Raw genomic sequence first — 57,671 nt, 5'->3', positions numbered from 1 at the left:
CTCTGCGCAATGCCCCGGTGATGGTGGACGCGCGCGCGCTGTCGGTAGAAACAGTCGACTCCAAAGTACTTAATCTGGCGCGCGAAGACATTGTCTGGCACTCGGTGAGCGAACTGATTACAGATGTGCCAGATAAAGAAATGCTGGGTTTGAATATCGTCGAGTTCGCCGGGGACGACGAAGCATTAATTAACGCACAGGTGAGCGCACTGTGCGAACGCCTGGACGGCTTAATTGCCCGTCAGGAAGCTGGCGTCATTGGCTGGCAGTTGTGTACCGAACTGGCGGGCGTTGAGCGTATTTACGCGATGCGGAAAAAAGCCGTCGGACTGCTGGGTAATGCAAAGGGGGCCGCAAAGCCGATTCCGTTCGCGGAAGATACCTGCGTACCGCCAGAACATCTGGCGGACTATATTGCGGAGTTCCGCGCGCTGCTCGACGGCCATGGCCTGAGCTATGGCATGTTTGGTCACGTGGACGCCGGGGTGCTACACGTCAGACCAGCGCTGGATATGTGCGATCCGCAGCAGGAAGTGCTGATGAAACGCATTTCGGATGACGTCGTGGCATTGACGGCAAAATACGGCGGTCTGCTGTGGGGTGAACACGGCAAGGGATTTCGTGCGGAGTACAGTCCGGCGTTCTTCGGCGATGAGCTGTACCGTGAATTACGCAAAGTGAAGTCGGCGTTTGACCCGCAAAACCGTCTGAACCCCGGCAAAATCTGCCCGCCGGAAGGCGTTGATGCGCCGATGATGAAAGTCGATGCGGTTAAGCGTGGGACATACGATCGCCAGATCCCGTTGGCTGTAAGGCAAGAATGGCGTGGGGCGCTGGAGTGTAACGGTAACGGATTGTGTTTTAACTTCGATGCCAACAGCCCAATGTGCCCGTCGATGAAAATTAGCCTCAATCGCATTCATTCGCCAAAAGGACGGGCAACGCTGGTGCGGGAATGGCTACGCCTGCTGGCTGACCGCGGCATCGATCCGGTTCATCTGGAAAAAGAGTTACCGGAAAAACGCGCCAGCTTACGCACATTAATTGCCCGCACCCGCAACAGCTGGCATGCGCGCAAGGGCGAGTACGATTTCTCGCATGAAGTCAAAGAGGCGATGTCCGGCTGTCTGGCGTGTAAAGCGTGCTCCACTCAGTGCCCGATCAAAATTGACGTTCCGGAGTTCCGTTCTCGTTTCCTGCAACTGTACCACACACGTTATTTGCGTCCGCTGCGCGATCACATGGTGGCAACCGTTGAGAGCTATGCGCCGTTAATGGCGCGCGCGCCGAAAACGTTCAACTTCTTCATTAACCAGCCGCTGGTGCGCAATCTTGCCAAAAAGCATATTGGCATGGTGGATTTGCCGCTGCTGTCTGCGCCGTCGTTACAACGTCAACTGGTGGGACACCGCTGTGCCAATATGACGCTGGAACAGCTCGAATTATTGAGTCAGGAACAGAAGGCCCGCACGGTACTGGTGGTACAGGATCCGTTCACCAGCTATTACGATGCGCAAGTCGTGGCCGATTTCATCCGCCTGGTAGAAAAGCTCGGTTTACAGCCGGTACTGCTGCCGTTCTCGCCCAATGGTAAGGCGCAGCATATTAAGGGCTTTTTGAATCGTTTTGCCAAAACGGCGAAAAAGACCGCCGAGTTTCTCAACCGGGTGGCGAAGTTGAACATCCCGATGGTGGGCGTCGATCCCGCGCTGGTGCTGTGCTATCGCGATGAATACAAGCTGGCGCTGGGTGAGCAACGGGGAGATTTCCATGTGCTGTTGGTGAACGAGTGGTTATCGAGCGTTCTGGCCTCTCAGCAGCCTACCGCTATCGCGGGTGAACCATGGTATTTCTTTGGGCATTGCACCGAAGTGACCGCCTTGCCGGGCGCACCTGCACAGTGGGCGGCCATTTTTGCCAGGTTTGGTGCGAAGCTGGAAAACGTCAACGTCGGGTGCTGTGGCATGGCGGGCACCTATGGTCATGAAGTGAAGAATCACCAGAACTCGCTGGGCATCTATGAGTTATCATGGCATCAGGCAATGCAGCGATTACCGCGCAACCGCTGTCTGGCTGCAGGGTATTCTTGCCGCAGCCAGGTAAAACGCGTGGAAGGTACGGGCGTTCGCCACCCATTACAGGCTCTGCTGGAGATAATTGGATGATCTGGAAACGTGAAGTTTCACTCGAGGCGCTCAATACCATGGGTGAGGGAAATATGGTTGGTCTGCTGGATATCCGTTTTGAGCGCATCGGAGATAATACGCTGGAAGCCACGATGCCGGTGGATCACCGGACTAAACAGCCTTTTGGCCTGTTACACGGCGGTGCTTCGGTAGTGCTGGCGGAAAGTATGGGGTCAGTAGCAGGTTACCTGTGTACCCAGGGCGATCAGAAAGTGGTGGGTCTTGAAGTGAATGCCAACCATATACGTTCCGCGCGGGAAGGGCGTGTCAGAGGGGTGTGCAGTGCGCTGCATACCGGTTCTCGCCACCAGGTTTGGCAAATCGAAATCTTTGATGAGCAGGAACGGCTGTGCTGCACCTCGCGCCTGACGACCGCTATTTTGTGACGCATGTTGAGTTTGGTCATTATCTGCGCAGGGAAAGGTGCTATACTGTGCAGGTTTTGAACACAAGCGAGGATGATATGTCTACCCAATTAGACCCGGCCCAACTGGCAATAGAATTTATACGTCGTGATAAAAGCGATCTTTCACCGGCTCAGTATTTGAAAAGACTGAAACAATTAGAGCTGGAGTTTGCTGATTTGCTGACGCTCTCTTCGACTGAACTCAAAGAAGAGATCTATTTTGCCTGGCGCCACGGCGTTCATTGATTCCGGTATGCTTATCGTGATGAAAACCCCGACATGTGTTCGGGGTTATTTTTTGCTTTAAATCTTATTTACCACTTCATCTCACCGGTATTAACCTTCGCACTTAGCTCCAGCGAGCTATCGTCCGCAAGCCCTGGCCACGCGGCCTTCATCGTCTTAATTACATATGCCGACCCTTGCTTCGCGTCCAGCGCCTGCTCAAACGACTGTAAATAGTCCTGAGTGAAGCGGATCGCTTTATCACCAGCCGGGCGTTCGCCGATAGAGTGACCGGGTATCACTTCGGCTGGGCGTAAAGTTTGCATTTCGCTGAGTACGTTGCGCCACGCGGCGCGCTGTTCAGGAGACTGCGTGTCTGCGGTCCAGACATGAATACCGGAAGCCACGCCGGTACCGCCGAGGATCGCGCGGTTAGTCGGGATCCAGACATACGCTGCATAATCATTAGGGTGGCGCAGTTCCAGTGTTTCCCCATCAATTGTAAAGCGAGTTTGCGTGGTGGCCTGCGGTACGATGAGCGTCGTTGGGGCGCCATCTTTCATCTGCGGGCCCCAAAACTTCAGTTTGGCTTCTTTGGTGGCAAGAATGTGCTCCACCACGTGTGGTGTAGCCAGCACTTTGGCTTCAGGGAAGGCTTTAACAATCGGTTGCAGTCCAAAATAAAAATCCGGATCGCCAGAGGTAATCACGATGGTCTTCAGCGATTTGCCGCTGTCGCGGATCATCTGCACCAGCTTTTCACCGTCTTTGATGCTGAATTGTGCATCAAATAAAATGGCTTCTTTCGGGCCGGAAACCAGCGTTGAGGAAACCGGGAAAATGGCTTTTTCCTGCGGATTGTAGACGTCAAGCTGGAGCGGCGCTGCGAAAACCGGTGAAGCCAGCAGGGGTAATAGCAGGGCCAGGGCGTTAACTTTCATGGTGGATAACCTTTTGCAGATGAAGATGTCTTTTTCTCGTTCCTTATTTTACGGAAATTCTGATCTGTTAGAATTCCTCTATCAGGACATGCTGAGTTTCATAAAACGATCGGATGGGATGCGATGGACAGAGTGATGGCAGCAACGGTATTTAACCATATCTGCGATTTGGGTAGCCTGAGTGCCGCTGCGCGAGCGCTGGGGCTTTCCAGACCGATGGTCAGTCGCTATCTCGATGAGATGGAAAAATGGGCGGGTGCGAGGCTTATCCATCGTTCGTCGCGCCGTTTGACGATCACCCCAGCGGGTGAAGAGGCATTACTTAAAACGCGTTCTCTGGCGCAACTTTCTCTGGATATTGGGGCCGCCAGCGCGGCGGAGATTCCATCCGGTACGCTACGTGTGGCCTGTGCACATTTTACTGCCTTGCATATATTAGCGCCGGTTCTGCCCGCTTTTCTGGCGAAGTATCCGCAACTGCGTATTGAGGTGGAGATCAATAACCAACCGGTAAGTCTCGTGGGAGAACGTATCGATGTGGCGATCCGCATCACGGATAGCCCTGAACCCGGTACCATCGCCCGCCGTCTTGGCGACTGCGAGTCGGTGCTGTGCGCCTCTGCGGATTATCTGCGTCAGCATGGTACTCCGCAAAACCTTGACGAGCTCGCTCAGCATAATTGCCTCTACTACAGCGGTTTTGCCGGAAAATCCTGGCACTTTCGAGATGAGCAGGGCGACGCCGTATCGGTGGCAATTAAGGGAAATCTCAGTGCGGGTATCTCTGCTCTGTTATGTGAATCGGCGCTGGCCGGTATGGGCATTGCGCTGGTACCGGAAAAAGAAGCACGTGGAGGACTGGAGCAGGGCCGGTTGATCCGGCTTTTGCCTCAGTTCCAGCCGTGTCGCCTGCCGATTTACGGTTTATATCTGTCGCGTGAACATCAACCGGCGGGTCTGCGTCTGTTGTTGGATGCCTTACATGAGACTCTGCTCTGAATGTGTGAGCTGTGTCTGCCTGTAAAATAGACAAACCGCAGTTTGTGTTAAAAAAGCGGCTGCCGGGTATGAGACGATTCTTATCGCCCCTTCAAGAGCTAAGCCATCGCGAGTGCCGGAGATAAGCGCCGGATGGGGCCGGAACCCTTAAGTCTGTTAAAATAGCAGACTTAAGGGTTTTTTATTGCCTGTCTGCGCGCTGTTGAACCGTGTTATCTCCATTTCCCGTCTTTTTCCTATCTTTTAAATAGACATTATCTATACATCTTTTAGCGTTTTACCTTGCCGAACGATTAGTTATTTGTAACCCATTATTTATCAAAGCATTGAACAAAAAATTCCATCCCTGTAAACCCACGCTGCAGGGTCTATGCTTAATAAAAGTAGACAAAAAGGGCGGTTAACCCGAATGCCCCTGCTGTTGAGGGGTTGAAGTGATAATCATTATCACTAACATGGTGTTATAGCTTGAAGGCTAATGACTCGAGGTGACCCTATGGAATTGCATTCAGGAACATTTAATCCGGACGATTTTGCATGGCGCGGGCTGACGTTAACGCCCGCCGCAGCGGTGCATATTCGCGAACTGGTGGCAAAGCAACCCGACATGCTGGGCGTGCGGTTAGGCGTGAAGCAAACGGGATGTGCGGGGTTCGGCTATGTGCTGGATACCGTCAGCAAGCCGGAAAAAGGCGATCTACTGTTTGAGACGGATGGCGCCAGGCTGTATGTGCCGTTACAGGCGATGCCGTTTATTGATGGAACTGAAGTCGATTTTGTTCGTGAAGGATTAAATCAGTTATTTAAATTTCATAACCCGAAAGCCCAGAACGAATGCGGCTGTGGCGAAAGTTTTGGGGTATAGGCGGTACTATGTCGCGTAACACTGAAGCAACTGACGATGTCAACACCTGGGCTGGCGGACACCTCAATTACAAAGAGGGGTTCTTCACCCAACTTAAAACTGATGAGCTGGCGAAAGGCATCAATGAAGAGGTCGTGCGGGCAATTTCCGCGAAACGCAACGAACCGGAATGGATGCTGGAGTTTCGCCTGAATGCGTTCAGAGCATGGCTGACGATGGAAGAGCCGCACTGGCTAAAAGCGCATTACGATAAGCTGAATTATCAGGATTACAGCTATTACTCCGCGCCTTCCTGCGGCAACTGTGATGAAACCTGCGCCTCTGAGCCGGGAGCGGTACAACAAACGGGTGCGAATGCGTTTTTAAGTAAAGAGGTTGAGGACGCTTTCGAGCAGCTCGGCGTACCGGTGCGCGAAGGTAAAGAGGTGGCGGTCGATGCCATTTTTGACTCGGTGTCGGTGGCAACCACCTATCGTGAAAAACTGGCGGAACAGGGCATTATTTTCTGTTCGTTCGGCGAGGCGATTCACGATCACCCGGAACTGGTGAAGAAATATCTCGGCACAGTGGTGCCGGGTAACGACAATTTCTTTGCCGCGCTGAATGCGGCGGTTGCCTCAGACGGCACGTTTATCTATGTACCAAAAGGCGTGCGCTGCCCGATGGAGCTTTCCACCTATTTCCGTATTAACGCGGAAAAAACCGGGCAATTTGAACGTACCATTCTGGTGGCAGATGAAGGCAGCTACGTCAGTTACATTGAGGGCTGTTCGGCACCGGTGCGCGACAGTTACCAGCTACACGCGGCGGTGGTGGAAGTGATCATCCACAAAGATGCCGAAGTGAAATACTCGACGGTACAAAACTGGTTCCCCGGTGATGGCAATACCGGCGGTATTCTGAACTTCGTCACCAAACGCGCGCTGTGTGAAGGCGAAAACAGCAAAATGTCGTGGACCCAGTCGGAAACGGGCTCGGCCATTACGTGGAAATACCCGAGCTGTATTTTGCGCGGCGACAACTCTATTGGCGAATTTTACTCCGTCGCGCTGACCAGCGGTCATCAACAGGCCGATACCGGCACCAAAATGATCCATATCGGCAAGAACACCAAATCAACCATTATCTCGAAAGGGATCTCTGCCGGGCGCAGCCAGAACAGCTATCGCGGCCTGGTAAAAATCATGCCGACGGCGACCAACGCCCGCAACTATACCCAGTGTGACTCGATGCTGATCGGCGCGGACTGCGGGGCGCACACCTTCCCGTATGTGGAGTGTCGTAACAACAGCGCCCAACTTGAACACGAAGCGACAACCTCACGCATTGGTGAAGATCAGCTGTTCTACTGCCTGCAGCGCGGTATCAGCGAAGAAGACGCCATCTCGATGATCGTCAACGGTTTCTGTAAAGACGTGTTCTCCGAACTGCCGCTGGAGTTCGCCGTGGAAGCGCAAAAACTTCTCGCCATCAGTCTTGAACACAGCGTCGGTTAAAATTTAAGGAAAGCACATGTTAAGCATTAAAGATTTACAGGTCAGTGTGGAAGATAAGGCAATCCTGCGCGGGCTTAGCCTTGAGGTCCGCCCGGGGGAAGTCCACGCCATTATGGGACCGAACGGTTCAGGGAAAAGTACGCTGTCTGCGACATTAGCCGGACGAGATGACTATGCCGTCACGGGTGGAACAGTGGAATTTAAGGGTAAAGATTTGCTGGCGCTGTCGCCGGAAGACCGGGCCGGTGAAGGCATTTTTATGGCGTTTCAGTACCCGGTGGAAATCCCCGGTGTCAGCAATCAGTTTTTCCTGCAAACCGCGCTCAATGCGGTACGCAGTTACCGTGGCGAAGAGGCCCTGGACCGATTCGACTTCCAGGATCTGATGGAAGAGAAAATCGCGCTGCTGAAGATGCCGGAAGATTTGCTCACCCGTTCGGTGAACGTCGGCTTCTCCGGCGGCGAGAAAAAGCGCAATGATATTCTGCAGATGGCGGTGCTGGAACCTCAATTGTGCATTCTCGACGAGTCCGACTCGGGGCTGGACATCGACGCGCTAAAAATTGTCGCCGATGGCGTGAATTCGCTGCGTGACGGCAAGCGCGCGTTCATTATTGTCACTCACTATCAGCGCATCCTCGACTATATCAAACCCGATTACGTCCATGTTTTGTATCAGGGGCGCATTGTTAAGTCCGGCGATTTCACGCTGGTTAAACAGCTGGAGGAGCAAGGATATGGCTGGCTTAGTGAACAGCAGTAACGTGCTGCAGCAGTGGCACCACCTGTTTGAGTCGCAGGGCAAAACCCGTTCGCAGCATGCGCAGCAGCATCTGCAGCAGATGCTACGTCTGGGGCTGCCAACACGGAAACATGAAGACTGGAAATACACGCCGCTGGAAGGATTAGCCAACGGTCAGTTTGTCAGTCGTTTTGCCGCGATAAGCCCGGCGCAGTGTGAAGCGCTGGCGGCTGGCATTGATGCGGTGCGTCTGGTGTTTGTCGACGGGCAATTCTGCGAGGCGCTTAGTGACAGCGCGGACGGCAGCGGTTTTGATGTCACCGTCGACGATACGCCCTCGCTGCTACCAGCGCCGATTCAGCCAGAAATCTTTTTGCACCTGACGGAAAGCCTGGCGCGCAGCGTGACGCGCATTCAGGTGAAACGTAACCAGCGCCCGGCGAAGCCGCTGTTGCTGATGCACATCACCCAGGGGCTGGCGGGCGATGAAGTTAATACCGCGCATTATCGCCATCACCTTGAACTGGCGGAAGGCGCGGAAGCCACCCTCATCGAACACTATGTCAGCTTCAACGAGCTGAAACACTTTACCGGCGCGCGCGTAACGATGAACGTGGCGGCAAATGCCCATTTGCACCATATCAAACTGGCGTTTGAGAACCCGGTCAGCCATCATTTTGCCCATAATGACATTCAGCTGGGCGCAGATGCCACGGCGATCAGTTACAGCTTTTTACTTGGTGATGCGGTATTGCGCCATAACACCAGCACCCAGTTGAACGGCGAAAACACCACGCTGCGGATTAACAGCCTGGCGATGCCGGTGAAAAATGAAGTCTGTGACACCCGCACCTGGCTTGAGCATAACAAAGGCTATTGCAACAGTCGGCAACTGCATAAAACCATCGTCAGCGATAAAGGCCGGGCGGTGTTCAATGGCCTGATCAACGTGGCGCAGCACGCGATTAAAACCGACGGGCAGATGACGAATAATAATTTGCTGCTCGGTAAGCTGGCGGAAGTGGACACCAAACCGCAGTTGGAAATCTACGCCGATGACGTGAAATGTAGCCATGGTGCGACGGTGGGGCGAATTGACGATGAGCAGATGTTCTATCTGCGTTCGCGCGGGATCGGCCAGCAGGATGCTCAACAGATGATTCTCTATGCGTTTGCCGCTGAGCTGACGGAAGCCCTGAGCGATGAAACGCTTAAACAACAGGTTCTGGCGCGGATCGCTCAACGCCTGCCGGGAGGCGTAGCATGACATTTCCGATTGAAAAAGTACGGGCTGACTTTCCTGTTCTGACGCGTGAAGTTAACGGCCTGCCGCTGGCCTATCTGGACAGCGCCGCCAGTGCGCAAAAGCCGAATCAGGTGATTGATGCCGAAGCCGAGTTCTACCGCCATGGCTATGCGGCGGTTCACCGTGGCATTCATACCTTAAGCGCTCAGGCAACGGAAAAAATGGAGAATGTGCGCAAGCTGGTGTCGCTGTTTATTAACGCCCGCTCCGCCGAAGAGTTGGTATTTGTGCGTGGTACGACGGAAGGCATTAATCTGGTGGCCAACAGTTGGGGGACCAGCAATGTGCGGGCGGGAGATAACATCATCATTAGTGAGATGGAGCACCATGCCAACATCGTCCCATGGCAGATGCTGTGCGCCCGCGTGGGCGCTGAGCTACGCGTCATCCCACTGCATGACGATGGGACCTTGCAACTGGATATCCTGCCGACCCTGTTTGACGAACGTACCCAACTACTGGCGATTACCCACGTATCCAACGTGCTGGGCACCGAAAACCCGTTAGCAGAGATGATCGAACTGGCGCATCAGCATGGAGCAAAAGTGCTGGTCGATGGCGCGCAGGCGGTGATGCACCACAAGGTGGACGTGCAGGCGCTGGATTGCGACTTTTATGTCTTCTCGGGACATAAGCTCTACGGTCCCACCGGTATCGGCATGCTGTATGCCAGAGAGTCTTTGCTGCAGGAAATGCCGCCCTGGGAAGGTGGTGGTTCGATGATAGCGACGGTCAGTCTTAGCCAGGGAACGACGTGGGCCAAAGCGCCCTGGCGTTTTGAGGCCGGAACGCCTAACACCGGTGGGATTATTGGTCTGGGCGCTGCGATTGAATATGTGAGTGCTCTCGGGCTTGATGAAATCAGCGAGTATGAGCAGTTCATGATGGGGTATGCGCTTGAGCAACTGGCCAGCGTCCCGGATTTGACGCTGTACGGCCCACAGGGCCGCCTGGGCGTCATCGCGTTTAACCTCGGCAAACACCACGCCTATGATGTCGGCAGCTTTCTTGATAACTACGGCATCGCTGTGCGCACCGGGCACCACTGCGCCATGCCCCTGATGGCGCACTATAACGTCCCTGCGATGTGCCGCGCCTCGATTGCCATGTACAACACGCAGGAAGAGGTGGATCGACTGGTAACGGGACTTAAACGAATTCATCATTTACTGGGGTAACAGGGAGGCGTTATGGCGGCGTTACCGGATAAAGAAAAGTTGTTGCGCAATTTTCTGCGTTGCGCGAACTGGGAAGAGAAATATCTGTATATTATTGAATTAGGTCAGCGTTTGCCGGAGTTAAATGCTGACGATCGCTGCGAAAAAAATAGCATTCAGGGCTGTCAGAGTCAGGTGTGGATTGTCATGCGTCAGAATGCGGACGGCACGATTGAATTACACGGCGACAGCGATGCGGCGATTGTGAAAGGGCTCATTGCCGTGGTATTTATTTTGTATGACCGAATGACGGCCGAAGATATTGTGAATTTTGATGTGCGTCCGTGGTTTGAGAAGATGGCGCTCGCACAGCATCTCACACCGTCTCGTTCACAAGGGCTGGAGGCGATGATTAGGGCTATTCGCACCAAAGCCGCAACTCTTAGCTAAACTGATAAAACATGTCATCTTTCAGGCTGGCTTGAAGGAGGGTGTGTAAGGCAACGCAGTGACTCGTAGGCCGGATCGGGCGCTCGCCGTCGTCCGGCAATAACGCCAGGGGGGTGAGTGAGTATGAAACGCGCGTCTGTTATTACGTTAATGCTAATCGGTGCTTACAGCGCTATACAGGCCGCATGGGCGGTCGATTATCCTTTGCCCCCGGCGAACAGTCGTCTTGTTGGGCAGAATCAAACCTACACCGTGCAGGAAGGCGATAAGAACTTGCAGGCAATAGCCCGCCGGTTTGATACCGCTGCGATGTTGATCCTCGAAGCCAATAACACCATTGCCCCAGTCCCCAGCCCCGGAACCCTGATCACTATTCCCTCGCAACTGCTGCTCCCGGATGCGCCCCGCGAAGGCATTATTGTGAATCTGGCGGAGCTGCGTCTGTATTACTTCCCGCCGGGAGAAAACATTGTTCAGGTCTTCCCTATTGGTATTGGCTTGCAGGGGCTGGAGACCCCGGTGATGGAAACCCGGGTGGGGCAGAAAATCCCTAACCCCACATGGACACCCACGCCAGGCATTCGTAAGCGCTCTCTGGAGCGCGGCATAACATTACCGCCGGTGGTACCTGCCGGACCCAATAACCCGTTAGGGCGCTTTGCACTGCGTCTGGCGCACGGTAACGGTGAATACCTCATCCATGGCACCAGCGCGCCGGATAGCGTGGGTCTGCGTGTGAGTTCTGGCTGTATTCGCATGAACGCGCCGGACATCAAAGCCCTGTTTGCTCAGGTCAGAACCGGCACGCCAGTCAGAGTGATTAACGAGCCGATAAAATATTCAATCGAGCCAAACGGTATGCGTTATGTCGAGGTACACCGTCCATTGTCACCGGAGGAAGAGCAAAACGTACAAACCATGCCGTATGTGCTGCCTGCAGGTTTTACCCAGTTCAAAGACAGTAAAGCTGTAGACCATAGTCTGGTGGACAGGGCGCTGTATCGTCGGGCGGGTTATCCGGTTACCGTAACGGCCGGACAGACGCCGATTGCGGTCAATGGGCCAGAGGTGACGTCGGCGCAGAATGAATTGCCAGCAGAGGCGGAACAAAAGCGGGCGATGCAGTAACAGGGAAGGGGAAATGAAGGACAAAAAAATGGCGCACAATGTGCGCCATTTTTATTACACAGATACTATTACTTACGGTATTTAGTAGCTGCGTTATCCAGACGCTGGTTAGCGCGTGCTGCGTCATCTTTAGCAGCCTGAACGTCGGAACGCATTGCGTTCACGTCGTTGCTCAGCTGGTCAACTTTAGCGTTCAGAGTCTGAACGTCAGAAGACAGCTGATCGATTTTAGCATTGCTGGAGCAACCTGCCAGCAGAGTAGAACCCAGGATTACCGCGCCCAGTACCAGTTTAGTACGATTCATTATTAATACCCTCTAGATTGAGTTAATCTCCATGTAGCGTTACAAGTATTACACAAAGCTTTTTAGGTTGAGAATATTTTTTTGATGCGAATGCACTTATTTTTGATCGTTCGCTCAAAGAAGCATCGAAATGTGCAAAAACGGCGAAAAATCCGAGTGAAAACAGAAAGCTTCCATCGGATTCATCTTAGATAATTTCTAATTGGATAGTGAAATCCGATTTGATTTTTTATTAATAGTGGCTATCACTGAAATAAAAAAAGCGCCGCGAGGGCGCTTTTTAGGCAAATTAATTCACGATGGAATTATTACAGCACGTGAACAGATGCCGTGTTGGTGGTGCCGCTCGGTACCAGTGCACCGGAAACCATCACCACAACGTCGCCTTTCTGTGCCAGACCACTTTCCAGCGCAACTTCTTTACCCAGACGGTAGAAATCATCGGTAGAGCTGATTTCTTTAACAACCTGTGCAACAACACCTTTACTCAGAACCAGTTGACGCGCGGTCGTTTCGTTGGTGGTCAGTGCCAGAATGGTAGCATCCGGGAAGTATTTACGTACTGCGCGAGCAGATTTACCGCCCTGGGTGGCTACGACGATCAGCGGAGCATCCAGTTTTTCAGCAGTTTCAACCGCGCCACGGCACACGGCCTCGGTGATGCGCAGCTTGCGGCTGTCGTTGTTGAAGTCCAGGCGGCTGGTCATTACGCGGTCGGTACGTTCGCAGATGGTGGCCATGATGGTCACAGCTTCCAGCGGGTATTTACCTTTCGCGGATTCACCGGACAGCATAACTGCGTCGGTGCCGTCGAGGATGGCGTTCGCAACGTCGCCAGCTTCAGCGCGGGTTGGACGTGGGTTTTTGATCATGGAATCGAGCATCTGGGTCGCAGTGATAACGACTTTGCGCGCACGGATACATTTTTCGATAATCATCTTCTGCGCGAAGATAACTTCTTCAACCGGGATCTCAACGCCCATATCGCCACGCGCAACCATGATGCCGTCAGACGCTTCGAGGATTTCGTCGAAGTTGTTCAGACCTTCCTGGTTTTCGATTTTGGAGATGATCTGAATGTTTTCGCCGCCGTGGGCTTTCAGGTGCTCACGAATTTCAACGACGTCAGAACGTTTACGGATAAAGGATGCCGCAACGAAGTCAACGCCTTGCTCGCAGCCAAAGATCAGGTCTTGTTTGTCTTTTTCAGCCAGTGCTGGCAGTGCGATGGAAACGCCCGGCAGGTTAACGCCTTTGTTTTCGCCGAGGTCGCCGTTGTTCAGCACTTTACAGATAACTTTGTCACCTTCGATTGCGGTAACTTCCATGCCGATCAGGCCATCGTCAACCAGCACGGTGTTGCCGACGGTCAGATCTTTAGTAAAGCCTTCGTAAGTAACAGCAACGATTTCGCTGTTGCCCACGACAGATTTGTCAGTAGTGAAAGTGAAGGTCTGGCCCGCTTTCAGAGAAACGTCGTTACCGCCTTCCAGTTTAATGGTGCGGATTTCCGGACCTTTGGTGTCAAGCAGGATGGCGGCTTTCTTGCCGGTCTTGCTCATCACGTTGCGCAAGTTCTTGATGCGCTGACCATGTTCTGCGTAGTCGCCGTGGGAGAAGTTCAGACGCATGACGTTCATGCCCGCGTCCAGCATTTTGGTTAACATCTCTTCGGATTCGGTTTTCGGACCGATGGTGCAAACAATTTTCGTCTTTTTCATGACAGTCTTAGTCTTTAAGTTGAGAAGGATATGGAAATCTGGCTTCCGTCGCGCACGGATGGGAAGCTAAACCTGAGTTACGAAAGTTGTGATGCCTCGCTCTAAGGATAGGTGACATCGAAAGAGCGTGCAGAGGAATGTGTGCTTGCGTTTCAGCCCAACGGGAAGGTGAGTTTTGTAGTCGTTGAGTTTTACAGGTCAATGTGCTGAAACCATTCAAGAGACAATTGGCGCGCATTATACGCTGAAAATTATCCAAAAGGAAAATGGAAACGGTGTTTCAAAACACATCTGTGCAGTTTTACAAAAATTTTTATTAAATTGTTCGTGGTTGGTTAACAAAAACACCGCCTGGCATCAGGCGGTGTTGCGCAACAAAGAAAAAAATAGCGACTCGAAAGATACCTTTTCATCCCTAATCGAGAAGTTTTCGTCCTTCAAGATCGATATTGATGTCCTGTTTATGCACTTTGCGGTAGCACAGAATTGCCAACCCTATTACGGACCAGATAGCCCCCAACGTTAGCGCATGGATGTTCATATTCAGGCAGACATAGCCGATAACGACCATTCCCAGAACAGGGGAGATGACGTGGGGAAACAGACGACGGTGTTCTTTCATCTTGGTGTTATAGAGCATGAATACGCACAAGTTCACCACGAAGAAGGCAAAAAGCGCACCGAAGTTAACAAGCGTTGAGATGGATTCAATTTTCCCGGAAAACAGGTAGCTCAGCAGTAATGTGACGGCCCCTGTGAATAAAATGGCATAGTCAGGTGTTTTTCTTTTGCTATGCACGTGCGCCAAAAATGGGGGTAACATCTTGTCTCGTCCCATTGAGAACAGAACGCGAGAAACTGCCGTTTGCGCGGTGATGATGTTTCCCACGGCGCAAACGAACGCTACGATGATGGAAAATGCGACTTTAAGCCAGATACCGCCTACATCACCTGCAATAGTGAAAAAAGCTTCGTTTGTCTCTGTGCCGTCGGCAAAACTGTCAATCTTACCTGTGGCGAATGCGGCAAATGTCACCACAATAATAAACAGCACGGTTGCAAGAATAAGTGCGAGAAGCGTGGCCTTGCTGACGGCCTTACCGCCACCTTCACTCTCTTCACTTAATGTACTTATGGCATCAAAACCCAGAAAATTGAGCGCCGCAACTGAGATAGCGGTTGCAATCAGGCCGGGTGTAAACCATTGAGAATCAAAAAAAGGTCTGAAAGAGAATGTCAGGTGACTGCTATCCAGCATTAGCAGACGCAGGACCAGCACGACAAATATGGCCAGAATGCCGAGTTGAATAAAGACCAACAGTTTGTCGAATTTTGCGGTTTGCTGGATGCCTAAATAGTTTACGCCCGTACCGGTTGCCACGTAAACCAACGGCCAAATCCAGATAGGTATTTGCGGAAGAATGGCATGCACGGCAACACCGCCGAGAACGGCGACCAGCGTCGGGAATAGCAGATAATCCAACAACAAAATCCATCCAGTAAGAAAACCAACCGCAGGGTTGATGCAAACACCCGCATAGGCGTAAGCCGAGCCGGAGGATGAAATGTGTTTTGATAATGTTGAATAGCTATGCGCCGTAAAAAACATCGCGACAGCACCGATAATGTACACGAGTGCGACCATGCCGTGAGATAAGTTATACACCACGCCATAGAGAGAGACTGGCGCGATTGGCACCATAAATACCAGACCATACAGCACTAAATCAGTAAGAGATAACTTTTTGATTTTATTCATTGTGAAAACCTCAAGAGGTGTTAATCAAGGCCTCGTAAAAACTCACGGACCGCAGTGAGGCAAGGCTGGATATTTTCTTCATGCGGGTTATGGCTGCTGCCTGGGATGGTGACGGCGCGACAGTCGGAGATGTGGGTAATAAGCGGCTGAACGACCTGCAATGTCGCCTGGTCATTTTCACCATGAAGCACTAATCCGGGGCACTGAATCTTATGTAATGAATCTGTAATATCCCATTGTGCCAGCGTACCGTTCACCGCAAGTTCATTCGCGCCCCATAGCACATGGTAAGCGGAGGGATCGGCGGCAAATTGTGCATTAGAACGCTGAACATGCAGCGGTTCTTGTGACAGGGAATAAACATGTTTTTTGTAGTAGGCAACAAGTTGTTCTGGCGGATGCTGATAGATTCTCGCCAGCATGATGGGGTCGTCCCAAACAAGACCTGTGCTCACAGCAAGTTCTTTAAAGAGTCGTAGTACTTCACTTTGCCAAAGCGGGATGCTGGCTGGAGAACTGGCATAAATGACGCCGCCTAATCCTTCCGGTTGCAAGCACGCGTGCTCTGCAGCCAACATTCCACCCCAGGAATGTCCAAGTAATGAGTAGCGTTGCGTAATACCGAGATGACAGATTAATTTCTGGAGTTGCAGGAGATAGCGTTCAATTATCCAGAATGAGGCATTTGCCATTGGAAAGTGGGTTGAACGACCACAGCCATATTGATCATAAAATATAATCATACGACCATCATCGGATAACGCATGATAATTTAAAAGATAGTCAAAGCCGCCTGATGGACCGCCGTGTAAAATAATTAGCGGCATTAATGGCGATGCCGGGTCGCCATAGATGCGATAGCTGGTCAATATCCCATCACAAAACATTTCACCATATTTATAGTTTTCTTTCATATTATTAACCAATAACGATAGAATCGAGCAGGTAAGAGGGTGCTTACCTGCAGATAGGGTGCTATTTTTTAATTGACTGCAGAATATTGTACCAAAATGAGGTATAATGCTCCCACTGCATAAATTGTGGGCTGCCCCAATGAGGTGCGCAATCGCTGGCAAAACAGCATACTTTTCCGTTGTCGTATTTACCCAATACTAATAATGGGTCGTCATTTATTTTGACAAGGGTTTTACTGTTTTCTCTAGCTTTCAATTTGTTATAACCTAGCAATGGTGGCCATTGTTGCATGTCTTTGGTAATTATGTGTTGCTCATCTGTAATGACAGGGCAGCATCCTTCAGGGATTTCAACGCGATCGTCGTGATCGAGCATTTCTACTGGTAAAATGTCGGCCAGTAAAGTGTTTTTATAATTGGCTTTAGCCTCAATGCCGGTAAAAGAAAGGTATCCACCAATCATTAACAGGCCACCGCCTTTAGAAACATATTTTTTTATAAGGGATAAAGCATTAGGGATTATATCCATCTTATAAAACGTTTTGTTTTGTAATAAAAAAGTATTACTACCAATATCACTAATAACAATTGCGTCGTATATCTCCAGTTCTTCCACTGTTTGTGGGAAGCGGGTTTGCACAATATGAGCAGGCATATAATCAATGGTAATGTTTTCTCCTCGCAGACAGGACAAGAGGTAGTCAGCGCCTTCTTCATATTTGCTGGATGTAAAACTATCGTAACCTTTTGAATGAATCATATGAATATGCCATGACTCACCGATAAATAAAACATTCATACTGATATCCTGTTATTTGATATTAACAATGTTGTGTGATTGCGTACGCATCCGGTGCAGAACCTGCTCATGCTGAGGCATGCTTGATGCGCCTTCTTGCTCTACAGCCAGCGACGCAAAGGCTGAGGCATACTGAATCGCTGATACAAGATCCGATTTTCGGGCGAGGGAAGTGGCCAGTGCACCATTAAATGCATCACCCGCACCGGCCGCATCTTTAACAACTGCACTCCAGGCAGGAACAAACAGAGTACGGCTACTTTCACACAGTAATGAACCCTGTGCACCCAGCGTAATAATGACTTTTTTAACCCCGGATTGCAGAATGATACTTCCTGCTTTTTTTGCATCATCAATATTTGAAATTGTAATGCCAGATAAAAATGAAGCTTCTGTTTCGTTAGGTGTCAGAATATCTATCGAAGGCAATAAGCGGCTAACATTTTTGGTATAAGGTGCAGGATTCAAAATAATTGTCTTGTTTGCTAACTTACCCAATTGAACAAATTCATCAATAGCATCGATATTTGTCTCCAGTTGCATTAGCAGAACGTCAGCTTCAGATATATAGCCTTGCTGTTCATTAATTTCTTGCCTGGTTAGCATCATATTGGCGCCAGGGTAGATAGCAATAATATTATCGCCGTCCTGCTCTGAAACATAAATCAATGCACTCCCGGTGGGAGCATCATCAGTTTGATAAGCGCAATATGAATTTATACCAGACTGAATAATATGATTAAGGGCAAAAGAGCTAAACTGATCTGTGCCTACCTTAAAAATGAAATGGACATCGGCGTCAGCATTATTTGCGGCCAATGCCTGATTAGCACCTTTACCCCCTGGATAAAAACCAAACTGGCTTGCGAGGATCGATTCACCGCTTTGAGGAAGCCAGGGGACAGTGGCTGATACATCAATGTTAAATGAACCTAAAATACAAACTTTTCCCGACATTTTTTTGCCTTCTTTGTGTAATCGAAAATCTTTGTTTACCGGATTGGCAATTGTTCTGGAAATGTCTAACTTATTTTCTGTAATCAATTTGCTTAATGTGTGACGATTGACAATGCCACCACCGTAACAACGCAAAAGCATTCCTGTTTTCTGAAAATAACAAAGATCTGAACGAATGGTCTCCTGGCTAACATTAAAAAGAACGGCGAGCTTACTCACGCTGACACTATGATCTTTGATAAGTAAATTAAGGATAGTGGTACGCCTTTCTTCTTTAAACATTAAAGCCTCCGTATATTTTGCTGAATTATATTTATAGCAATGTTGACATGTGGTGAAATGAATCACAGATCATGCTGTAAACCGGAAGCAAAACCAAATCATTGGGAACAATAAAAAACGGTTGATATGTTATTTATTCTTATCTATTTACAATTGGCGAGCGATATCTTGTGATGACAGTCATATATTAGTATTGCAACTTTCAATATCTCAGTTTGAAGGCGTTGGCTTGCTCGATTCAGTTGTTAATAGAGAGGGATGAGCCGAAAAAAAACAGTGAGCAAAAATGTCAGAAGTTTTTCTCTTATCCCCCGGACGGATAAGAGCGTGAAACTGGTGAGCGTTTTACGCAATTCGCATATATCAAATAGTTATATAAAATTCTTTTTAATTCATATCAAAAACCTATTCCCCTGATTACACTCGTTTGGACATCCATACTGCTAAATAAAAAATCTTAGCAGAGTAACGACAGGCAGCAGCGGATACCCAAACGACATGATTGTCCTGAAAAATATTTCGAAAGTGTTTACGCCAGGCAGGCTTGCTATTACCGCTGTCGATAACGTCAACTTGACGGTTGAGCAGGGACAGATTTACGGAATTATTGGCTACAGCGGTGCCGGTAAAAGCACCCTGATTCGCCTGTTGAATGGCCTCGAACAGCCAACATCCGGCAGCGTGACCATTAATGGTCACGATATCTCTGCGGCGCGCGGGGAATCGTTGCGCCAGGCCCGGCTGAAAATCAGCATGGTGTTTCAGCATTTTAACTTGCTGTGGTCGCGGACCGTCAGTGAAAACATCGCTTTCTCAATGCAAATCGCCGGTGCGCCAAAAGCAAAAATTAAGGCACGCGTGGCCGAACTGATTGTGCTGGTTGGGCTGGAGGGGCGTGAAAACGCTTATCCGTCGCAGCTCAGCGGCGGGCAAAAACAGCGCGTTGGGATTGCCCGCGCGCTGGCGAATAATCCGGACGTGCTGTTGTGCGACGAAGCGACCTCCGCGCTGGATCCGCAAACCACCGATCAGATCCTCGATTTGCTGCTCGATATTAACCGTCGTTTCAAATTAACCATTGTGTTGATTACCCATGAGATGCACGTGGTACGCAAAATTTGCGATCGCGTGGCGGTAATGGAAAGCGGCAAGGTGGTTGAAGAGGGCGATGTGCTCAGTGTGTTTACCCATCCGCAGCAGGTGATCACCCGTCAGTTTGTCCGTCAGGTAAGTCAGTATGCCGAGGAAGATGAGTTTAACCCGCAGCTGGCAAGCGAGTTGGGCGGCGTGGTGATCAAGTTAACGTTTACCGGACAGCGTACGCATAGACCGGTGGTTGGGGAGCTGACCCTGCGTTATGGCCTGCCGTTTAACATTCTGCACGGCAAGATGACGCAGACCGCCCACGGCGCGTTTGGTCAACTGTGGGTACATGTGGTGGCCACGGAAGAACAACTCAATAATATTCTGGCCGATCTGCGCCACAGCGACATTGACGGCGAGGTTATCCAATATGGCTGATTCCCTGTTTCCCCATCTGAGATGGGACCAACTGTTTGCTGCAACGCAGGAGACGCTCTACATGACGGCGCTTTCCGGCGTAGCGACCTTTGTTCTGGGTATTGCCCTCGGGCTGGCGTTATTTTTGACCGCGCGCGGCGGCTTGTTTCAAAACCGCGCGCTGTACAGCGCCATCGGGCTTATCGTGAATATTTTCCGCTCGATCCCGTTCATCATTTTGATCGTGCTGCTGATCCCGTTTACCAAAACGCTGGTTGGCACCATTCTCGGCGCCAACGCCGCGCTGCCCGCGCTGATTGTTGGGGCAGCACCGTTCTATGCCCGGCTGGTCGAAATCGCCCTGCGTGAAGTGGACAAAGGCGTGATTGAAGCGAGCCGTTCAATGGGCGCGCGGCTGAGCACGCTTATTTTTCGGGTTTTACTGCCGGAATCATCACCCGCTCTGGTGTCCGGGATCACCGTGACGCTGATTGCACTGGTTAGCTACAGCGCAATGGCGGGGGTGATTGGTGCCGGTGGTTTAGGGAATTTGGCTTATCTGGAAGGATTCCAGCGCAACCACAGCGACGTCACGCTGGTGGCGACGGTGACCATTCTTGTCATTGTCTTCATCATCCAGTTTTGCGGCGATGTGATCACCTCTCTGTTAGATAAACGCTAATAAAATACGGAAACCATTATCATGAAAAAGACACTGACATTACTCGCCGCAGCCACGTTAAGCGCATTGAGCTTTGCCTCCTGGGCTGACACTCTGACCGTTGGCGCGTCCAACGTGCCGCACGCTGAAATTCTCGAACAGGCGAAACCGATTCTGGCGAAGCAGGGGATCGAACTGGAGATTAAACCGTTTCAGGACTACATTCTGCCCAACACCGCGCTGGCGGGCCGTGAGATTGACGCCAACTACTTCCAGCATATTCCGTACCTGAACAGCGTGCTGAAAGATCATGCGGGTGACAAAACCTATGATTTCGTCAGCGCCGGGGCGATTCATATTGAGCCGATTGGTATCTATTCAAAAAAGGTGAAATCGCTGCAGGACCTGCCGGAAGGCGGAAAGGTGATCATGCGTGATGCGGTTTCAGAAGAAGGACGTATTTTGTCGATTTTTGAAAAAGAGGGTGTGATTAAGCTTAAGCCTGGCGTCGATAAAGTCACCGCGCGCATCAGCGACATCGTGGAGAACCCGAAAAAGCTGAAGTTCCTGCCTAACGTTGAAGCTGCGCTGTTGCCGCAGATGTATAACAACGATGAAGGCGATGCGGTGGTGATTAACGCCAACTATGCCATTGATGCCGGACTGGATCCGGTGAAAGATCCGATAGCTGTCGAAAGCGGCGAAAACAATCCGTATGCCAACATCATTACCGTGCATCGCGGTGACGAGAAGAAAAAGGATATTGTGGCGCTGGTTGATGCGCTGCACTCAAAAGAAATCCAGGACTGGATCCGCACCAAGTATAAAGGCGCGGTGATCCCGGTAAATAACTGATGGTAATGGTGCCGGATATGAAATCCGGCACCATTTATTATTACACCCGTTCAATCCTGGCAGGCAGTCCCTGACGCACCGCCGCGCCCGACACCCAGTCCAGCCAGGTATTCGCGACCTGACGCGTTGGGTCGGCAAAACCCAGATCGTTTATATTAATCCCCGACTTTATTTTTTCATCAAATGCCATCGGTTCTCCGTCAAGCGTGTGCCGTGCCGCCCCCATTTCTTTATGCCCGTAGCCATGTTCAATCGCGATGACGCCCGGCATGACGCCGTTGAGCAGGCTGACCTGCGCCTGCGCTTGTCCACCCGGCGTGGTGATACGTATTGTATCGCCGTGCGACACGCCATAGCGTGCGCCGTCCTGCGGATTGAGCGCCACCAGATTCACCGGTTTGAGATGGTGCAAACGCGGGATCACCGCCGATGCGCTGGACATGGTATTGGATTTAAAGGAGATCATCTTCAGCGGCCACTTCTGCGGCGGAAACAGATCGTCTACGGATCGCCCGTCAGACAGGCGTGAAGGGTACCAGGCCGGACAGCCGCTGTAGCGCTCGCCAGTGATGGCATGACGGTGCGCGGCGACATCCGCGTTCCAGATTTGTAGCGGCTTTTCCCACGCATTACCGACGCGGTTATCAACCCGCCCGCTGTTGTCTGGCGCAAAACGCCCGCCGCGTGAGTAGATAAATGCCACACGACGGATTTCGTCGGCTTTCAGCGTTTGGGTGATGACCGGCAGGATCCGCGTCACGCCGGTCAGCGAGATATCTTCCGGCGAGGCTTCGGCGACCGGTGCTTTACCCATAAACGCAATGTTGGCAGCCAGCCGCAGGTAGTAATCTTCCGCGCGGTTCAGCGGGTAGAGATTGCCTTGCGGGTCGGTAATGGCGTTGTCGCCAAAGCCCGGCAGCCCGATGCGTTTTGCCACCGCGATGCAGAACGACTCCATTGATACCGGCTGGCCGTCTGCGGTCCTGCTGGTGGCGGGTGCGACCACAGGCCAGCGAGCGGTAGTGGCTTTGCTGGCGACACCTGCCCACGGTGCGCTGAACCCCCAGCTTTCGAAATTATGGGTGTCCGGAACAATGTAATCCGCCAGTGCGGTGGTTTCGTTCATAAAAGCGTCAATGGCGATAAACAGCGGCAGACGCGCTGGATCCTTGAGCTTTTCTTCCGCCACCCCGCGCAACCCTGCAATGCCGTAGAACGGGTTGGTCATGTTGGAGATCCAGGCTTTTAGCGGGTACGGATAGCCTTCGAGCGCTGAGACGAGGAGTTCGGTCAGTTGCCCGGCGACAAACGGATACCACGGGGCTTTCGCCGGGAAGGGCGATTGTCCGGCGGCCACTTTATTACGGTACTCTTCAGAAGATTCATAGGCGGTTTTACTGCGTGCGATGCTTAAGCCTTTAGGTTTCACCTTTCCGGCGAAGCCGTCCATATTGTAGCGCGGCCCGTCGGTGGCGCCGTTGAACTTACCGCCGCCCACAAACACGCCGCCTTCAAGACTGAGGTTGCCAATCAGCGCATTGAGCATCATCACCGCCCAGGCGTTGTAAAATCCGTTGCCCGCCATCATCCCGCCGTGGGTGATCACCGCGGCTTTACGCCCGTGGCGGGTAAAGGCGTCCGCCAGTGCGCCTATTTTGGCCTCCGACACGCCGCACTGCTGGCTGTACTGTGCCAGTGACAGCTTTTCGGCTGACTCTTTCAGCCTCTGGAATCCACTTTTGACCGTCACGGTCTGTCCGTCAGCCAGCGTGACAGAGTGGGTCACCAACAGCTGTGCGCGTTGACAGCTGCTGGCAGCCACCATTTCGCCCGCTTCGTTGATGACCAGCGGTTCACTGGCCGCGCCGGTGTTCAGATGTGCGAGCGTGAGATGCTGCCCGGCAAGCGTTGGGATCTCATCGGTAATCACCAGATGCGTGGCGTTGGTCCAGCTTTTTTCTCCGGCCTGGTGCATGGCCTGCACGCCAGGGATAGCAAGGTAATCAGCATTGTAACGCTGTTTTTCGATGATCCAGCGGATCATCCCCATCGCCAGTGTCGAGTCGCTCCCCGGGTTCACGGGTTGCCAGTGCCCGCGATCGTCTGCCAGCACCGTGGTTAACGGCAGGGCGGGCGCCACCACGACATACTGGAAGTCATCGCGCAAACGGGCGCTGGCGAGCTGGCGAGCCTGGCGCTTAAACGGGTTGCCGGACTGCGCCGGAGATGTGCCCATAAACAGCGCAAACTCGACGTTGTCCCAGTCGGGTTTTACGTGGGTGTTTTTATCCAGATCGCCCATTAGCGCGCCGGAGCCGGCCCGGTAAGCCAGCCCACAATATGCGCCGTGTGCGCCAAAGTTTTTGCTGCCGAAACTGTTCAACGCAAAGCGGCGGATAAACGTATCGCGTCCTTCGTCGCTGGTATTAGTGACCAACAGCTGATTGGATTTTGGGCCAAAGCCGGGGTGGCTGGCATCTATCGGGGTCGTGGGATCGTGGATTGCCCGCAGGCCATCAACGTGACCCTCGCCAAACAGATCGCCGCCTTCTACCACCTCTTTGATCAGTTGTTCGAAGCTGATGCGCTGCCATTTTCCCTCTCCGCGTTTACCGACACGCTTCATCGGTTCCAGAATACGCAGCGGGCTGTACAGCCCTTCAAGTAAGGTTGCGCCACGGGCGCAGGCAGTGGAACGCGCGTCAAGACCCGATTCACCCGCCAGCTGTTCCATTGCCGTGGCAAACGGAACCGACGAATCAATATGATGTTCATGCGACAACGGATGATACGGGTTGCCCGCAATGCGCAGCACTTTGTCCTTTTCACTGTCGACGCGTACCCGCACACCACACTGGGTCCAGCAGCCGAAGCACTGGGTCATAGAGACAACCTGCTGCGGGTTTTGCTGCCAGCGCGGCTGGGCGTTGGCTTCGGGGATCAGCGCATTACCGAAGATGTGATCGCGGGTGATTTTTCCCGAGGAGCCATCCAGCAGGCCGTCAATTGCGCGCTTCGCGACATCCCGATAACTCAGGCCAAAGGTCACCATGCCACCTACGGCCAGACCGACTTTAAGCCACTGACGACGGGTTAAATTAGCCATGTTGCATTCTCCTTGCGATCGCGTTCAGGGCTTCACGAACAATAATTATGAGCGCAATCCACAGGCCAAAGGTGCCCACAATGGCCAGCCAGCCATCGGTGCCGCCGGGCAGGGTGTAAGGATTAAATTGCGCGTTAAATTTCGGCACGGTTTGCGCCTGGATCAGTAACGTCCAGCGCATCAGCCAGCACAGCGCCATGGCGCCCAACGCCAGTGCAATGCGCAGCGGTAGTGACGATGGGTGACGTATTACCCACCCGCAAAGGCCCAGAGAGACAGCCCATAGCATCACCCAACCGGTGGCGTAGTGCCGTGCAGAAGCGGCGACATCCAGCCACTGGCGGATAGCTGAGCCAGAAAGCGTATTGCCGCTTACCCACACCGCCATCACGATTGCCAATATGATCAACGTCGCAATCTGCCCCCATGCCAGTTTGCGCGGCAGTGCGCTCTCGCTTTTTACGCTGGCGATAAGCAAGGCCAGGAAGGTTTGCAGTGCGCTGAGGAACATCGCCAGCGGGAAGGCGTAGCTGAACCAGATGGGACGAGCCTGAACGACTGAGACTTCGCGACCGGTATACACCAATAATCCGATGGCTGAGATCGCGCTGCCAACGGCTAACCATTTGGTGACGCTGTAACTTTTATGTGTAAACTGTTTGACGTGTTGGGCGAGAAACCACAGCCCAAGGAATCCGGTGAACAGCGGTAAAAACAGTGCCCCCCACGGCATCCATGACCACGGTGTCGGCCAGGCGTAGAAATGCCAGACGCGTGCGGTCTGGTGCAGATCCGCCGTCAGTGCCAGGGGGGCGGTGATGGCACAGGTCAGGGCGATGAGCAGCGTCAGGTTTTCTAGCTGCGGTCGCGCTTTTTGACGCCAGTGCAGCACGCAGGCGAACAGCGCGGCGCAGGCGGCAATGCCGATGAAAAAGAAATACTGTACCGCCCAGGGCAACCAGCTTACCTCCTGCGGATGGGCCAGCACCTCTTCGATAATCAATGAATGGGTCATTTAAACCTCCTGCCACAGAGCGGGTTGAGCACGTCCCATCAACGGGGTGACAAAGGCGTCATCCAGCCCCAGATAGAACACGTGAGGCGAAGTACCGCTTTCCGGTTTCAGGACCTTGATGTCGTCGTGATGTTCGTGCAGCATCTGCGAAATCCGGCTGCGCGGATCTTTCAGATCGCCAATGATGCGCGCGCCGCCAACGCAGGACTCCACGCAGGCTGGAAGCAGTCCAGCTTCCAGGCGGTGTACGCAAAACGTGCATTTGTCGGCGGTTTGCGTTTCATGGTTAATAAACCGCGCATCGTACGGACAGGCTTGTACGCAGTAGGCGCAGCCCACACAGCGCGTGTTGTCGACCACGACAATGCCATCTTCACGCTGGAAGGTGGCCTGTACCGGACAAACGGGAACACAGGGCGGGTTATCGCAATGGTTACACAGGCGCGGTAGCAGGACGTTGGTGACGCTTTGCTGGCCTTCAAGCTGCACCTGATATTGGTTGACGTTGGTACGAAACGCGCCCTGAGGTGTCTGGTTTTCAATGGCGCAACTGACGGTGCAGGCCTGACAGCCGATACACCGTCTCAGATCAATCAGCATGCCATAGCGATGCTGACGCGAACCTTCATGGCGTTCGGGCGAGAAGGGAAATTGGGCCTGAGCCAGGGGAACCAGGGATGCGCCCGCGGTCAGAACGCCCAGTTGCTGGAGAAACTGCCGTTTACTGCTGTCCATATTTTCTCCCGTCACGATGCAACAACGAAACATTGGTCACGCCGTTGGTTTGCGTGTGATGAATAAAGAATCTTGATGATTTACAGTGTAAAAATCGTGGCGGGGGCAGCTCTATTGTGGTTAACCACATACCCGGCTTGTTGTTGATCTAAAACAACATAAATGACAGGGATAATGGCGTGGGATGTAAAGTAGTAAGGTATCTGACGGTGCTGGCTTCGTTGTGGGTGATGAGCGCAACGGCCTGGTCGCAGACCTGGAACATTGGCGTGTTGGCCATGCGCGGGGAGGTCTCGACGCGGAGCCACTGGCAGCCGCTGGAAACTCTGTTGAACCAGCAAATCGCCGGTGAACGGTTTCATATTCAACCGCTGGATCTGCACCAGATGCAGGATGCCGTGAACCGGGGAACGGTGCAGTTTGTGGTGACCAATCCCGCGCAATTTGTGCAGTTAAACAACCGTTCTGCGCTTCGCTGGCTGGCATCATTACGCTCAACCCGGGGCGGTAAAGCTGCCAGCAATGTTATTGGCAGTGCGATCCTGGTCAGGCGTGATAGCGGAATCAGCTCCGCACACGATCTGATCGGCAAAACGGTTGGGGCGATCGATGCCCAGGCATTTGGCGGCTATTTGCTGGGTTACAAAGCGCTCAGCGATGCGGGGTTGCGCCCCGAGCGCGATCTCCGCCTGAGATTTACCGGTTTTCCCGCCGATGCGTTAGTGTATTTATTGCGTGAGAAAGCCGTTCAGGCGGTGATTGTGCCGGTGTGTCTGCTGGAAAAAATGGATGAAGAGGGCCTCATCCATAAAGCAGATTTTAGGGCGGTGCTCAACCACCCGACATCGATTCCCTGCCTGACCAGCACGCCGCTCTATCCTGACTGGTCTTTCGCTGCGCTGCCCGAGGTTAGCGATGAACTTGCCGATCGCGTCACCCGGGCCTTGTTTAACGCCCCCCAAAACGCGCCTTTTCACTGGGGAGCGCCCGCCTCGACCCGCGAGGTGGAAACGTTGCTACGTGAGGTTCGCCAGCATCCGCAGCAGCGTCAATTGTGGCTGGATGTCAAAAGCTGGTTTATCCAGCATCAGTTGGCAATGGGGGCCGTCGCGGTGGTTCTGCTGCTGTTCACGCTTAACTACGTCTGGGTGATGCTGTTGGTGCGTCGCCGCGGCAGACAACTGGAGCGTAACAATGTGCTGTTGCGTAAACAGGAGCAGGCGCTGGAAACCGCGCGCCAGATGAGTGTCCTCGGAGAGATGACGTCCGGCTTTGCCCATGAACTCAACCAGCCGCTCTCGGCTATTCGTCACTACGCGCAAGGCTGTCTGATTCGCCTGCGCGGCCAGGATCCACAGCATCCGCTGTTACCCGCGCTTGAACAGATTGACGTCCAGGCGCAGCGCGGGGCTGATACGTTGCGCAACCTGCGCCTGTGGGTCAGCCAGGCGCAGGGCAATCCGGTGATGACGGATGACTGGCAGGCGATCAACGTACGTGAGGCTGTCCACCACGTCTGGCAATTATTACGCATGGCGCAGCAATTTCCTGACGTCACGCTGCAAACCACGATCGGCAGCAGCATAACGCTGACGCTGCCCACCGTGCTGCTGGAGCAGGTACTGGCGAATCTGGTGCTGAACGCCGCCCAGGCGGGGGCCAGTACGGTGTGGCTGACCGCAGAGCATGAAGACGATGGTGTCAGCATCCAGGTACAGGATAACGCAGGAGGAATCGATGAAACCCAGATTTATCAGGCCTTTCAACCCTTTATGACCACTCGTAAAGAAGGGATGGGACTGGGGCTGGTCATTTGTCAGCGCCTGGTTCGTTACGCCGGTGGGGAGATTAGCATCAACAATCAGTTGGCCCCGGATGGTCGGGCGGGCGTCGCGGTACGATTACATTTTCAGCCGACACAGAAAGGAGACCGTTGTGGCGATCATTCATCTGCTGGATGACGACGTTGCCGTCACCCAGGCCTGTGCTTTTTTACTGGAAAGTTTGGGATACGAGGTCCGGTGCTGGGAGCAGGGGGAAACCTTCCTTGCCGAGGTCAATCTGCATCAAGTTGGGGTGTTATTGCTGGATATGCGTATGCCGGTGCTGGACGGGCAAGGCGTACATGAGGAGATGCGACGACGCGACAGCACGCTGGCAGTGGTATTCCTCACCGGGCATGGCGATGTCCCGATGGCGGTAGAGCAAATGAAACGCGGGGCGGCCGATTTTCTGCAAAAGCCGGTTTCTGCCGGGCCGCTTCAGGCCGCGCTGGAGCGTGCGCAGCAGGTTTCCATTGCGGCATTTTCGCGTCACGAGATTGTCGCCTGTTACCAACAGCTCACCCCAAAGGAACGCCAACTGGCCAGCCTGGTGGCACAAGGGTTGATGAATCGGGAAATCGCAGACGCGATGAATATTGCGGTCCGTACCGTTGAAGTCCATCGGGCAAGAGTGATGGAAAAGATGCAGGCGGGGAGCCTGGCCGAACTGGTTAACCGTCTTCAGCAGGTTCTGTAGATTGATGACATTCATTTGATTTTCATTGATTTTTTGTCTAATAAGCCAGACTGATATATGCTGTTGTTTTGAGTCAATGACGAGCAGGCAATTATGGGCAATCAGACCAAAGACGACGAACTGTATCGCGAGATGTGCAGAGTCGTCGGTAAAGTAGTACTGGAAATGCGCGATCTGGGACAAGAGCCTAAGCATATCGTCATTGCCGGTGTACTGAGAACCACCCTCGCAAATCAGCGCGTAAAGCGCAGTGAGTTAGAAAAACAGGCCATTGAGACCGTTATCAAAGCATTGGCCGGTTAATCCATAAGAGAGGACGGTGGAAATTATCTGCCGTCCTCTTATTTCAGTCATGGCAATCTTCCAATACTTATAATTCAGCGCTGTAATTAATATTCTAAATATCGCTATATATTTAAATACATATCGGTTGTCGTATGGAAATATATTTGGGAGTGTAATCACAAATATTTGCAATATGCATGAAATACCATTTCAAATTTTCTTAATGATAATAGAAATCACTCCGTATTTATTATTTATCTTCCGTTTTTAAATTGATAACGATCAAGGTGATAGGGGGTAAATAACCACATTATTTATCCGCCTAACCCTAAAGGATTAGATTCATTCCGTTTAACCACCGTCATTTATGCGATCAGGTTAGGGCAAATAATCACGTGTTGTCGGCAACATTCATGGCCCGATTTGGCCTTGGCCTACCCGGCGCGCAATAAAATACGCACTGGATGTGTTGCTGCTACAGCGTTTGCGAAGAGGATGCGAAATAAATGAACCAGGTTGATCGTCCATTATTAGATTGTGGTTTAACGCGACTTGAATTTCTGCGGATATCAGGAAAGGGCCTGGCAGGTTTAACCATTGCCCCCGCGCTGTTATCACTTTTTGGTTGCAAGCAGGAAGATGTCGACAGCGGCACCGTCGGGTTGATTAACACGCCGAAAGGGGTGCTGGTGACCCAACGGGCACGCTGCACAGGGTGCCACCGCTGCGAAATTTCCTGTACGAATTATAACGATGGCGCCGTTGGCACCTTTTTTTCCCGGATCAAAATTCATCGCAATTTCTTCTTTGGCGACAACGGTGTCGGTTCCGGTGGCGGACTGTATGGTGACTTAAATTATACCGCCGACACCTGCCGTCAGTGCAAAGATCCGCAATGTATGAATGTCTGCCCGATCGGTGCCATTACCTGGAAACAGGAAGACGGCTGTATTGCAGTGGATCACAAGCGCTGTATCGGCTGTAGCGCGTGCACCACCGCCTGTCCATGGATGATGGCGACCGTTAATACCGAAACCCAAAAGTCCTCAAAATGCGTTTTGTGTGGGGAATGCGCCAATGCTTGTCCGACTGGAGCATTAAAAATTATCGAGTGGAAAGAGATTACCGTTTGATGGATCGCAGGCTTGCCTGATACGCGTCATTAATTGCCAAAAATATCGCAGTTTTGCAGAGAAACACTGCCAGCAAAATGACGGGTATATCTATTAAACCTTCTTGCAAAGGAAAACATGATGGCTAATGGTTGGACAGGTAATATTTTACGGGTCAATCTCACTACGGGTAATATCACCCTGGAAGATTCCAGTAAATTTAAAAAATTTGTCGGCGGGATGGGCTTTGGTTATAAAATTATGTACGACGAAGTTCCGCCTGGCACCAAACCTTTTGATGAAGGTAATAAACTGGTGTTCGCCACCGGCCCCCTCACCGGTTCGGGCGCTCCCTGCAGTTCACGCGTCAATATCACCTCATTATCGACCTTTACCAAAGGTAATTTAGTGGTTGATGCCCACATGGGCGGCTTCTTCGCAGCGCAAATGAAATTTGCCGGCTATGACGCCATTGTGATTGAAGGTAAAGCGGCGTCGCCTGTGTGGATCAAGATTAAAGATGACCAGGTGAGTATCGAGAAAGCGGACTTCCTCTGGGGCAAGGGGACGCGCGCGACAACCGAAGAGATTTGCCGCATCACCAGCCCGGAAACCTGCGTCACCGCTATTGGTCAGGCGGGAGAAAACTTGGTACCGCTCTCTTGTATGATCAACAGCCGTAACCACAGCGGTGGCGCTGGCACCGGTGCGGTGATGGGCTCGAAGAACCTGAAGGCCATTGCGGTCGAAGGGACAAAAGGGGTCAACATCGCGGACCGCAAAGAGATGAAGCGGCTGAACGACTACATGATGACCGAGCTTATCGGGGCTAACAACAACCACGTTGTACCGAGTACGCCTCAGGCGTGGGCCGAATACTCATCTCCGAACTCACGCTGGACGGCGCGTAAAGGACTGTTCTGGGGCGCGGCGGAAGGTGGCCCGATTGAAACGGGGGAAATCCCGCCCGGCAACCAGAATACTGTCGGCTTTCGTACCTACAAATCAGTGTTCGATCTCGGACCGGTTGCTGAAAAATACACGGTCAAAATGAGCGGCTGTCACTCATGCCCGATTCGCTGTATGACCCAGCTCAATGTCCCGCGCGTTAAAGACTTTGGCGTACCGAGTACCGGCGGTAACACCTGCGTGGCGAACTTTGTACACACCACCATTTTCCCTAATGGCCCGAAAGATTTTGATGAGAAAGACGACGGGCGCGTAGTGGGTAATCTGGTTGGCCTTAACCTGTTCGATGACTACGGCATTTGGTGTAACTACGGGCAACTGCACCGTGATTTCACCTACTGTTACGCCAAAGGTGTCTTTAAGCGCGTGCTGCCCACCGAGGAATATGCTGAGATCCGTTGGGATCAGCTGGAAGCCGGCGATCCTAACTTTATTAAAGATTTCTACTACCGCCTGGCGCATCGCGTCGGAGAACTCAGCCATCTTGCGGATGGTTCATACGCCATTGCCGAACGCTGGAATTTAGGTGACGAGTACTGGGGCTACGCCAAGAACAAACTGTGGTCGCCGTTTGGTTTTCCGGTTCACCATGCCAACGAAGCCTCAGCACAGGTGGGGGCGATCACCAACTGCATGTTCAACCGTGACTGTATGGCGCATACCCATATCAATTTCATCGGCTCTGGTTTGCCGTTGAAATTGCAGCGCGAGGTGGCGGGTGAGCTGTTTGGCTCACAGGATGCCTACGACGAAACCAAAAACTACACCCCGATCAACGCCGCCAAAATCAAATACGCTAAATGGACGCTGCTGAAAGTTTGTCTGCATAACGCCGTTACGCTGTGCAACTGGGTCTGGCCGATGACGGTTTCGCCGCTGAAGAGCCGAAACTATCGCGGGGATCTGGATCTGGAAGCGAAATTCTTCCAGGCGGTGACCGGTGATGAAACGACGCAGGCAAGCCTGGATCTCGCCGCCGAACGTATTTTCACCCTGCATCGCGCCTATACGGTAAAACTGATGCAAACCAAAGACATGCGCAATGAACACGATCTTATCTGCTCCTGGGTCTTCGACAAAGATCCTAAGATCCCGGTGTTCACCGAAGGGACCGACAAAATGGATCGGGAAGATATGCGTCAGTCACTCACGATGTTCTATCAGGAAATGGGCTGGGACCCGGAACTCGGCTGCCCAACGCGTGAAACCCTGAATCGCCTCGGTCTTGAGGATGTTGCAGCCGATCTGGCTGCGCAGAATCTGCTGCCGGCGTAAGGAACGCGAGATGACTAACGTGAGCAACGATCTGGTTGCCAATGAGGAAGAGGGCATCACGCTTCCCGATGAGATTGATAGCCAAAAAAGGCAGTGGCTACAGACCTTACACCCAGCCATAACGCATGGTAACGCGCCGCAGGTTGAAGAACCCGTCACTGCGGAGTCGATAATGGCGGATTTTATCCGCCAGCATTCCGCGTCGGGCAAGCTGGTGGCGCGCAGTGTGTTTCTGCAACCGCCATATTCGATGCCTGAAACCGACCTTACGCTGCTGCTGGACGCGATGCGTGAGCAACCGTGCGGGGCGGATATTACCTGCGTGCAGGGCGCTGAAGATACGTATTTCTACTCGACGCAGACCATGACGGCCAACTACGCCGACATGTGCGTGCAGGTGGTGGAAAACGATATCTGCCGGGCGATCGCCGAAGCGGTGCGCTTTGACTGCCGGACGTATCCTCGCCCGTATAAGGTCGCGATGCTCGGGCAGCCGCCGTATCACTTTGAACCTCAGCAGATAGCCGCGGCGCTTACGGCAATGGAAACGCACCCGGATTACGCGGATATACGCGTGGTGGAAGCGTCGAATGCGGAACCTTATCTGTTTAGCGAGCGCTTTATGCACTACGGCAAAGCGTACGGCCTGTGTGAATGGCTTGAGGTTGAGCAGTACCAGAATCCCTGAATTTTCAGGTCAATGTCATGGAACGTGTGGACGATCACTGTCACAGCATTAGAGGATAACCCGATGTCCTTCACCCGACGAAAATTTGTCATTGGCATGGGGACGGTGATTTTTTTCACCGGCCCAGGCCAAAATCTGTTAGCGAGTACCAAAAATACGCAAGCGGTTCGCTATGTCATGATCCACGATGAGTCATTGTGCAACGGCTGTAATATTTGCGCCCGTGCGTGCAGGAAAACCAACCATGTTCCTGCCCAGGGTAGCCGTTTGTCGATAGCTCATATTCCTGTCTCGGATAACGACGACGAAACCCTGTATCACTATTTTCGCCAGTCCTGCCAGCATTGTGATGATGCACCTTGTATCGAGGTATGTCCGACCGGCGCTTCCTGGCGAGATGAGAACGGGATTGTGCGGGTTGACGCCTCGCGTTGCATTGGCTGCAGTTACTGCATAGGTGCCTGTCCTTATCAAGTCCGCTATCTGAATCCGCAAACTAAAGTGGCCGACAAATGTGACTTCTGCGCCGAGTCACGACTGGTGAAGGGATTCCCGCCTATCTGTGTGAACGCTTGCCCGGAACACGCGCTGATTTTTGGTCGTGAAGACAGCCCGCAGATTCAGACCTGGCTGCGGGAAAACAAGTTTTATGAGTATCAGCTTGCAGGCGCCGGGAAACCTCATCTGTATCGTCGGTTCGGTCAACATTTGATTAAAAAGGATAATGTATGAACGCGTCGCAGAATGCCGAACAGTTTCACGCGCAGCTTGCGCAGTTCGTCCCCCTGTTTAAGCCCGACTACTGGCCCGTCTGGCTGGTGATTGCCGGGCTAATGCTGGTGGGGATGTGGCTGGTGCTGGCGCTACACGCCATGTTGCGCTTTCGTTCTGCCAATAAAGCGTCAGCCGGGCACGGTGAGAAGGTTTATCTGTATTCGAAGGCGGTTCGCCTGTGGCACTGGTCGAATGCGCTGCTGTTTTTGCTGCTGCTGGCCAGTGGTCTGGTAAATCATTTTTCTGCCGTCAGCGCGCCGGTAATGAAAAGCCTGCACGCAGTGCATGAAATCTGCGGTTTCTTGCTGCTGGCGTGCTGGATTAGCTTTGTACTGATTAACCTGATCGGTGGTAACGGGCATCATTACATTATTAAACGTCAGGGCTGGGTCGGACGGGCGCTGCGACAGACGCGGTTTTATCTGTTTGGCATTATGCAGGGTGAAGCGCACCCGTTCCCGGCATCCACTCGGTCAAAATTCAACCCGTTACAGCAGGCCGCCTATGTTGGCGTGATGTACGGTTTGTTGCCGCTGTTGCTGATTTCCGGTTTGCTTTCGCTTTACCCGCAGGCGGTGGGCGATCTGTTCCCGGGTGTGCGTTACTGGTTGCTACAGGCGCACTTTGCGCTGGCGATTGTGAGTCTGTTTTTCATTTTTGGACATCTTTATCTCTGCACCACGGGACGCACACCGGGCGAAACCTTCAGGTGCATGGTGGATGGCTATCACCGGCATTAAGTGATGATGATTACCTGTAGTGATTTACGGGCCTGGCGCGTCGGGCCCGTGATGTACCGCTGGTTTCTGCGCACGTTTCCCGACGGCGGCAGCTATGCGGATGTCCACCGAGCGCTCGAGCGAGAGGGGTTTGGTGACTGGGCGGACAGCCTCGTGGAGTATGGCTGGTCTAAATGGCTGGATGAATCGCGCTTTGTGCAGCAGGATATTTGCGCCATGGCGCGGCTGGCCAGCCCGCAAACGGCAGACGACAACGGCAGGCAATTGGCGAGTGCCACGGATAGCGACAGTCTCGGTAGCGCAGGTGATAACGTTAAAATCGCCAGTGCCGGGTATGCTGCGCAGATTGCCAGCGCGGGGTACAGCGCGCGTATTGGCAGCGTTGGGTACAATACGCATGTCGGCAGTTCCGGCAATCGCAGCAGAATAGCGGTCGCGGGAAACTCCACACGCGTCAGCAGTGTGGGAGACGGGACGCGTATCGCCAGTACCGGCATGCGCGTGCGTATCAGTTCATTGGGCGACAGAAGTCGCATCGCCAGTGGCGGCGATCTCACGCAGATTGCCAGCTTTGGCGCAGAGTCGAAAATCGCCAATTGCGCTGATAACGTCCACATTATTGCCAGCGGAGAAAATGCGGTCGTTGCCAGTACCGGCGAGGTCGATTCGGTCATTCTCGGTCCCGGCGGGTGTGCCGCACTTGCCTATCACGACGGGCAGAGAATGCGGTTTGCCGTTGCCATCGAGGGGGAAAACAATATCCGCGCTGGAGTGAAATACCGGCTCAACGACGACCACCAGTTTGTGGCCTGTTGAGCAGTGACGTTATTTTAGCGCGAACTGACGTCGGGCGACTTTTTCCAGACCAAAACACAGCAGGTAGTAGACCAACCCGGTAAAGACAAAAATCGCTGCCGGGTAGATTTGGACCCGGCTGTTTACCTGACCGGCAACCGTCGTCAGTTCAGGGACGTTGACGATAAACGCCAGCGACGTATCCTTCAGTAAACCAATAAAGATCCCGGTGAGCGATGGCAGGATGTTACGCAGCACCTGCGGCAGTAAAATCAGCCATAGCGCCTGGGACGGGCGAAATCCCTGAACCACCGTCGCCTCATACTGGCCGACGGGCAGCGCGTTTAAGCCAGAATACACGGAGTGCATCACCGAGGCCGCGGTAAACCAGGCCAGCGCCAGCGTGACGGTCACCGCACCCGGTAGATCGCTGCCTGTTAGCATGGGCAGCAGATACCACATCCAGAAAATGACAAAGATTAACGGAATACCGCGAATAAACTCCGCCCAGATAAACAGCCCTTTGCGCACGACGCCCGGGAATCGCCAGGCACAGCAGGCGAGTGTTATCCCGGTGGGTAGCGCCAGAACCGCCGCACCCATTGCCATCAGTAACGTAAGCAGAACGCCGCCTGGCTGACCCTCGGCTATACGCCCCCACAGGAGATAATCCAGGTTGTCGGTAATGACCGAAATATTAGCGATCATGCTGGGGACTCCTGATGTTAAAGCCACGGGTTTTCACCGCGACTTGCTTCGCGGATACGGGCCCTGGACCAAGTCGCGTCAGCAGCGTCCCCATCACAATTCCGGTCAGCAGATAGAGCGCGGTTCCGACGGCAAAGGCTTCCAGCGCGTGGGCGTTATAGCTCTCGATTTGCCGCACCTGGTAGGTCAGTTCAGCGAAGCCGATACCGCTGGCAAGCGAAGAGAGTTTCATTAAATTGAGATACTGCCCAACTATCGGCTGCCAGGCGTTCGCCAGCCCCTGAGGGAGCAGAATATGGCGTAAGGTTGCCCAGGTTGAAAACCCTTGCGCCACGGCGGCTTCCCGCTGTCCGTTGGACACCGCCTGTAAACCTGAGGCGATTTCCTCAACCAAAAACGCGGAAGTGAAAACCCCGAGTCCCCAGGCCGAGCAGAGGAACTCCGGCGTTAACCACCAGACATCACCAGGCAGAATGGACCACGGATGCTCCGCATTAACGAATATAATAAAACCCCGGGGAAGCAGGTTCCATGCGGCGAAATACCAGAACATCAGTTGCACCAGCAACGGCGTGTTGCGAAAAACAGACACCCACGCGCTGACTACGGCACTGGCGATGCGATGACCCGAAAGGCGTAGGCCGAGCAGCAGGATGGCCAGTACTGTGGCGAGAACACTCCCCGCCAGCGTTACCCATAGCGTGGTCAGAAAACCTGACATTATCCATTGCAGAGGTTGCCCGCTCAGCACTCCCTGCCAGTCCATTGCATGCATTATAACGATGACTCCTGGTGTAACGGGTCGAGCACTTTTTTCAGGAAACGCCGGGTTCTGGGGTGCTGTGGATGAGTGAAGAATGCCTCGGGTGGCGCCACTTCGAGAATGTCACCGCCATCGATGAAAACTACCCGATCGGCAATCTCGCGGGCGAAATGCATTTCATGGGTGACGACAATCATGGTGATGCCGCTATGGGCAAGGTTTTTCATCACCTGCAACACTTCGCCAATCATTTCGGGATCCAGCGCGGAGGTCGGTTCATCAAACAGGATGATTTGCGGGGAGGAGGCCAGAGCGCGGGCGATGGCGACGCGCTGCTGCTGCCCGCCGGAAAGCTGCGCGGCGTAGGCCCCGGCTTTCTCACCCAGTCCAACTTGATCGAGTAGCTCAAGCGCCCGTCGTTTCGCATCCGTTTTATTCCAGCCGTGAACCTGTTCCAGCGCTAACGAGATATTCTGCTGTGCCGACAGATGCGCGTAAAGATTGAACTGCTGAAACACAAAGCCAATACGGCTGCGTAACTGACGCAAGGCTGCGCCGCGCAGCTGGCCAATCGGTTTATCATCAATGAAAATATCGCCCCCGCTGAGGGACTCAAGCTGATTGATCAGGCGAATAAGCGTGGATTTTCCGGAGCCGGAAGGCCCCAGTATAGTGACCACTTCTCCAGGCTCTACCGACAGGCTGACGTCGTTTAACACCGTGTGTGCGTCATACTGTTTATGGACATTGCGTAGTTCAACCCGCGCCTGACGCAGCTGCGTAAAATCCGCAGCGGGCGCTGCGGATCGAGGAAACAAACCTGAGAACATATTACTTCGCTTCTATTTTAAAGGCGCGGGGCTGCGGGTTTTTGGTTTCCGGTCCAAACCACACATCATAGATTTTGGCCGCCTGACCGGTCGATTCAAGTCTTAGCAGCTCGTTATTCACCGCGTGCAACAACGCTGTTTCCCCTTTTTTCACCCCCACGCCGATCTCTTCTTTGCTCAGCAGGTCAGGCAAAATTTTAAAATCCGCTTTATCCGGTGCGCCGCCTAACAGGCCCGCCAGAATGGTACTGTCCTGAGTGATGGCCTGAACATTGCCGTTACGTAGCGCAGTCAGTGCCAGCGGAATATCGTCGTAGGCCAGCACGCGTGACTGCGGGAAGCGCTGATGTAGCGCTTGCTCACCGGTGGTGCCTTTCACCGCGCCGATGCGTGCCTTGCTGTAATCATCAAGTTTGTCCGGGGATTTGGCGGGTACCAGGAACTGCTGCCCGGTGATAAAATAGGGGGCCGAGAAATCAATGACCTGCGCCCGCTCCGGCGTAATCGTGATATCCGCGACGATTAAATCGGCTTTACCGGATTGCAGCAGCGGAATGCGGTTGGCCGGATTGGTCGCCACCAGTTCCAGTTTTACTCCGAGGGATTTTGCCAGCGCTTCGGCAAAATCGACGTCGTACCCGACAATTTTGTGCGTTTTCGCATCGATAGAGCCAAACGGTGGGTTAGCGTCGAACGTCGCGACTTTCACTACGCCAGCGGCTTTGATATCAGCCAACTGGTCGGCCTGAGCCTGTGACGCAATGATGCCCGAAGCGAGCAGTACGCTCAGTGCCAGTAATGTTTTTTTAGCGCGGTAAATTTTCGTTGCCATCATTAAATGAAATCCCTGTAGTTATTGGTTTGTGCTTTTTACGCTCCCATAACTTATGGACGACTCAAAATAAGAAAAAATTCTTATCTATTTACAAAATGTTATTAGTAAAAGAGGTGTTAACAATGGGTAAACGCGATGGGGTATATAGATAAGGGAGGGAGTGTAGCCAGGAGGTAAAAAAAACCGGCATCACACCGGTTCAGAAATTAGATTTTGCAGGCATCGCCACAGTCATTATCCGCAATAATTTCCTGCGCTTTTTTGTCTGCATCTTCCAGACGTTCCGCATTGCGCTCTTGCGCTTCATCCAGTCCATCAAAGACCAGATTATCGAGATCAATTTCCATCAGGCACCTGTTCAGGTTCAGCGTTTAACATCACGCTATTATATTGCAAAAATGTTGCTGAACAGCAGCGATTCTTGCTCTTAAAATGCTTTTCCCCACTTCAATGCCGGTTCACGGCGCAGCGTGATTTAACTCACTATTAAAGAAAAGAGTGATTTGTTTTAACAAAAACAATACAAAATCACTATACATATAACTTAATATCTTTTATACATTAATCGTTCACCCCTGTGACTATTCCACAAAAGAGAAAGAGATATGGAACAGATACCTGATAATAAAAACGATAATTTTCAAAAAGATGGCAAAGAGCAGTTCAACCGATCGATCGGTCTTATCTCTAACTTTGCGCTGGGTTTTACCTACCTGTCGCCGCTCACCGCCGTGTATTCGCTGTTTGCGCTTGCCGTGACGCTGGCAGGGCCTCCGGCGGTATGGTGGATTTTAATCGTCGCCTGCGGGCAGCTTCTGGTGGCGCTGGTGTTTGGCGAGGTGGCCTCTCAGTATCCGATTACCGGAGGGCTGTATCCCTGGGCCAGACGGTTATGGGGGAAAAAATATGCGTGGATCGCGGCCTGGATTTACCTGTGGGCGCTGGTGGTGACCATCACCTCGATCGCGGAATACACCTCAACCTTCGTCGAGTCGCTGTTCCACTATGGTCAGACGCCGGCCACCATGCTGCTGACGTCCGTGGTGCTGCTGCTGTTGATGATGGCGGTGAATATGTCCGGGACGAAGAATCTTGCCCGGGTCGCCAAAATTGGCTTCTGGTGTGAGATTGTCAGTGTGATTGCGCTGGGGATTTATCTGCTGATTTTCCACCGTTCACAGCCATTCTCGGTAATTTTTGATTCAATGGGCGTGCTGGCCCAGGACGGAAGCTACTCCACCGCCTTTATGTCCGCCGCGCTGATGGGCTTGTTCATGTTCTTTGGCTTTGAAGCCTGCGGCAACGTGGCGGAAGAGGTGAAGAATCCAAGTAAAAAAATCCCGGTTGCGATGATCCTGAGCATCGTGTTCGGTGCTATCTCGGCCATCATTTCAGTGATGGGGTATCTGCTGGCTTCGCCGAATCTGGTCAGTATTGTGAACGGTAAAACGGCCGATCCGATCCCGGCTATTCTCAACGAGGCCCTGGGGGAAACCGGCGCGACTGTCTTTATCATCGTCGCGATTATCGCCATGCTGTCCTGTATCCTGTCCCTTCAGGCTGCGCTGAGCCGCCTGATCTTCTCCTTCTCCCGAGACAGAATGCTGCCGGGAAGCGAGTGGATGTCCAGGATCTCTAAAAATGGTGTTCCGGATAATGCCATGGTGGTCAGTTGCTTACTGCCGGTGATCATTTGTGTCTGGGTCTATTTCCAGCCCGATAATCTGTCGCGCATTACCGCGTTTGCCGTTATCGGTATCTACATTTCGTTCCAGATGGTGGTGCTTGCTGCGCTGCGCCAGCGCCTGAAAGGCTGGAAACCGGCAGGTGAGTGGACCATCGGCGGCTGGGGGACAATCGTCAACGTGCTGGCATTAGCCTACGGACTGTGCGGGATTTGGCTGCTGGCCCAGCCCGCCGACAGCAGTGATTTCATCGACCGCTGGACGGTGCTGTTTGGCCTGGCGATTGTCGTGGGATCGGGGCTTGTCTACATGTTCCTGACGCGTCCGTTTGGTCGCTCTGCGGCACCGGAGAATGATGCTATAGCCTATGCAAACAAGCTGAATATGGGGCAGGACAACTAAAACAAGGGCCTGCGGGCCCTTAGCTTTGATAGTGGTAGAGGATAAAGTAGTCGCTCTGATACACAACGTGGGTATTCGCGGGCGATAGTAATTCCCCCACGCGATAGCGCGGCCAACTGGAGAAGATAATCCGGTTTTCCAGATTGGTCAGAATGACATAGTCAGGCTGGGGGCAGGAGAGCAGTTCTGCCTCTATCTGGCTGACCAGCAGGTCGACGGCGGCAACGCCCAGAAACTGGTCATTGTAGTAAACGGGCACTGCCGAGGTCAGGGTGTAAGAGATGTTGCAGATATAGTCGACATACGGCCCGTGAATATAGGCTTCGCCTGCGGGCGGTGAATGCTTAAACCACTCGAAGGTTCTGAAATCCAGCCGCTGCTGGGTGGCCTGATCTAAATCCAGATGTGCCTGACTCAGCCCGTTATCTTTCTTATACCACCATTCCAGAAGCCAATATTCTTTACTGGTCGGCGTGTTCTCAATATGGCTGGCGAACCCGGCTCCCGAACAATAATGATTGTGATTCAGCGTGCGCTTGATGTGCTGCTGAACACTTGATCTCACGGACGGATCGAGGACGACCTCTGCGGACGCTTTTTGCACTCCGGCAATCGCCTCGTGGATGCTCCTCGCCAGCGCAACGGTAGACTCTACGGTAGAGGCAGTAATATCATCAATTTTACGGATTAATGCGCTTAGGGATGTTGAAGAGCTCATGATCTGTCCTGCCTTCACTGATTGTCAGTTTGAGTTATATTTCAGCTTTTTTTCAATAAGATAATAGGTAAACGTGTCGATAATCTGAGTGGCAAACTGCACCGATTCTGCCTCATTATGTGCGGCCAGTGCGTCGGCTAACGCAGAATAGAGCGCAATAATCTCGGCATGAATATTGCCCGAGCGATAGAGGATAGCCACCAGCGAGGCCCATTCCGCCTGCACCTGCAGCTCCTGATTTGCCAGCCGTGCCGAATGCGAACTGGCGGCGATCGCCAGCAGGCAACGCATATCGGCCTGGGTCATTAACTCTGGCGAATCCGCCTTTCTCAGCACCTCAACAAACTCGCGGAATTTGGCGATATCCGCGCTGGTCATACGCCGGGAAGCTAGCCTGGCGCTATGGCTGATAATGGCGCAATGCATTTCGCCTAAATCGGAGAGGTAATCGGTACCGATCGATTTAAACGGGTGCAGGGCGCTATTTTTGCCATCAATATTCTCGCAAACAAAGCTCCCGCCATTTCGACCTCGAACCGTATGGATAAGATTATTAGCCCGAAGCGTGTTGAGTGCTTCTCTGATCGTGATATGTGAGACGCCCATCATCTTTGCGAGATCGGTTTCGTTGGGTAGTTGCTCTTTTGGCTCGAGCAATCCCGTAATGATGGCGTTTGAAAGGCGCTGCACAATCTGGTCAGAACGACTGACCTGTCCGATAGGCGCAAATATGACCGCATGAGTAATCATAATCTTTTCTGCACTCAATTCCCTGAAACAACGACCCTTTCTAACACAAGCCCGTCAGGCAAGGAAGGTCAGAATAGTCGCGTTATTTTACATGCCTGCGCGCAATACGGTTGCCCAGACGGATGTGTGTCCCGATAGCGTGATTGTCTGCTGTGCACGCCGCGTCAGCGGCGATGAAAAACCTTACACTTAAAATGTAACATTTAAGTTAAAAGTGCGAGGTTTATCATACTGTCAATGTTGCGTATTTGAAAAAATTTTACAATATATATATTACATAAGATTCTTTATGTATTAACAGGCAGGAGACAGTCATGAAAACCCTGAAGCATTTTATCAACGGACAATATGTGGCGGGCAGCACTGAAGATACGTTTGAACTGGTGAGCCCGGTAGAGGGGGAAACGTACGCTTTGTCACCCAACGGGGGGAAAGCGGAAGTGGATCAGGCCTACTCGGCCGCCGCGGCAGCGTTCAGTATCTGGAAAAAATCAACGCCCGCGCAGCGGCAAAAGGCGCTTCTGGCGCTGGCAGATGAAATCGAACGCAATGTAGAACGGCTGGTAAACGCCCAGAGTCAGGAAACCGGTCAGCTGCGCCATTTTATTGAGAAAGAGGAGATCGCGGCATCCTGCGATGCCATCCGCTTTTTTGCCGGTGCCGCGCGCTGCCTTGAAGGGAAGGCCGCCGGTGAGTACTCCGCCGGGTTTACCTCAATCATCCGCCGTGAACCGCTGGGCATTGTTGGGCAAGTCACGCCGTGGAATTACCCGTTTATGATGGCGGTGTGGAAGATTGCTCCCGCGCTGGCGGCAGGAAATACGGTGGTACTTAAACCGAGTGACACCACGCCGATCAGCACGCTGCTGCTGGCAGAACTGGCCGCGCCGCTGTTTCCGAGAGGAGCATTTAACGTGGTGCTGGGGAAAGCCAATACCGGTTCGCTGGTGGTGTCAAATCCGGCAGCCTCGCTGGTTTCGATTACCGGCTCGGTACGTGCCGGTTTGCAGGTGGCGGCTTCGGCGGCGGCGAACCTGACCAAAGCCCACCTGGAGTTGGGTGGCAAAGCACCTGCCGTGGTGTTTGCCGATGCGAATATGGATAAGGCGGTTGAGACGATCACCACCGCAGGTTTTTTCAATGCCGGGCAAGACTGCACGGCCGCCACGCGAATTCTCGTGGAGCAGTCCGTTTATGCCGAGTTCCTGGAAAAACTGATCCACAAAACGAAGCGCATCAAATTCGGTCCCCCGCAGGACCAGGATGCGCTGTATGGCGCGTTGAACAGCAGAAATCAACTTGAGCAGGTGCAAGGTTTTATTGCGCGTTTACCCGCGCATGCAAAAATCGAAACCGGCGGAAGAGCAGGTTCAGGACCAGGTTTCTACTTTGAGCCGACAATCATCTCCGGCCTGCATCAGCATGACGAAGCTATTCAGCATGAAGTGTTTGGCCCGGTAATGACCATTCAAACATTTTCTACAGACGAAGACGCGTTACACAAGGCCAATGACGTGGAGTATGGCCTGGCGGCGAGCGTCTGGACCAGCAGCCACGCCCGTGCGCAGCGCTTTTGCATTGACCTCGATTTTGGCACTGTGTGGATCAACAACCATATCCCGCTATGCGCTGAAATGCCGCACGGCGGGTTCAAGAAATCCGGCTACGGTAAAGATCTCTCCTCCTATTCACTCGATGAGTACACCCGAGTGAAACATATCATGTGCGATATCGCTGAATAGCGGGTAGCAGGAAGCTAACCAATTACTATGATTCTAAAAAACGGGATGAAGAGTTAAAGCCAGTGAAGTCGTCGGCTGTACCCCTTTATTAAGATGAAGGGGTATATCTCTTATTTGGTCGTATTAAGGGCAGTGCGTAGCAATAAGGAATAAAGTTAATGGCAATTACCCGACGTGATTTTCTCAACGGTGTGGCGGTCACCATCGCCGCGGGGCTGACCCCTCTGGATTTGGTCAGGGCGGCAGGAAAGGGGTACGAATTTATTGATGGAAGTTATTATCCGCCCGGCTTGACGGGTCTGCGAGGTAACCATCCCGGATCGTTTGAAATGGCGCATGCGTTGGGCCGTGAGCATAAGAAATTTGATTTAACCGCGCTTCCCGTTGAAGAAGAGTACGACCTGGTGATCGTCGGGGGTGGCATCAGCGGACTGGCGGCCGGATGTTTCTGGCGTCAACTCGCCGGGCAAAACACCAAGATTCTGATCCTCGATAACCATGACGATTTTGGTGGTCACGCCAAACGTAACGAATTTAGCGCGGCGGGAAAAAAACTGATCGGCTATGGCGGCAGCGAGTCATTCCAGTCTCCGGCGCACAATTTCAGCCCGGAAGTGCAAACGCTGATGGAAACACTCGGGGTCAGCGCCACCAGGCTGAAAGAGAGTTTTGACGTTAACTTCTATCCCGACTGGCAGCTCAGTCGCGGCGTCTTTTTCGACAAAAAGAATTTTGGTGAGACCAAAATAGTCAGCGGCGACCCCGGTCGCGCGGTCTCCGACGATATTCCACCGAACCGACTCAATGGTCGGAATATCGAAGATTTTATTAATGACTTTCCGTTGAGCGAGAGCGACCGAAAGGCGCTTATTGAACTGCACGTGCGCCCTGGCGACTACCTCCCAGGTATGACGGTCGAGGAGAAAACCGAGTGGCTGGACACCCACAGCTACAGTGAATTCCTCGCCACAAAAGTCGGTTTAAGCAAAATGGCGCTGCTTTACTTCCAGCAGCGCTCCAACGATTTCTTTGCTATCGGCATTGAAGGTATTTCGTGTAGTGATGCCCGGGCATGCGCCTTACCGGGTATGGAGGCGTTAGGGCTGCCGCCGCTGGACGGCGAGTCGCTGGCCGACCTCGAGGAGCCGTATGTTTATCACTTCCCCGACGGCAACGCGGGCCTGGCGCGAATCATGGTCAGATATATGCTGCCAGACGCGCTACCGGGCAATACCATGGAGGATTCTGTCCTCGCCAGACTGCATTACGAAAAACTGGATCTGCCGGAAAATACCACGCGTTTGCGCCTGAACAGTACCGTGATTAATGCGGCTAACGAGTCGGATGGCGTGGCTGTGACCTACCTGCGGGACGGAAAACTGCATCGTGTGCGCGGCAAGAACGCCATTATGGCGGGTTATAACATGATGATCCCGTACCTGGTGCCGGAAACGCCCGAGCAGCAGCAGGCGGATCTCAAGCTGAACGTGAAGGCGCCGCTGGTGTACACCAACGTGGTGGTGAAAAACTGGCAGGCGTTCAGGCAGCTCGGCGTGCATGAGTTTTATTCACCGGCCGCACCGTACAGTCGAATTAAGCTCGACTATCCGGTCAGCATTGGCGGGTATCAGCACCCGGCAACACCGGACGATCCAATGGTGATTCATATGGTTTATGTGCCGACCTATCCGGGCAGTAACTTACCGGCGAGAGAGCAATTTCGCCTTGGACGGGCCTATCTGCTGGGCACGACGTTTGCCGCGCATGAAGAGATGATCCGCGGCCAGTTGCAGGAGATGTTTGGAACGACAGGTTTTGATAATCAACGGGATATCTCCGCCATTACGGTTAACCGCTGGGCGCATGGCTATGCCTACTACGCCAACCCACTGTTCGATGATATGGACAACATGGACAAGGTCGTCGAGCGGGCGCGCAAGCCCATCGGTCGAATTGCGATTGCTAACTCGGATGCCGACTGGAGCGCTTATGCGCATGCGGCTATTGATCAGGCATGGCGTGCGGTTAATGAACTCAAGGATATGGGGTGATCTATGCGTAATGTAACCGTTCTTATCGCCTGCCTGTTTAGCGCGACGGTTTGTGCCGCTGACGCTAACGGTGAGTACATCGCCAGAATTTCAGACTGCGTAGCCTGTCACACCGCCGAGGGTGGAGACGTGATGGCAGGGGGCAAAATGTTTCCCACGCCGGTAGGGGATATTTTCTCGACGAATATTACCCCGGACAAAACCCACGGAATTGGCAACTATTCTTACGAGGATTTTGAAAAAGCGGTGCGTCAGGGCATTGCCAAAGATGGTCATCCGCTTTACCCGGCAATGCCATATCCGTCTTATGCAAAGCTCTCTGACGAGGATGTTCAGGCGCTGTATCGCTATTTTATGCATGATGTCACGCCGTCGGCGACACCGAATAAAGAGAATGGCATTCCGTGGCTTTTCTCAGCCCGCTGGCCGCTGCATATCTGGAACTGGCTATTTACTGACACGCCAGCGACGGCAACTGATAGCGCGAAAACGGATGATAATGCTGCGTTGATAAAACGGGGCGCTTATCTGGTTGAAGGTCCTGGTCACTGTGGCTCCTGTCATACCCCGAGGGGTATGGCGATGAACGAGAAAGCCTACACCCATGCTGATGCGGCGTACCTCAGCGGTGCGATGATTGACGGCTGGTATGCGCCATCTCTCAGGGGCACCGGGATGTCTGAGCAGGAATTAACCACGCTGTTACTGACCGGCAAAAGCAAGCATGCTGCGGTGTCGGGGTCGATGGCTGAAGTCGTCAGTCAGAGTACGCAGTACCTGACGGATGACGATGCGACAGCGATTGCGCAGTATCTGCTGAGCCTGAAAAGTAGCCAGGCGGAGCCGACGCGTGCGGCGGCTACCACGGCCTCCTGGTCGAATTCTCCGCAGGCGGGAAAAGTTGTCTACAACCGCTATTGTTCAACCTGTCACGGTCTGGAAGGCAAAGGGACGGATAACAACGCGCCTTCACTTATCAACAATCCGTTGGTGATGGTTGACGATCCGACCCCGCTGTTCAGAGTGATTTCGCAGGGCGCGGAAACGCCGACCACGCGGGGCAACGTTGCGTTTAAGATGCCGGCGTATAACGGAGTGCTGAGCGAGGGCGAGATGCGCGATGTGATCAACTATGTGCGCCAAATCTGGGGTGAAGGCAATGGCGAGGTCAGCCAGGAGGAGCTTGCCGGGCTTAAACCTGCCACACACTAAGCGTCATGCCGGATGCGGCGCTTGCAGCGCATCCGGCAACGTTTATCCCGCGTTTGCTTTGATGATACCCGCCAGTCGGGTAAATGCCGCCGCCATCTCATGCTCTTCAATGCTGGCAAATCCCAGCAACAGGCCGCTGCGTTTCTCTTCGTTGACGTAGTAACGTGAAAGCGGTCGTACCAATAATCCTTCCGTATTCGCCAGCTGCGCAATTGTGCTGTCGTCGGCATGGGCTGGCAGCTGTAAAATCAGATGCAGTCCGGCGTTGCTGTTGAACGGTCCCAGATACGCCTCCCCGAGTTGCGTGACGATCAGTTCTACCAGCGTCTGGCGACGGCGGCTGTACAACTGGCGCATTTTACGGATGTGCGCGGCGTAGTAGCCCTCGCGGATAAACTCCGCCAGCGCGGCCTGAATCAGCAGGTGTCCGCCGCGATAGAGGTCGTTATGGACTTTTTTCAGCGGTGCGGCAAGCGGTTTGGGCAGCACGACGTACCCGAGTCGGAGTGCGGGGTAGAGCGTTTTACTGAACGTGCCGATGTAGATAACCGGACTCTCTTCTTCCAGTCCTTGCAGTGAAGGAATAGGTTGACCTGAAAAGCGAAACTCGCTGTCGTAATCATCTTCGACTATCCAGCTGTGTGTCTCACGTGCGCGAAACAGCAGCTGCCGTCGCCGGCTCAGGCTCATCACCGACCCAAGCGGGTACTGATGTGACGGTGTCACAAAAATCAGCGTCGGAGCGGCTTCAGACGACGCCGGTGGCACCATGCCCTGTTCATCAACCGCAATGGCCGAGAAATTAACCGCGTTAATGCGCAGGATATTTTTGATTCCCCAGTAGCCAGGTTCTTCAATCCAGGCATGATCGCCAGGGTTACACAGAGTACGGGTCACCAAATCCAGCGCCTGATGGATGCCTTCGGTGATCAGGATCTGCTCCGAAGAGCACCTGACGCCGCGTGCGGTACGCAGATAATCCGCCAGCGCTGCTTTTAGTTCACTGTCGCCACCCGCCGCATCATAGGTGAGAAGCTCTGGTCGCAGGCGTCTTGCCAGTCGGTCCTGGATTTTTTTAAGCGTGCGGTGGGGAAAATGTTGCACATCCGGAACGCCCGGGATAAACGCGCCCCACTGGCGCGGGCTGGCGCTGGCGTTACCGAGTAACTCAAGGCAACGGGCGGACAAGCTGGTGCGGTCTTCCTGTGCAGGAGGCGAGGTTTTCTTGTCGGGGCGCAGCGCGAGATTGTCCAGCACGCTGTCGGTGACAAATGTGCCGCTGCTGGTGCGTGCAGAAATATATCCTTCAGCCTGAAGTTGCTCATACACCCGCAGAACGGTATTGCGCGATAACGTCAGTTCACCCGCCAGATCGCGCGAAGGCGGCATGCGGGTGGCGGGTTTCAGGTTACCTTCAAGAATGCAGCTGCAGATGGCGGCATACAAACGCCGGTGCAGTTTCTCGTCGGCTTGCTGGCTAAATGCATGCTTGATCACATCTCCGGCAAGTGAACGCATTTGGATCCTTAAAATAAAACGATTTGGCTCTCGATTAAAGTACCAGATGGCGTCTAAATTTAAAGGGTAATTCAACCCTGAATGTGTTTATGGACAAGGTGTAGAGAATGAACAATAAAAACCTGCAACAACGTCGTCTGGATGCCACCCCGCGTGGCGTCGGTGTGATGTGTGACTTTTTCGCCCAGTCGGCAGAAAACAGCACCATTACCGATATTGAAGGCAATCAGTATATTGATTTCGCTGCCGGGATTGCCGTACTGAATACCGGACACCGCCACCCTCGCATGGTGCAGGCCGTTGAAGCGCAACTTCAGGCCTTTACCCACACGGCGTATCAAATTGTCCCGTACGAAAGCTATGTCTCGCTGGCGGAGAAAATCAATGCGGTTGCGCCGATTGACGGTTTGCGTAAAACCACGTTCTTCACGACTGGCGCAGAAGCCGTAGAAAACGCGGTGAAAATTGCCCGTGCTCACACCGGTCGTCCAGGCGTGATTGCGTTTGGCGGTGGTTTTCATGGTCGTACATACATGACGATGGCGTTGACCGGTAAGGTCGCACCGTATAAAAAAGGATTCGGGCCGTTCCCTGGCTCCGTTTACCATGCGCCGTATCCTTCTGCGTTGCAGGGCATAACCACTGAGGATTCGGTAAAAGCCATCGAGCGCCTGTTTAAAGCCGATATCGATCCGGGCCAGGTCGCCGCGATTATCTTTGAACCCGTCCAGGGTGAGGGGGGCTTTGTTGTGGCTCCGCCTGAGTTCGTTGCCGCCATTCGCCGTATCTGCGACGAGCACGGTATTGTGATGATTGCTGATGAAGTCCAGAGCGGTTTTGCCCGCACCGGTGAACTGTTTGCCATGGACCATTACACGCACAAAGCGGATCTGATGACCATGGCGAAAAGCCTGGCGGGCGGCATGCCGCTGTCCGGCGTGGTGGGTAAAGCCGAAATTATGGATGCCCCCGCGCCGGGTGGTCTGGGCGGTACCTACGCCGGGAACCCGTTAGCCGTGGCGGCGGCTCATGCGGTGCTCGATATTATTCATGACGAACAACTGTGCCAGCGGGCGGCGGCACTGGGTGAACAACTGCGCGCCGTGTTGAACGATGCCCGTGCGTGGTGTCCGGAACTGGCTGAGGTGCGTGGGCTCGGTTCTATGATCGCCGCTGAGTTTTGTGATGCTGCCACGGGAGAGCCATCTGCAGCAACGGCGCAGCGCGTGCAGAAGAAAGCCCTGGAGCAGGGGCTGCTGCTGCTAACCTGCGGCCAGTACGGCAACGTGATCCGTTTCCTGTACCCGCTGACCATTCCGCAAGATCAGTTTGTAAAAGCGCTGGATATTATTAAATCTGTCACGAAATCGTGAGAGTGAGCGCATAGTATCAACTCGGGCCGACGGTCACTCGCATCGTCGGCTTTTCTTTTCCCACCTGTTTTTCAGCGTAAATTGATCTTCCCCGGTAGATTAACCGGATTTATTGGAAATGCGTTGCCAGTCACGTCGTTATATAATTAAATGCATATCGTTTTTCCTCCTTCCCAGATGGTATCTATGTTAACTCTTCGTTCTTTTGTGCTGGTATGCGCCAGCATGTTCTTTGCGTTTTCAGCGCAGGCAGATCGCACGATTACCGATCAGCTCGGTCGCCAGGTCACGATTCCAGACCACATCGACAAGGTGGTAGTGCTGCAACACCAGACCCTGAATATTCTGGTTCAACTGGACGCCGCGCAGGATGTTGTCGGCGTGATGTCGAGCTGGAAAAAACAGCTTGGGCCCGAGTTCGCCCGCTTTATGCCAACGATTGCCGCATTGCCGACACCGGGCGATCTCACCAGCGTGAATATCGAAAGCCTGCTGGCGATTCACCCGCAGGTGGTGTTTGTTGCCAACTATGCGCCCGCTGAGATGATCCAACAGATTCAGAATGCTGGCATCCCGGTGGTGGCTATCTCATTGCGCCAGGATGCTGCGGGACAGCAGAACAAAATGAACCCAGCCATGGCTGACGAAGAGCAGGCCTATAACGACGGGTTAAAGCAAGGGATTCGCCTGATTGCCGATGTGGTGGGGCGCAAACCGCAGGCTGAAACGCTGATCGACTACGTTTTCGCGGCCAGAGCAAAATTCAATGCGCCGGTGGCGGCTATTCCACAGGCGCAAAAAGTCCGTATTTATATGGCGAACCCCGATCTCATGACCTATGGCTCCGGTAAGTACACGGGGCTGATGATGCAGCATGCTGGTGGGCTGAACGTGGCGGCGGCGAGCGTTAAAGGCGCGCGACAGGTTTCGCTGGAGCAGGTATTAGCGTGGGATCCGCAGGTAATTTTTGTCCAGGATCGCTACCCGCAGGTGGTGACGGAAATCCTGAACGATCCCAACTGGCAGGGCATTGACGCGGTGAAAAATCACCGTGTCTGGTTGATGCCGGAATACGTCAAAGCCTGGGGGTATCCGATGCCGGAAGCGCTGGCGATTGGTGAACTCTGGATGGCGAAAAAACTCTATCCGGATGCTTATAAAAACGTCGATGTTGATGCGCAGGCGCAGGATTACTACCAGCGTTTTTATCGTGTGAACTGGCAGCCTGATGCCGGTAAGTAATCGCGCTTTTCCCCTGCAATCGATGCTCATTGCGGTGGTATTGCTGCTGGGCGTGGGATCGCTGTGTGTTGGGCAATATCCGCTGTCGCTGCGCGATGTGTTTTATCAGTTGAGCCATTATGCAGACACGCAGGGTATGGCGCACCAGATTGTCTGGACCGTCAGGCTCCCGCGTATTCTGATAGCGCTGCTGGCGGGTGGGGCGCTGGGGTTGTGCGGAGCCACGCTGCAAGGGGTGTTTCATAACCCGCTGGTCGATCCGCATATTATTGGAGTGACCTCCGGTTCAGCATTTGGCGGCACGCTGGCGATTTTGCTTGGGCTGGACCCCTTCCTGATGATGGGGTCCACGTTCTTCTTTGGTCTGGCGGCATTAATTCTGGTGTACGCCATTGCCGCGTTGCAGGGGCTGGAGAACACGCTGGTGCTGATCCTCTCTGGCATCATTTTGAGCGGTTTTTTTGCCGCGCTGGTTAGCCTGATGCAATACCAGGCCGACACCGAAGAGACGTTACCCAACATCGTGTTCTGGCTGCTGGGCAGTTTTGCCACCGCCAACTGGCATAAAGTGTGGCTGCTGGCGGTTCCGGTTGGCATCGCGGCCACGGTGTTGTACCGGTTGCGTTGGCGAATCAACCTGTTATCGCTCAATGATAAAGACGCCAAAGCGCTCGGGGTGGCGGTCGTTCCTCTGCGGCGTAGCGTGTTGCTGTGTTGTGCATTACTGGTTGCCGCGCAGGTCGCCGTCAGCGGCAGTATTGCCTGGGTTGGCCTGGTGATCCCGCATCTGGCGCGCCTGCTGGTGGGGGTTGATCACCGACGATTGCTGCCCTGTGCCTTCTGGCTGGGCGGTGGCTTTATGATTGCGGTTGATGATATTGCCCGTACGTTATTGCATGCCGAAATTCCGCTGGGGATCATCACCGCATTGCTCGGTGCGCCGCTGTTTGCCTTTTTGCTTATTCAGTCCAGCCGCAGGGGAAAACGATGACATGTGCCGCACTTAACGTAAATCAACTGGAGTATGGCTACCAGACGCCGTTGTTCGCACCGCTCACGTTCCGTTGTGAGAAGGGCGATATCTGGGCCGTGCTTGGGCGTAACGGTCTGGGGAAAAGCACGCTGCTGGATACGCTGACCGGTACGCTACCGCCGCTTGGCGGGAGTATACACAGTGACGGTGGGATCGGGATTGTGGCGCAGCATACGCATTTGCCGTTTCCCTATACCGTAAGCGACGTCGTGCTGATGGGACGCGCGCAGCATGTGAAGTTGTTTGCGCAACCTGGCCTGCAGGATAAAACGCGGGCGGCGCAGGCGCTGGAGCAGCTCAATATTGCGCATCTTGCGTCCAGTACCTTTAGTTCGCTTTCCGGTGGGCAGCAACAGTTGGTGATGATCGCCCGGGCGTTGGTTACGGATTGTCAGACGCTTCTGCTCGATGAACCCTGTTCCGCGCTGGATTTAGCCAATCAGCAGGTGGTGCTGCAGCTTATTAGCGATCTGGCGTATCGCCAGGGCTGCAGCATTCTTTTTTCGACTCACGATCCGCTGCATGCGTTACAGATAGCCAGTCATACGCTGCTGCTTTTGCCGCAGGGGAGATGGCTGGCGGGGGCAACGCAGGATATTGTGACGGAAGATAATTTGTTCCAGGCGTATGGTTTACCGCTGCGAAAATTCAGCGTGGAACCCCACCAGACGCCGTTTATTGCGCCGTTGTTTACTATCCGACGGTAAGCGGTTCAAAACCGGCGGCGGTCAAAAATTCTTGTCCCTCGCGCGCAAGGATAAAATCAACTAACGCCATGACGTTGTTAGACGCCTCGAGCACCGCCAGCTGATACTCGCAGCGAACGTTATGTTCCGTGGGGATCGTCACGTAGCGAATATCGGGCTGTCCGGCAAGCGTTTTTGCATAGTGTGCGTAGCCAATAAACAGATCCGCCAGCCCCTGGCGAATAATCCATGCGCTGGCCAGTTCACCTTTTGGCACGCTGAGCGTGTCGCGACCGCCGACCAGCGGAATGGCGCGTTCACGCAGGCGTTGTCCCAGGCCGGGCTCGAGCACATCCAGATTGTCGAAAAATACCCAGGTATAATCGCCGGAAGGGTCGCAGCCGGGTGTTGAGGTTCCAATACACAGGGTTGGATCTCGCAGTAATTCCAGCCATTCGCCGGTTTTGCGGGTAGTGAGACTGAGTTGATTCCAGCAAAAGGTTTGCGCGGATACCGCCTGACCACATGCCAGCAACTGCTGCGGATGCGCCCGATTAGCTGAGGCAAACAATGCGCAAGGCTCGCCTGCTTCTATTCGTTCGCGTAATAATCCGGCCGGGCCGTATTCTACACAAACGTCTATTCCGCTAAGACGCGTGAACTGGTTTATCAACGGGGTAAAGGGCAGCCGTAAACTGCCAGCAGCGAAGAGCGTGACAGGAGATGACATCGTGCTTTGGATCCTTCATAGGGAAAAAACAACAGGGTACGAGACGAAAACGTTTAGATTTTGCCCGGGTATCTGAAAATTGTGAAGGGAAAAAGAGAGAATAAGCACCAATTCAAAGAGATATGAAATGGTGCGTCCGAGTGGACTCGAACCACCGACCCCCACCATGTCAAGGTGGTGCTCTAACCAACTGAGCTACGGACGCAAAATGGTGCGTTCAATTGGACTCGAACCAACGACCCCCACCATGTCAAGGTGGTGCTCTAACCAACTGAGCTATGAACGCAACGTTTTAGGTGACAACGGGGACGAATATTAGCGGCACAGACCGAATGAGGCAAGAGGGAAATGGTATTTTTCTGCATGTTTTCACGCGNTTGCAGAGTAATTAAGCAAGTTGATTATATTTTGTTGATTTTGCAGCGTGTTTTTTATTCAGGCTGTGCGCTGGGGGCATAATGGGGGCATTTTGGTCGGCATCCTGCTGTTCAGCATGCTTACCTGATCCGCATTCATTTCGCTGATCCACTTCGAATAAACCTCATAGACCATCTTTGCATTCTCATGCCCCATCTGACTGGCAATGAACGATGGGTTAGCACCTGATGACAGTAGCCAGCAGGCATATGTATGGCGAGATTGATAAGGATCTTTCACTCTAACGCCTGCCCGTTTCATGCCGCTTTCCCAGCTGTATGGAATATCGCCAAACGTAGGTGTGATGTTATTCTCCAGCTGATATACAATCGCTAATATCACGTTAATATGAGTGGAATTTAATTTATCACAGAATTATCGATTGTTCTGATGTCGTTGCCTGATATATCTTTGATGATGTTAACTGCTACCCCATCACTCTTTCTGACTGCCAGAATGTTTAGATCTTTTTCATCGTCACAGTCGAAATTACCTTGTACGGACAATGCAACTGGCGACAGGCTGTCATCTGTAGTGAATGGAACATGTATGACGCCATTCGCTTTATCTATAATCTTTACATCAACTGCACCTGATGTTTTCTCCTGCTCCAGGTTGAAGACTTTTCCATTTCGGGTATCAGTATCCACAATATTATATTCGGCTGATTGTTTTGCGCTTGCAATCACGATCCCGTCAATATCAGCCCCCGCAGAACTGGCTCCTGATTCATTACTGGTGTCTACTAATTTGATATAAGGATAGGGAGATGCTCCCAGTGAATCAACATCATAACCTTTGACTGTACCTGTGCCGTTTTCTTCGGACGACACGGGGTCAATTTTTAGCCATGTTTTATTGTCTGATGACACATATGTGTCCCATGAGTTATAAACTTTATACTCATAAACATAAAAGTCTGCAGCTGAAGTCGTATCTCCAATGAGTGCCATGGGCGCCATTGTCACAATAATACTCCCTCCGCGTCCTAAAGACGTAGCCTGATCATTCGGGTTTCCTAATGCGTATGAAGGTGTATTTTCTGGAGAAACTACTCCTGGCCCTGGCGTGTAATTTATAACAGATGTTCCTGATGCAATGGCTTCAGCGGGAATATCTGGATATCCTGCATATACTTGAGCTAAGCAAGGTGTCGTAGTAAACAACAACGTTGTAACAAATAATACGTTAGAATTCATGATTTATTCTCCTTTAAAAGTCTAACGAGTTTTAGCATTGTTTGTTCAACAAGAATGAGCATTTTTTGATACAAAATGACTGTTTTTGGGAACAACTCTAAGTAGACATTTTTCTCGCAAAAGGTAAGGGTTATGAAAATTTATACATACTGGGTAAACCAGAACAATCAACAAGCACCAATTTATATAAGAATGTGTATTAAAACATGGGAAAAATACATTCCGAATTTTGAATTGATTGTTATCAATGAAAAAAATATTTCCGAATATATAGCAGATGATATAGATCTGGATTCATTCAACAAACTATCATTGCCACAGCAATCTGATGTGGTGTCAGTGGCTGTGCTTTCCAAATTCGGAGGTGTTTTCATTGACGCTGATACAATTATGACGAAAGATGTTACACATTATTTTTTAGATAAAAGGAGGGATGTGTTTTATTCCTTTGGTTATCCTGATAAAAATGCAATACATCTTGCAATTATGTGGTGTGTGGAAAAAAACAACCCAATTTTGGTTAGGTGGTATGAAATAATTAAAGAGAAAATGGAGGTTTTACCAAAATACATAAAATGGGATTATGTCGGCAATTCAATCATTAAAGATATTCTTAATGATGAAAGATATAAAGAAGAATTTGAGATCATTGATCGCTCAAGTAGTGGGAATATTATAGAATCTGTTTTTAAACCATCTGTCGATAGTTCCAAAGCATATACTGAATTTTGGTTCGGCTCAGAAATAACTTCTCCAGAAGAAATAATAAAAAAAGCTAATGCTGGAGCTATCTCTCTGCATAATTCATGGACCCCATATGATTTCAAAAGAAAGTCTATAGAGGATGTAATTGACTCTAACAATACACTGAGTGGTTTACTCTGTTATTTACTGACGGATTGAAATTTAATTTCAATTCCGAGGTTGGCTTCGTAGGCTACCTGTGCCACGACCTGAACGTCGCCTGCTTTAATCTCCAGTTCGCAGAGCGAACGTCGGACCGTCACGCAAATGACGATAAGCCCAAACAATAAGGTCTTTCCTGGCATAGCCAGGCCCCTTGTTGCATTTAAGCGTTCTGAGGTTATAAACCAGTTGTCTAAGTAGGATTAGGACCTCGTTGGTTAATGTGAAAGTTAACTTTCGGGGCTTTTCTCTATCTACCCCCAATTGCCTGAGGTAGATAGCCTCAAGCTCTGTCGCCAGTATACCCACAGGCCCTTGGTAACTCTCAATTTTTATCACTCTTCTCGGAATACATTGTGCAGCTGCTGCAGGATAAACCTGCCGATTTTGCTATCAGCGACTGCATCGAGCGTCTGACCGCCCGGACATTATCTTGACGTCCCGCACAGGTTATACCGGGTTCATCCCCTAATTCTGTGGATAACCGGCCCCACTACGCGTACTGCGCAGCAGCTACACCAGTAATGGATTTTTCCCAGAACTGATATGGCCAATTATGATATCAATAATAAAGAGTCATTGGCAGGAAAATATGCAATAAGATATGAGTTAGGGTAGGTGGATACATTTTATAAGCTAATGAGGATGAAGTGTCAAAGGCAAATACAATATTCAGTAATCAATAATGTTAAATCCATTCAAGAACGCTCCTTCTTCAGTCTCATCAGTTATGAATTTGCAAGGTATGGATTTAGGAATACATTGAAGCAACTAGAGAAAATATTGAAAGCATGTAATTTTATTGCCCCACAGCTAATAATTTATATTGAAACTTCGCCAGAATTAGTTGAAAAAAAGGCATGTGTAATGGTGTTAGAATAGAACACCCAATTTTGAATGCAGGCAAGGTATACAACAACTTGCAGTCTGAAAAAGCACTATGACTGGAAATGAATTATGGGAATATGTAAATGAGAGGACTGAATGACCTGTGCGGTTATGGAGTGGTTTTACCACACTGAGGGGGACTCTCGTTGATATAAAAAAAGCCTGCACGGGCGCGAGCAGGCAAAAAGAAGAGATTTCGAACTTTTTATAATGAGTTACAAAAATAAGATAGGAGCCTGTCAGTAATCCTGTGTAACTGCCATCGTATTAAAGGTGATCGCTCAGGCGGTCACCGAACTCGATAATAAAACGACT

Annotated in this window: 54 protein-coding genes, 2 tRNA genes and 1 pseudogene (1 of these 57 running past the window's edge); 32 read left to right on the top strand and 25 right to left on the bottom strand. The window is 52.4% G+C overall.

What is annotated here, in order from left to right; all coding sequences use genetic code 11:
- From ydiJ to JQ822_RS19670, 3 genes are all read left to right on the top strand, one after another.
- Positions 1–2,165 carry the 3' portion of a D-2-hydroxyglutarate dehydrogenase YdiJ gene (ydiJ, locus tag JQ822_RS19680; protein ID WP_213134885.1) on the top strand. 892 nt of this gene lie to the left of the window's left edge, so the window shows 2,165 of its 3,057 coding nt (coding positions 893–3,057); its start codon lies off the left edge, out of view; the stop codon is at positions 2,163–2,165.
- Positions 2,162–2,572 (top strand): 1,4-dihydroxy-2-naphthoyl-CoA hydrolase, encoded by a 411-nt coding sequence (menI, locus tag JQ822_RS19675; protein ID WP_213134884.1) that lies wholly within the window; start codon positions 2,162–2,164, stop codon positions 2,570–2,572. The genes ydiJ and menI overlap by 4 nt, the downstream gene beginning before the upstream one ends.
- A 77-nt stretch (positions 2,573–2,649) precedes the next feature.
- Complete coding sequence (locus JQ822_RS19670) at positions 2,650–2,838, top strand: YdiH family protein (RefSeq protein ID WP_213134883.1); 189 nt, start codon at positions 2,650–2,652, stop codon at positions 2,836–2,838.
- 68 nt (positions 2,839–2,906) lie between these two features.
- Here JQ822_RS19670 and JQ822_RS19665 read toward each other — a convergent pair whose 3' ends face one another.
- Positions 2,907–3,758 carry a Vmh family MBL fold metallo-hydrolase gene (locus JQ822_RS19665; protein WP_213134882.1) on the bottom strand — a complete coding sequence of 284 codons (852 nt, stop codon included), beginning with the start codon at positions 3,756–3,758 and terminating at the stop codon, positions 2,907–2,909.
- 123 nt (positions 3,759–3,881) lie between these two features.
- Between JQ822_RS19665 and JQ822_RS19660 the strand changes: the two genes are divergently transcribed.
- The 8 genes from JQ822_RS19660 (at position 3,882) to ldtE (ending at position 11,901) form a co-directional block, all read left to right on the top strand.
- Positions 3,882–4,757: a LysR family transcriptional regulator gene (locus tag JQ822_RS19660; protein WP_213134881.1), complete on the top strand. Its 876-nt coding sequence runs from the start codon at positions 3,882–3,884 to the stop codon at positions 4,755–4,757.
- A gap of 496 nt (positions 4,758–5,253) precedes the next feature.
- Entirely contained in the window at positions 5,254–5,622 is a 369-nt protein-coding gene (gene sufA / locus JQ822_RS19655) for a Fe-S cluster assembly scaffold SufA (RefSeq protein ID WP_213134880.1), read from the top strand.
- 8 nt (positions 5,623–5,630) lie between these two features.
- Positions 5,631–7,118 carry a Fe-S cluster assembly protein SufB gene (gene sufB / locus JQ822_RS19650; protein WP_213134879.1) on the top strand — a complete coding sequence of 496 codons (1,488 nt, stop codon included), beginning with the start codon at positions 5,631–5,633 and terminating at the stop codon, positions 7,116–7,118.
- 16 nt (positions 7,119–7,134) lie between these two features.
- Positions 7,135–7,881, top strand: coding sequence for a Fe-S cluster assembly ATPase SufC (gene sufC / locus JQ822_RS19645; RefSeq protein ID WP_213134878.1), 747 nt, complete (start codon positions 7,135–7,137; stop codon positions 7,879–7,881).
- A complete protein-coding gene (gene sufD, locus JQ822_RS19640; protein WP_213134877.1) occupies positions 7,856–9,127 on the top strand; it encodes a Fe-S cluster assembly protein SufD in 1,272 nt (423 codons plus the stop codon). The genes sufC and sufD overlap by 26 nt, the downstream gene beginning before the upstream one ends.
- On the top strand, positions 9,124–10,344 hold the full coding sequence (gene sufS, locus JQ822_RS19635) for a cysteine desulfurase SufS (RefSeq protein WP_213134876.1): 1,221 nt from the start codon (positions 9,124–9,126) through the stop codon (positions 10,342–10,344). Before sufD ends, sufS begins: the two co-directional genes overlap by 4 nt.
- A gap of 12 nt (positions 10,345–10,356) precedes the next feature.
- Positions 10,357–10,773, top strand: coding sequence for a cysteine desulfuration protein SufE (gene sufE, locus JQ822_RS19630; RefSeq protein ID WP_213134875.1), 417 nt, complete (start codon positions 10,357–10,359; stop codon positions 10,771–10,773).
- Positions 10,774–10,896: 123 nt separating this feature from the next.
- Entirely contained in the window at positions 10,897–11,901 is a 1,005-nt protein-coding gene (gene ldtE / locus JQ822_RS19625; RefSeq protein ID WP_213135008.1) for a L,D-transpeptidase LdtE, read from the top strand.
- Positions 11,902–11,969: 68 nt separating this feature from the next.
- On the opposite strand, the gene lpp is transcribed toward ldtE, so the two are convergent.
- The 7 genes from lpp to JQ822_RS19595 all read right to left on the bottom strand — a co-directional run bounded on the left by lpp (position 11,970) and on the right by JQ822_RS19595 (position 18,638).
- Positions 11,970–12,206 (bottom strand): murein lipoprotein Lpp, encoded by a 237-nt coding sequence (gene lpp / locus JQ822_RS19620; RefSeq protein WP_003029373.1) that lies wholly within the window; start codon positions 12,204–12,206, stop codon positions 11,970–11,972.
- Positions 12,207–12,514: 308 nt separating this feature from the next.
- Entirely contained in the window at positions 12,515–13,927 is a 1,413-nt protein-coding gene (gene pykF, locus JQ822_RS19615; protein ID WP_213134874.1) for a pyruvate kinase PykF, read from the bottom strand.
- 7 nt (positions 13,928–13,934) lie between these two features.
- Positions 13,935–14,165, bottom strand: coding sequence for a protein YnhH (gene ynhH / locus JQ822_RS24690; RefSeq protein ID WP_446715020.1), 231 nt, complete (start codon positions 14,163–14,165; stop codon positions 13,935–13,937).
- Positions 14,166–14,342: 177 nt separating this feature from the next.
- Positions 14,343–15,686 (bottom strand): APC family permease, encoded by a 1,344-nt coding sequence (locus tag JQ822_RS19610; protein WP_213134873.1) that lies wholly within the window; start codon positions 15,684–15,686, stop codon positions 14,343–14,345.
- A 20-nt stretch (positions 15,687–15,706) separates the two neighbouring features.
- A complete protein-coding gene (locus JQ822_RS19605; protein ID WP_213134872.1) occupies positions 15,707–16,600 on the bottom strand; it encodes a proline iminopeptidase-family hydrolase in 894 nt (297 codons plus the stop codon).
- A gap of 61 nt (positions 16,601–16,661) precedes the next feature.
- Entirely contained in the window at positions 16,662–17,399 is a 738-nt protein-coding gene (locus tag JQ822_RS19600; RefSeq protein WP_213134871.1) for a glutamine amidotransferase, read from the bottom strand.
- Between the two features lie 12 nt (positions 17,400–17,411).
- Entirely contained in the window at positions 17,412–18,638 is a 1,227-nt protein-coding gene (locus JQ822_RS19595) for a PfkB family carbohydrate kinase (RefSeq protein WP_213134870.1), read from the bottom strand.
- 498 nt (positions 18,639–19,136) lie between these two features.
- Between JQ822_RS19595 and JQ822_RS19590 the strand changes: the two genes are divergently transcribed.
- Genes JQ822_RS19590 through JQ822_RS19580 form a run of 3 tightly spaced genes read left to right on the top strand, consistent with a single transcriptional unit; the run spans position 19,137 to position 21,654 of the window.
- Entirely contained in the window at positions 19,137–20,159 is a 1,023-nt protein-coding gene (locus JQ822_RS19590) for a methionine ABC transporter ATP-binding protein (RefSeq protein ID WP_213134869.1), read from the top strand.
- The gene (locus JQ822_RS19585; RefSeq protein ID WP_213134868.1) at positions 20,152–20,820 is read left to right on the top strand and encodes a methionine ABC transporter permease; all 669 of its coding nucleotides are present in this window, start codon (positions 20,152–20,154) and stop codon (positions 20,818–20,820) included. The genes JQ822_RS19590 and JQ822_RS19585 overlap by 8 nt, the downstream gene beginning before the upstream one ends.
- A 21-nt stretch (positions 20,821–20,841) precedes the next feature.
- Positions 20,842–21,654 (top strand): MetQ/NlpA family ABC transporter substrate-binding protein, encoded by an 813-nt coding sequence (locus tag JQ822_RS19580; RefSeq protein ID WP_213134867.1) that lies wholly within the window; start codon positions 20,842–20,844, stop codon positions 21,652–21,654.
- A gap of 40 nt (positions 21,655–21,694) precedes the next feature.
- On the opposite strand, the gene ttrA is transcribed toward JQ822_RS19580, so the two are convergent.
- The 3 genes from ttrA to ttrB are packed head-to-tail and all read right to left on the bottom strand — an operon-like array spanning position 21,695 to position 26,510.
- Positions 21,695–24,760, bottom strand: a complete 3,066-nt coding sequence (gene ttrA, locus JQ822_RS19575; protein WP_213134866.1) for a tetrathionate reductase subunit TtrA — start codon at positions 24,758–24,760, stop codon at positions 21,695–21,697.
- Entirely contained in the window at positions 24,753–25,775 is a 1,023-nt protein-coding gene (gene ttrC / locus JQ822_RS19570) for a tetrathionate reductase subunit TtrC (RefSeq protein WP_213134865.1), read from the bottom strand. Before ttrC ends, ttrA begins: the two co-directional genes overlap by 8 nt.
- Positions 25,776–26,510, bottom strand: a complete 735-nt coding sequence (gene ttrB / locus JQ822_RS19565) for a tetrathionate reductase subunit TtrB (RefSeq protein ID WP_244849032.1) — start codon at positions 26,508–26,510, stop codon at positions 25,776–25,778.
- 230 nt (positions 26,511–26,740) lie between these two features.
- Between ttrB and ttrS the strand changes: the two genes are divergently transcribed.
- The 9 genes from ttrS (at position 26,741) to ydhT (ending at position 35,689) form a co-directional block, all read left to right on the top strand.
- Complete coding sequence (gene ttrS / locus JQ822_RS19560; RefSeq protein ID WP_244849040.1) at positions 26,741–28,471, top strand: tetrathionate respiration histidine kinase TtrS; 1,731 nt, start codon at positions 26,741–26,743, stop codon at positions 28,469–28,471.
- Positions 28,446–29,030, top strand: a complete 585-nt coding sequence (gene ttrR / locus JQ822_RS19555) for a tetrathionate respiration response regulator TtrR (protein ID WP_213134863.1) — start codon at positions 28,446–28,448, stop codon at positions 29,028–29,030. The genes ttrS and ttrR overlap by 26 nt, the downstream gene beginning before the upstream one ends.
- 93 nt (positions 29,031–29,123) lie before the next feature.
- Positions 29,124–29,333, top strand: a complete 210-nt coding sequence (gene fumD, locus JQ822_RS19550; protein WP_003029345.1) for a fumarate hydratase FumD — start codon at positions 29,124–29,126, stop codon at positions 29,331–29,333.
- 488 nt (positions 29,334–29,821) lie between these two features.
- Entirely contained in the window at positions 29,822–30,448 is a 627-nt protein-coding gene (locus JQ822_RS19545; RefSeq protein ID WP_213134862.1) for a ferredoxin-like protein, read from the top strand.
- A gap of 120 nt (positions 30,449–30,568) precedes the next feature.
- Positions 30,569–32,671 (top strand): aldehyde ferredoxin oxidoreductase, encoded by a 2,103-nt coding sequence (locus tag JQ822_RS19540; protein WP_213135006.1) that lies wholly within the window; start codon positions 30,569–30,571, stop codon positions 32,669–32,671.
- A gap of 10 nt (positions 32,672–32,681) precedes the next feature.
- Positions 32,682–33,359: a YdhW family putative oxidoreductase system protein gene (locus JQ822_RS19535; RefSeq protein ID WP_213134861.1), complete on the top strand. Its 678-nt coding sequence runs from the start codon at positions 32,682–32,684 to the stop codon at positions 33,357–33,359.
- A gap of 63 nt (positions 33,360–33,422) precedes the next feature.
- Positions 33,423–34,091, top strand: coding sequence for a 4Fe-4S dicluster domain-containing protein (locus tag JQ822_RS19530; RefSeq protein WP_213134860.1), 669 nt, complete (start codon positions 33,423–33,425; stop codon positions 34,089–34,091).
- On the top strand, positions 34,088–34,873 hold the full coding sequence (gene phsC, locus JQ822_RS19525; protein WP_213134859.1) for a thiosulfate reductase cytochrome B subunit: 786 nt from the start codon (positions 34,088–34,090) through the stop codon (positions 34,871–34,873). The genes JQ822_RS19530 and phsC overlap by 4 nt, the downstream gene beginning before the upstream one ends.
- Positions 34,874–34,876: 3 nt before the next feature.
- Positions 34,877–35,689: a protein YdhT gene (gene ydhT / locus JQ822_RS19520; RefSeq protein ID WP_213134858.1), complete on the top strand. Its 813-nt coding sequence runs from the start codon at positions 34,877–34,879 to the stop codon at positions 35,687–35,689.
- A gap of 9 nt (positions 35,690–35,698) precedes the next feature.
- Here ydhT and JQ822_RS19515 read toward each other — a convergent pair whose 3' ends face one another.
- The 5 genes from JQ822_RS19515 to JQ822_RS19495 form a co-directional block, all read right to left on the bottom strand.
- A complete protein-coding gene (locus JQ822_RS19515) occupies positions 35,699–36,376 on the bottom strand; it encodes an amino acid ABC transporter permease (protein ID WP_213134857.1) in 678 nt (225 codons plus the stop codon).
- Positions 36,366–37,151, bottom strand: a complete 786-nt coding sequence (locus tag JQ822_RS19510; protein ID WP_213134856.1) for an amino acid ABC transporter permease — start codon at positions 37,149–37,151, stop codon at positions 36,366–36,368. The genes JQ822_RS19515 and JQ822_RS19510 overlap by 11 nt, the downstream gene beginning before the upstream one ends.
- Positions 37,151–37,969 carry an amino acid ABC transporter ATP-binding protein gene (locus JQ822_RS19505; protein ID WP_213134855.1) on the bottom strand — a complete coding sequence of 273 codons (819 nt, stop codon included), beginning with the start codon at positions 37,967–37,969 and terminating at the stop codon, positions 37,151–37,153. Before JQ822_RS19505 ends, JQ822_RS19510 begins: the two co-directional genes overlap by 1 nt.
- A 1-nt stretch (position 37,970) precedes the next feature.
- Positions 37,971–38,804 carry an ABC transporter substrate-binding protein gene (locus JQ822_RS19500; RefSeq protein ID WP_213134854.1) on the bottom strand — a complete coding sequence of 278 codons (834 nt, stop codon included), beginning with the start codon at positions 38,802–38,804 and terminating at the stop codon, positions 37,971–37,973.
- A gap of 206 nt (positions 38,805–39,010) precedes the next feature.
- The gene (locus tag JQ822_RS19495) at positions 39,011–39,151 is read right to left on the bottom strand and encodes a hypothetical protein (protein WP_213134853.1); all 141 of its coding nucleotides are present in this window, start codon (positions 39,149–39,151) and stop codon (positions 39,011–39,013) included.
- 258 nt (positions 39,152–39,409) lie between these two features.
- On the opposite strand from JQ822_RS19495, the gene JQ822_RS19490 reads away from it, so the two are divergent.
- Complete coding sequence (locus JQ822_RS19490; protein WP_213134852.1) at positions 39,410–40,891, top strand: APC family permease; 1,482 nt, start codon at positions 39,410–39,412, stop codon at positions 40,889–40,891.
- Between the two features lie 19 nt (positions 40,892–40,910).
- On the opposite strand, the gene JQ822_RS19485 is transcribed toward JQ822_RS19490, so the two are convergent.
- Together JQ822_RS19485 and JQ822_RS19480 are read right to left on the bottom strand one after the other, a co-directional pair.
- On the bottom strand, positions 40,911–41,609 hold the full coding sequence (locus JQ822_RS19485) for a cache domain-containing protein (RefSeq protein ID WP_213134851.1): 699 nt from the start codon (positions 41,607–41,609) through the stop codon (positions 40,911–40,913).
- Positions 41,610–41,633: 24 nt separating this feature from the next.
- Positions 41,634–42,359 carry a FadR/GntR family transcriptional regulator gene (locus JQ822_RS19480; protein ID WP_213134850.1) on the bottom strand — a complete coding sequence of 242 codons (726 nt, stop codon included), beginning with the start codon at positions 42,357–42,359 and terminating at the stop codon, positions 41,634–41,636.
- 314 nt (positions 42,360–42,673) lie between these two features.
- Here JQ822_RS19480 and JQ822_RS19475 point away from each other — a divergent pair, with 314 nt between their 5' ends.
- The 3 genes from JQ822_RS19475 (at position 42,674) to JQ822_RS19465 (ending at position 47,364) form a co-directional block, all read left to right on the top strand.
- Positions 42,674–44,101 carry a gamma-aminobutyraldehyde dehydrogenase gene (locus JQ822_RS19475; RefSeq protein ID WP_213134849.1) on the top strand — a complete coding sequence of 476 codons (1,428 nt, stop codon included), beginning with the start codon at positions 42,674–42,676 and terminating at the stop codon, positions 44,099–44,101.
- Positions 44,102–44,259: 158 nt separating this feature from the next.
- Positions 44,260–46,152: an NAD(P)-binding protein gene (locus JQ822_RS19470; protein WP_213134848.1), complete on the top strand. Its 1,893-nt coding sequence runs from the start codon at positions 44,260–44,262 to the stop codon at positions 46,150–46,152.
- 3 nt (positions 46,153–46,155) lie between these two features.
- Positions 46,156–47,364 (top strand): cytochrome c, encoded by a 1,209-nt coding sequence (locus tag JQ822_RS19465; RefSeq protein WP_213134847.1) that lies wholly within the window; start codon positions 46,156–46,158, stop codon positions 47,362–47,364.
- Positions 47,365–47,406: 42 nt separating this feature from the next.
- On the opposite strand, the gene pdxR is transcribed toward JQ822_RS19465, so the two are convergent.
- Positions 47,407–48,882, bottom strand: a complete 1,476-nt coding sequence (gene pdxR / locus JQ822_RS19460; protein WP_213134846.1) for a MocR-like pyridoxine biosynthesis transcription factor PdxR — start codon at positions 48,880–48,882, stop codon at positions 47,407–47,409.
- Between the two features lie 107 nt (positions 48,883–48,989).
- On the opposite strand from pdxR, the gene puuE reads away from it, so the two are divergent.
- The 4 genes from puuE (at position 48,990) to JQ822_RS19440 (ending at position 53,237) form a co-directional block, all read left to right on the top strand.
- On the top strand, positions 48,990–50,255 hold the full coding sequence (puuE, locus tag JQ822_RS19455) for a 4-aminobutyrate transaminase (protein WP_213134845.1): 1,266 nt from the start codon (positions 48,990–48,992) through the stop codon (positions 50,253–50,255).
- A gap of 186 nt (positions 50,256–50,441) precedes the next feature.
- On the top strand, positions 50,442–51,497 hold the full coding sequence (locus JQ822_RS19450; protein WP_213134844.1) for an ABC transporter substrate-binding protein: 1,056 nt from the start codon (positions 50,442–50,444) through the stop codon (positions 51,495–51,497).
- Positions 51,484–52,488: a FecCD family ABC transporter permease gene (locus tag JQ822_RS19445; protein WP_213134843.1), complete on the top strand. Its 1,005-nt coding sequence runs from the start codon at positions 51,484–51,486 to the stop codon at positions 52,486–52,488. Before JQ822_RS19450 ends, JQ822_RS19445 begins: the two co-directional genes overlap by 14 nt.
- Entirely contained in the window at positions 52,485–53,237 is a 753-nt protein-coding gene (locus JQ822_RS19440; protein WP_213134842.1) for an ABC transporter ATP-binding protein, read from the top strand. The genes JQ822_RS19445 and JQ822_RS19440 overlap by 4 nt, the downstream gene beginning before the upstream one ends.
- On the opposite strand, the gene JQ822_RS19435 is transcribed toward JQ822_RS19440, so the two are convergent.
- The 5 genes and pseudogenes from JQ822_RS19435 to JQ822_RS19415 form a co-directional block, all read right to left on the bottom strand.
- Entirely contained in the window at positions 53,224–53,946 is a 723-nt protein-coding gene (locus JQ822_RS19435; protein WP_213134841.1) for a substrate-binding domain-containing protein, read from the bottom strand. The two genes, JQ822_RS19440 and JQ822_RS19435, sit on opposite strands and share 14 nt — an antisense overlap.
- 128 nt (positions 53,947–54,074) lie before the next feature.
- A tRNA-Val gene (locus JQ822_RS19430) sits at positions 54,075–54,151 on the bottom strand.
- Positions 54,152–54,155: 4 nt separating this feature from the next.
- A tRNA-Val gene (locus tag JQ822_RS19425) sits at positions 54,156–54,232 on the bottom strand.
- 149 nt (positions 54,233–54,381) lie between these two features.
- Positions 54,382–54,648 (bottom strand): annotated as a pseudogene (locus tag JQ822_RS19420) (tyrosine-type recombinase/integrase); the annotation flags it as partial.
- Between the two features lie 74 nt (positions 54,649–54,722).
- Positions 54,723–55,562, bottom strand: a complete 840-nt coding sequence (locus JQ822_RS19415; protein ID WP_213134839.1) for a cell envelope biogenesis protein OmpA — start codon at positions 55,560–55,562, stop codon at positions 54,723–54,725.
- A 132-nt stretch (positions 55,563–55,694) separates the two neighbouring features.
- On the opposite strand from JQ822_RS19415, the gene JQ822_RS19410 reads away from it, so the two are divergent.
- A complete protein-coding gene (locus JQ822_RS19410) occupies positions 55,695–56,465 on the top strand; it encodes a capsular polysaccharide synthesis protein (protein WP_213134838.1) in 771 nt (256 codons plus the stop codon).
- On the opposite strand, the gene JQ822_RS19405 is transcribed toward JQ822_RS19410, so the two are convergent.
- Positions 56,447–56,611, bottom strand: a complete 165-nt coding sequence (locus JQ822_RS19405) for a Hok/Gef family protein (protein WP_213134837.1) — start codon at positions 56,609–56,611, stop codon at positions 56,447–56,449. The two genes, JQ822_RS19410 and JQ822_RS19405, sit on opposite strands and share 19 nt — an antisense overlap.
- Positions 56,612–57,671 lie beyond the last annotated feature (1,060 nt).

The organism is Citrobacter sp. FP75 (genome assembly GCF_018342065.1).
Lineage (GTDB): Bacteria > Pseudomonadota > Gammaproteobacteria > Enterobacterales > Enterobacteriaceae > Citrobacter.
Note: the sequence above shows the minus strand (reverse complement) of the source record. Positions and strands in the feature narration are given on the sequence as shown.

Coding starts and splice junctions, on each gene's coding strand:
- menI (WP_213134884.1), top strand. CDS start 2,162: ATGATCTGGAAACGTGAAGTTTCACTCGAGGCGCTCAATACCATGGGT.
- JQ822_RS19670 (WP_213134883.1), top strand. CDS start 2,650: ATGTCTACCCAATTAGACCCGGCCCAACTGGCAATAGAATTTATACGT.
- JQ822_RS19665 (WP_213134882.1), bottom strand. CDS start 3,758: ATGAAAGTTAACGCCCTGGCCCTGCTATTACCCCTGCTGGCTTCACCG.
- JQ822_RS19660 (WP_213134881.1), top strand. CDS start 3,882: ATGGACAGAGTGATGGCAGCAACGGTATTTAACCATATCTGCGATTTG.
- sufA (WP_213134880.1), top strand. CDS start 5,254: ATGGAATTGCATTCAGGAACATTTAATCCGGACGATTTTGCATGGCGC.
- sufB (WP_213134879.1), top strand. CDS start 5,631: ATGTCGCGTAACACTGAAGCAACTGACGATGTCAACACCTGGGCTGGC.
- sufC (WP_213134878.1), top strand. CDS start 7,135: ATGTTAAGCATTAAAGATTTACAGGTCAGTGTGGAAGATAAGGCAATC.
- sufD (WP_213134877.1), top strand. CDS start 7,856: ATGGCTGGCTTAGTGAACAGCAGTAACGTGCTGCAGCAGTGGCACCAC.
- sufS (WP_213134876.1), top strand. CDS start 9,124: ATGACATTTCCGATTGAAAAAGTACGGGCTGACTTTCCTGTTCTGACG.
- sufE (WP_213134875.1), top strand. CDS start 10,357: ATGGCGGCGTTACCGGATAAAGAAAAGTTGTTGCGCAATTTTCTGCGT.
- ldtE (WP_213135008.1), top strand. CDS start 10,897: ATGAAACGCGCGTCTGTTATTACGTTAATGCTAATCGGTGCTTACAGC.
- lpp (WP_003029373.1), bottom strand. CDS start 12,206: ATGAATCGTACTAAACTGGTACTGGGCGCGGTAATCCTGGGTTCTACT.
- pykF (WP_213134874.1), bottom strand. CDS start 13,927: ATGAAAAAGACGAAAATTGTTTGCACCATCGGTCCGAAAACCGAATCC.
- ynhH (WP_446715020.1), bottom strand. CDS start 14,165: ATGCGCGCCAATTGTCTCTTGAATGGTTTCAGCACATTGACCTGTAAA.
- JQ822_RS19610 (WP_213134873.1), bottom strand. CDS start 15,686: ATGAATAAAATCAAAAAGTTATCTCTTACTGATTTAGTGCTGTATGGT.
- JQ822_RS19605 (WP_213134872.1), bottom strand. CDS start 16,600: ATGAAAGAAAACTATAAATATGGTGAAATGTTTTGTGATGGGATATTG.
- JQ822_RS19600 (WP_213134871.1), bottom strand. CDS start 17,399: ATGAATGTTTTATTTATCGGTGAGTCATGGCATATTCATATGATTCAT.
- JQ822_RS19595 (WP_213134870.1), bottom strand. CDS start 18,638: ATGTTTAAAGAAGAAAGGCGTACCACTATCCTTAATTTACTTATCAAA.
- JQ822_RS19590 (WP_213134869.1), top strand. CDS start 19,137: ATGATTGTCCTGAAAAATATTTCGAAAGTGTTTACGCCAGGCAGGCTT.
- JQ822_RS19585 (WP_213134868.1), top strand. CDS start 20,152: ATGGCTGATTCCCTGTTTCCCCATCTGAGATGGGACCAACTGTTTGCT.
- JQ822_RS19580 (WP_213134867.1), top strand. CDS start 20,842: ATGAAAAAGACACTGACATTACTCGCCGCAGCCACGTTAAGCGCATTG.
- ttrA (WP_213134866.1), bottom strand. CDS start 24,760: ATGGCTAATTTAACCCGTCGTCAGTGGCTTAAAGTCGGTCTGGCCGTA.
- ttrC (WP_213134865.1), bottom strand. CDS start 25,775: ATGACCCATTCATTGATTATCGAAGAGGTGCTGGCCCATCCGCAGGAG.
- ttrB (WP_244849032.1), bottom strand. CDS start 26,510: ATGGACAGCAGTAAACGGCAGTTTCTCCAGCAACTGGGCGTTCTGACC.
- ttrS (WP_244849040.1), top strand. CDS start 26,741: ATGAGCGCAACGGCCTGGTCGCAGACCTGGAACATTGGCGTGTTGGCC.
- fumD (WP_003029345.1), top strand. CDS start 29,124: ATGGGCAATCAGACCAAAGACGACGAACTGTATCGCGAGATGTGCAGA.
- JQ822_RS19545 (WP_213134862.1), top strand. CDS start 29,822: ATGAACCAGGTTGATCGTCCATTATTAGATTGTGGTTTAACGCGACTT.
- JQ822_RS19540 (WP_213135006.1), top strand. CDS start 30,569: ATGGCTAATGGTTGGACAGGTAATATTTTACGGGTCAATCTCACTACG.
- JQ822_RS19535 (WP_213134861.1), top strand. CDS start 32,682: ATGACTAACGTGAGCAACGATCTGGTTGCCAATGAGGAAGAGGGCATC.
- JQ822_RS19530 (WP_213134860.1), top strand. CDS start 33,423: ATGTCCTTCACCCGACGAAAATTTGTCATTGGCATGGGGACGGTGATT.
- phsC (WP_213134859.1), top strand. CDS start 34,088: ATGAACGCGTCGCAGAATGCCGAACAGTTTCACGCGCAGCTTGCGCAG.
- ydhT (WP_213134858.1), top strand. CDS start 34,877: ATGATGATTACCTGTAGTGATTTACGGGCCTGGCGCGTCGGGCCCGTG.
- JQ822_RS19515 (WP_213134857.1), bottom strand. CDS start 36,376: ATGATCGCTAATATTTCGGTCATTACCGACAACCTGGATTATCTCCTG.
- JQ822_RS19510 (WP_213134856.1), bottom strand. CDS start 37,151: ATGCATGCAATGGACTGGCAGGGAGTGCTGAGCGGGCAACCTCTGCAA.
- JQ822_RS19505 (WP_213134855.1), bottom strand. CDS start 37,969: ATGTTCTCAGGTTTGTTTCCTCGATCCGCAGCGCCCGCTGCGGATTTT.
- JQ822_RS19500 (WP_213134854.1), bottom strand. CDS start 38,804: ATGATGGCAACGAAAATTTACCGCGCTAAAAAAACATTACTGGCACTG.
- JQ822_RS19495 (WP_213134853.1), bottom strand. CDS start 39,151: ATGGAAATTGATCTCGATAATCTGGTCTTTGATGGACTGGATGAAGCG.
- JQ822_RS19490 (WP_213134852.1), top strand. CDS start 39,410: ATGGAACAGATACCTGATAATAAAAACGATAATTTTCAAAAAGATGGC.
- JQ822_RS19485 (WP_213134851.1), bottom strand. CDS start 41,609: ATGAGCTCTTCAACATCCCTAAGCGCATTAATCCGTAAAATTGATGAT.
- JQ822_RS19480 (WP_213134850.1), bottom strand. CDS start 42,359: ATGATTACTCATGCGGTCATATTTGCGCCTATCGGACAGGTCAGTCGT.
- JQ822_RS19475 (WP_213134849.1), top strand. CDS start 42,674: ATGAAAACCCTGAAGCATTTTATCAACGGACAATATGTGGCGGGCAGC.
- JQ822_RS19470 (WP_213134848.1), top strand. CDS start 44,260: ATGGCAATTACCCGACGTGATTTTCTCAACGGTGTGGCGGTCACCATC.
- JQ822_RS19465 (WP_213134847.1), top strand. CDS start 46,156: ATGCGTAATGTAACCGTTCTTATCGCCTGCCTGTTTAGCGCGACGGTT.
- pdxR (WP_213134846.1), bottom strand. CDS start 48,882: ATGCGTTCACTTGCCGGAGATGTGATCAAGCATGCATTTAGCCAGCAA.
- puuE (WP_213134845.1), top strand. CDS start 48,990: ATGAACAATAAAAACCTGCAACAACGTCGTCTGGATGCCACCCCGCGT.
- JQ822_RS19450 (WP_213134844.1), top strand. CDS start 50,442: ATGTTAACTCTTCGTTCTTTTGTGCTGGTATGCGCCAGCATGTTCTTT.
- JQ822_RS19445 (WP_213134843.1), top strand. CDS start 51,484: ATGCCGGTAAGTAATCGCGCTTTTCCCCTGCAATCGATGCTCATTGCG.
- JQ822_RS19440 (WP_213134842.1), top strand. CDS start 52,485: ATGACATGTGCCGCACTTAACGTAAATCAACTGGAGTATGGCTACCAG.
- JQ822_RS19435 (WP_213134841.1), bottom strand. CDS start 53,946: ATGTCATCTCCTGTCACGCTCTTCGCTGCTGGCAGTTTACGGCTGCCC.
- JQ822_RS19415 (WP_213134839.1), bottom strand. CDS start 55,562: ATGAATTCTAACGTATTATTTGTTACAACGTTGTTGTTTACTACGACA.
- JQ822_RS19410 (WP_213134838.1), top strand. CDS start 55,695: ATGAAAATTTATACATACTGGGTAAACCAGAACAATCAACAAGCACCA.
- JQ822_RS19405 (WP_213134837.1), bottom strand. CDS start 56,611: ATGCCAGGAAAGACCTTATTGTTTGGGCTTATCGTCATTTGCGTGACG.